The following is a 57671-nucleotide window of genomic DNA, read 5'->3' on the forward strand; positions in this document are numbered from 1 at the left end:
TCTATAGTCTCCTGCATTCGGTCCTACGTACTGAAAAACACGGCCATTATTAGTGGTTTGTGTTATTTTGTAATCTCCAAGATTCACCCCGAAATAGGTGTATGAAACCTGATAAAGACTTTCATTCGCATCTGTAGAGAATTCGTAATAATTACCATTAGGATTTTGTACTAATCGATATAAAATTTTATTAACGTCATATTCAGTTAAGACCCCTGATGGAGCGTACATCAAATTAGGGTCATTTCCAGCGTTGGCTAAAATTTGCTCATCTTCTTTAGAAAGGTTTAAGGCAAGAGGGGCATTTTTATTATCATTTTCCATGAACCAGTTGAAACCGATTTTCATTTTCTCTCTTGTATGCTCTAATTTTCCTGTAAATAAATATCGGGAATAATTTCTATTCGCATAATTATAAGAAATGGTAATAAAGTTTTGCTGGAAAATAGGACGGAAACTAGTAAAAGTAACCTCACCTGTATTATAATTAATAATGTAGTCCTGGTTTTCACCACGCTTCATTAAGATACCATCAATAAAAACCTGCTCAGAACCTGAAATCAGTGTGATAAACTGTTCGCCATTTTTACCTGTTAAACGATAAGGTCCTTGGTTACCTTCAACCCCTTGAAAACGTACTCTGTGAAATTCACTTCGGGCAACGCCCATTGAAACGTCTACAAAAGTTTTATTATCCTTTCCAAATTCTGTTTGGAACTCAAGTCCCATACTTCGTCTTTGGTATTTTGCAAAATAATTTTTAGATTCAACCAAATCTAAATGTCCGGCTCTAAGAATTGATTTGTCCTTAATATTAAGCTGCATATAGATCTTATCAAACTCCTCTAAAGTCTGGGTATATCCATCTGCCTGAATTGGTAAGTTGTGATCTGAAATACTGGCTAAAATAGTAACGTCTTTTGAAAGCCTTCCTGAAATTTGAAGGTCCATCGAGCTTTGTACAGACTGCCCCTGATTGTTACCAAATGTAATTCCCCTAATAATAGAACCCTTTGAGTTTAGCTCTCCTAAAAATCGTTTTTTATCATTTTTTGCAAGTACAGCCTCATCTACAATAATTCTGTTGCTTGTCCTTACAAAGTCTAATGTATCTTTTGTAAAAATATCTTGCTCAAGTCTTGCAGCCAAGATACTATCCTTTTTTATACTGTCTTTTGGAATGTTAGGGTTTTTCCACGAAAACACCTGAGCATTAGTAAATGTAATGCTCATAAAAAATATAATGAATAATAGAATGAAATTCCGCAAGTTCTTGGAAAATAATTGGTAAAAATAACTAAAAATTGTTTATAATTAAGGTTTTAACATTATTAACAAAAATTTATGCAATTTATTGTGATGGAAATAAAAATACTTGTATTTTAGCCGTCTAAATTATTAATAATTAAATTTTCAAACCATGAAAAAACTTTATTCGTTAGTTGCTACAGTAATGATTGCAGCAACAGCATTTGCACAGACTACTCTTTTGTCAGAGAATTTTGGAACTACATCTACATTTCCGACGGGATGGGTAAGTACAAATACCTCTAATGGATGGAATGCTAGTACAGCTTCTGGATCAACTGGTTATGCTGGAGTTTCAGGAGGAGCAAATGCAGTATTTGTAGGAACTGGTTCAAATGGAGTTACACATACATTAACCTATTCTAATTTATCAACAGTTGGATATAATAACATTAATATTATTTGGGGAGGAAGAGGGACTGGTACCTTTGCTCAAAATATTATTTTTCAATGGAGTACTGATGGCTCTACATGGAATGACGTAACTTATACATATGTTAAGAATGGGAATAGCTGGGCTCTTGTAAATGGGGGTGTTGCTATACAATTACCGGTACAAACAGAAAATACGTCAACTTTAAGTCTTAGATGGTCTTCAGTAACAAGCAATAATGGAAACTATAGAATTGATGATATAAAAGTTGTTGGTAGTAGCGCTGGATCACTTTCGACAAACGAAATAAAAGGAAGAAAAAACTTATTCATTAAAAATACAGTTGTGAAAAATGATATTACTTTTAGTACTAAATCAGATGTGAAAATTTACAACATTGCAGGTCAAGTTGTAAAAACGGCAGTAGTTTCTGAAAATCAGTCACTAAATGTAGCTGATTTAAAACAAGGGACTTACATCGTAGCTGGAACTGTAAATGGTCAATTAGTATCAGAAAAAATCATTAAAAACTAACTTTAACAATTTGTTAATTATATACCGCCACTTTGTAAAAAGGGCGGTTTTTTTGTAGTTTTACGTCATACAATTTAAAACTTTATATTATGAAAAAGATTTATTCTTTATTTGTTGCTTTAGCAACAACAACTGCTATTTTTGCACAGACGACGATAACTCAATGGAATTTTGATGCGAGTTCAACAGCTCCATCTACAGGGACAGGAACTTTAACTTTAATTGGAGGTGTTACTCCAAATACTTCTAATGCTTGGGTTGGTGGTAATCCAGGTACAGGAAAAGCATATTCTACGCAGACTTATCCTGCTCAAGGTACAGCTTCAGGCACAGCAGGGGCACAATTCTCAGTAAATACAACTGGATATAGTAATATTAGTGTATCTACTGACTTATATGGCTCTAATACACAATCAAAATTTGCTCAGTTACAATATACTACTAATGGGTCTACTTGGGTAAACGCTACAGCAGCTCCTTCTACGGTTACGGGTAGCTATTCTACTGTAACAGCTACGATTCCTGCGGCAGGTAATAACAATGCAAATTTTGCAATTAGAGTTGTTATCGTTTTCGACCCAGCAAATAACTCTACTTATACCCCGGTTGGTAGTTCATCATCATATGCTACTGGCGGTGCTTTAAGATTTGATAATGTTACCATCACAGGAACTTCTGGTTCTTTAGCAGTTACTGATCTATCTAAAGTAAAAGGAAGTTTCGTTAAAAACACTTTCGTTAAAAATGAAGGAATTACTTTTGGAGCTCAAGCTAAAGATGTAAAAGTTTACAATATGTTCGGACAGGTTGTAAAATCTGCTTCTGTAAAAGAAAATGAAACTTTAAATGTTTCTGATTTGGCTAAAGGTAGTTATATCGTTACAGGAACGGTTAACAACCAACCAGTTTCTCAGAAAATTTTGAAAGACTAATCTGAAATATTCTTTTTAGATATACAACCGCTGTTTCTTTGAAGCAGCGGTTTTTTATTGATTAATAAAAATGTGAGTTTTATTAGGTAATCTTTTGATAGTGTGTTTGTTTTATTCTTCGTGTTTGAGTTTTTAATTTAAATTTTAGGTATTATTTTTGCACTTTAATGATAATATCACACAAAACAATATTATCATGAGAAAAATTTTTACTATTATCGCATTAGTTTCGACGGTTGCATTAATGAATGCTCAGATTGTTATCAACGAAATATACGGCGGCGGCGGAAATTCGGGGGCAACATTGAAGAATGATTTCATAGAATTGAAAAATATAGGTTCTACTACCTCTTCTCTAATAGGAGCAACCATTCAGTATGCTCCGGCTGTTGGGGCATTCACACAATATCATACTTTACCAAACATTAGTTTAAATCCCGGACAAGTTTATCTTATTCAGGAAGCGACGGGTGGGGGAGGAACTGTGAATTTACCAACTCCGGATTTTATAGCAACAACAGTTATTAATTTTAACGGAACTTCAAATCCATCAATAGGAATTGGAATTGCCGTTACTTCCGGTAAAGTTGCGCTAGCGAGTAATTCCTCACAAGTTACGGGACCTGCAGCAGGCAACGTGCTAGATTTTGTAGGATATGGATCTGCGGATCAGTTTGAAGGCGCAGGACCTGCTCCATCTCCAACGACTACGACTTCCATTACAAGAATTTCAGGTGATACCAATGACAATACAATTGATTTTACCATTGCAACAGCCTCTCCGGGAAATTCTTCAGGGGGAACATTAGCGGTTTTTGATACGAGTAATAATTCTAAGAAATTTAATTTTATAGAAAATGCATTTGTAAAAGATGATGAACTCCTATTTGGAACTGAAGTGAAAAATATTAAGATCTATAACTCAGTCGGAGGAATAGTAAAAACAACTTCGGCGAAAAATATTTTAAGTTTAGATATCTCCGATCTTCCGGAAGGTGATTATATGGTGACAGGAACCATTAATAATGAACCTGTATCTCAGAAAATATTAAAAGATTAGGCCTATCATTTTAATACATATAAAAACAGCTGCAATTGGTAGCTGTTTTTCTTTTTAATACCAACCTCTTCTTGCTGCATTGATGATTGATCCTAAATTAAGAACCAAAGTATATCGTATACGTCTTGCGTAATCTTTAAATGAAGGTTCAAATCCTAAAGAAGATTGAATAGGGAAATAAACTTCCAAGAAATCCGGGATTACTCTTACTTTTATCCCTGTATCCCAAATAAACTGAGTCGGTTGATCTTTGTTTTTATAAACACCGGCATCAGCATATACATGAAATATTTTCCAAACACTGGAATCTACATTCACAGAAGTAATCCATTTATTAACACTTCCGGGAAGAAATGATTTGAAACCACCATCTGCTAAAATAAATTGTTGAGATAAAATTCCGCTGTTGGCGCTTTGTCCCAAAAGATTATAAGAGAAAGAATAATCAGAAACTCTGGAAATACCATAATTAAAAGTATTGTTTCTGGTTTCATTTCTTACAAAATAACCTCCAAATAATCTTACGCTTAATTTTTGTTTAGGGGCAAATTCCCATCTGTAAAAGGCTTCAGCAGTAATTTTGTTAAAGTCTTCCATTCCTTGGGTGCTTACGCTTAAACTTTTTTCGTGAATCATTTGGCTGTCGGAATATCCATATCCAACGCTCCAAAGATTATATTTATGATAATCCTGATTAGCCACCATAATCGGGTTAAGATCTCTTTCAAAATAAGTATAGGAAAGGCCAATTCCTCTGCTCACAGTACTTCTAGGATTTTTTCTGAAATTGATATTAGAGAATAGAGAGGCTTTTCTATATGCAAGATCATAATCATAATGAAAGTAAGACCCTGAAACGCCAAAAGTCAAGCTTCTGATAATACTTTCGGCAGGTAAAAATGAATAGGAAACAGCTCCTGATCCTGTTAGTTTTCCTGTTCCGGTACTATATGTTGGGGTTACAGAATACAAAAATTTCTGATCGAAAAAAGATTGATTTTTAAAATTGAATCCTACAAGAAATTTATCATAGGTATTATTAAACCGAACTCTCGGACTTACATAAATTTCATTGAATTCAGGATTAGGAATGTCTTTTATCAGTTTTAATTTAATTTTTTTGTGTTTGAAAAAATACCTTTTGCATACACAAAATTATCTCGATATTTTGATTCTGGGAAGATAAAATCATTATTCAAGGTGATCTTATAGATATCTAAAGCTGGAATAGAAACTATTTTTGTTTTTTCATTTTCCTCTGTTTCTATCCAATATTCTTTTTTCTCTTTTGTTTCTTTGGTCTCCGTTTCCAGTTTTACAGGAATTGAAGAAAGTGTATTCTTATGAATATTGATATTTAAAGAGTCATCTTCTTTTCTGAACCTTTTTAATTTAAAATTAACCCTATTTTTTTTCTCTAAAAATGCGGCTAAATAGTTGGTAGTTTTATCCTGTTCGGCAAGTTCTTTCAGGAAATCTTTTGGGTTGATCTGCGTATCACTATTTTTAGCAATATAATTTTTTAACAAATCATTGAATTTTTCATACCCCATTTTATTGGCAGAGAAATTAAACAGACTTCCTGTTTCAAAACTACTGATCGCCATGTCATTAAAATTACTCAGAACAGTAAATTTTTCATCAATCTTCTGATCAAGATTTTGGGACATGATGTATTGGTAAGCCAACCCATAACGGTCAATCAACTTAACTTTTGAAGCATGAAAAAGCTTTAAAGGTTTTATTCCGAAAACCTTAGTTTCTGGCAATGTTCCTAAAAGTTTGGTTTCTGGATAGAATTTATTTAAATATTGAATTTCAAGATAAGACTTTAACCCGTTTTTAAACCAATGATTGTTTTGTTTATCTGCAATGATACTTTCATCAAGAATCTTCTTAGCAATGATCCCGAAATAATCCATATCCGTATTTTCAGCTTCGGCGAAAAGTTTAAATCTGAATTTCCAAAACAGAATGTCATTATTTCCAAAGAAATCTTCTTTATCTCTAAATTTTTCAGAAATAAACAACCTTTCAGGAATAGAACCTATTTTTTCTTTGATGAATTGTAATTGTAGAGGCAAGTAAAATTCTAAATTCTGTTTCTCTTCCGGTTTTAAATTATATCCGAATTTTATTTCGGTGTTAATATCCGGAGTATTTATTTTTATGGAAGGAAATTCATTTTGTGAGATCAGAAATTCAGGATCAGAATCCAAATATCCTTTAAAAGAATTCATCTGAATTTGCTGAAGATTACTTTCTATGAAATAATTAACGGGAAGGTCAAAATTAATAGTCCAGTAGGTATTGAAGCTAATAGATTCTTCAATATCATGGTAATTTCTTTGAGAAATATTGTCCGGATCAAAATGATCCGGAACAATAAAGAAATATTTTAAAGCTATATTTTTATCAGATGTTCCGTAGCCTGTAAATTTTTTATCAGGCAGCTGCATCTGATATTGCAGTTGTAATTTTACACTTTCACCGGGTTTTAAAGCTTTAGCTAAAGGAAGAAAGAGATTCTCTTCTGAGATATTATTTACAGCAATATCCTGATGATAGGCACTTTTAACGGTTAAGTTTAAAAGTTTCCCCTGTTCTTCAGGTTTTGCGAAATGAAGATCGTTATTTCTGTCTTCCAGTTTTCTGTAAACCAACGAAGTACCTCTTTTTCTATAAGCTGAAACCCAGTTTAAAAGTTTTACGGTATTTAAATCCTTTTCAGAATTGTTGTGGTAAATAAGTTCCTGATTGATAGTCAGCGTTTTTTTATCCGAAGATAATTTTGCTTCAATATAAATGCTGTCTTTCTGTGCAGAAACTTCTACAACACCCAAAAACAAAATAAGACAAATACTAATAACTTTTTTCAAAATTCTGATAAAGTACCAAATATAACTTATTTTGAATAGATTTCGTAAAATTTTAGTTCTGAATTGCTTTTTTTTCTAAAGAATTCAAATATGCTTTCCAACCTTCATTTTTATAAGTGATAGAAGCTTGTTCAGGGTTATCAGATTTATAAATTCCTCTTCCTACAATGATGAAATCAGTATGAAGGGTTTTAAATACATGTTCAGGAGTGTTATACTGTTGTCCTTTTCCGTCCCCTGAATCTGCTAAATTCACTCCTGGAGTAAATAATAAGATTTCTTCAGGGATAGCATTTTGAGAAACACCTCCAATTACATTAGGATGAGATAAAGCTACTTTAAGCGCTTCTTCTCTATAGCTATTGGTTGTTAAAGTTCCTTTTGAAGACATTCCGATGATGGCAACAACACCTACATTTTTGAAACAGTCTAATGATTCAAAACCTCCGATAACTTGAGACGTTACAAAATCTGCCCAATCTGTAATTTTGAAAACGCCGCTTGTAAACTGTAGTTCCTGAGTGTTTCCGATGTCGGCAAATTTTCTGTCTTCCATTAATAAGAACTGGTGTTTTTCAGCCAAAGCTTTTAATGGAGTAATTGTTTTTTCATAATCGAAATCAGAAATAATATCGATATGCGTTTTTAAAGCAATAACGTGGGGACCTACTTTTTCGGCCAATTCCAATAATTCCTGAGTGGTCGTAACATCTGCAGAAGCAATAAGATTGGATTGTTTTGCCAATGCAGTCTCTAATAATTTTTTAGAAACTGAATGCTGAGCATTTTGTAGTTTTTGTTCGTAAGAACATCTTGTTTTTTCTTCAAACTGAATATGATTTCCTTGAAGGAAATCCTGAATTCTTTTTACTTCTTCATCACTAAGATCTCCGGTTTCCTGAAGAATTTCGCAAACTTCTGAAATATTGAAAAGGGTATGAACTCTAAATCCTTTGCTTTCTAAAAGTTGTTTTCCGCCTTGCTCTCTGTCAAGAACTACAACGATATCGGCTACTTTTAGATCTTCCTGCTCAATTTCGGCGATTGTTTCTACTAAAGATTTTCCTGAAGTAATTACATCTTCTACCAAAAGACAGTTTTGCCCTTTTTGGTAAATTCCTTCGATCATTTTTTTAGTACCGTAATCTTTCGCTTCTTTTCTTTTAATAATCAACGGAATGTAACTTTCCAAAGACATTGCTGTTGCCATTGGAAGTGCTGCATAAGGAACACCGCAGATCAAATCAAAATTATCTAAAGGAAGCATTTCCAATAAATAGTTAGCAAGATTTTTTAAAATTTTAGGATCTGAAGCTAAAGGTCTTAAGTCTACATAAAACGGACTTTCAATACCACTTTTTAAAGTGAATCTTCCGAATTTAATGATACCTAGTTTGTAGCACTCCAAAAAGAATTCTTTTTTACTTTCCATTATTTTTTATTAGATGTTGCAAATTTAAGGATTTGAAAGGGAATTGTAAAATGTGAAAGGGCAATTGTGAATTTTAGTTATTAATAGTCAATTTTGCTTTGCAAGTGAAAAGACAATTGTTAATGATCTAGCGGGATTTACTAGGTGTGAATTATTAAAATTGGAAGCGAAACTAATTGAGTTTTCACCATTAACAAAAAAGACACTCCGAAAAGGAATGTCTTTTATTTATTTTAAAATTTGAGCGTCAATTAATTTTGTGTCACCAGAACTGTATTCCCTTTCTGCTTCCCAAAGTAAAAACTTATCTACTTCTTTTATCAGCTTAGGAATGGTTAGCGACAAAACAGCCAAGTCATCTAAAACGCCTAAAACAGGTATGGCAACCTCGGGTAGTAAATCTATAGGTGAGATCACATAGAGAAGTCCTAATAATGGAAGAATCATATCAATGGAGCTTACAGGATACAATCCCTTTTTCCACATTTTCACCATTCTGAATATATCAGGAATTTTTTTTACAAAACCTTTATGGTTAATAGCCTCTTTTGCCAAATTTAATTTTGAGTACTTCATTATGTGTTTGGTTTTAAAATAATTTTTTTACGATGTAAATTTCGCAAATTTTATACCAACTCAATACAAATTTTAGTTAAATATTACTTAATAATATTATCAATGAACTGATGGGTAGATTCTGTGTTCCAGTCTCTTGATGCATCTTCTTTTATTAATATCCTTCCTGTTTTATCCAATAGAAAAGTTGTTGGAAATACTTTAGGCAACAGCTTTTCTGAAATAGGGCTTTGAGCAATGTAAACGGGCGCGTTATAATTATTTTCTTGTAAAAATTTTCTTATTGCCGGTTCCTGATCATTCATTGCAATTAATACAAAGTCTATATTTCCTTTTCTTGTTTCATATAATTTTTGAATAGAAGGCCATTCTTTCCTGCACGGAGGACACCATGTTCCCCAAAAATTAAGGAAAATAGGTTTGTCTTTAAATGTTTTAAGATTTGTGCTTGGAACATTGATTCCCTTTAATTCAATATCATAATCTTCTTCATTAATATGTACCGCATTTTCAATGGTTGCAATCGGGAAGAATAGGGTTTTTAAAGAATTTCTTATTCCCGGAACAAAAGCAACTACACCAATAATAGCGAGTAATACGATATAGATTATATTTTTTTTCATTTTTACTTTTTAATAAAAATTGTTTTAGATCTGTAAATTTTCAATTACGAAAAATTAATTCTGTTGAGATCCTTCGACTCCGCTCAGGATGACATCGCTAATACTTATTGTCTTTTTAGATATTCTTTAATTATAATAAATCTAAAATCTCCTGAACAGAATCTTTTCCTCTGTTTTTAGCATAATATAATTGCAGATCATTATAAAACTGATCTTTTGTATACGTTTCAGGATCGGCTTTATGTTTCATTAATAATTCTTTACCAAATTTTGGACGCGGTCCCCAAGAATCTTTAAGGTTAAAATCTTTATCTAAGATAATAACTTTAGGAATAGACTCTGTTCCGTTGGTCAAAAATTGGTTGATCAAACTTTTATCGCTGTCTCTTAAGAAGATTCTAACTTCGTTGTGACCTTCGAAAAATTTAACCAAAGCCGGAACGGTTGCGCTTGCATCGCCACACCACGTTTCAGAAATAATTAAAATTTTTCCGTCGAAGTTTTTAGATGCTAACTCTTTTAATTGCTCTTCATCTGGAGTATACTTTTTTAAAGTTCTTTCCATTCTCTGAAGTCCCAACTCGTAATATTGTTTGTACTCTATTTCTTGTTGAGTGGTAGGATTTGCTAATCTTTCTTTTCCTGTATTTACATAGTCTTCGAAAGAAATTCCTTTATCCCAGTAATTTTTCATACGATATGTTGATATTAAAAATTATTAATATTTCTTGTTTTGTTGATCAAAAATAAGTCTGCTAATACAAAAGCAGCTAAACTTTCCACTACAGGGACAGCTCTTGGAACTACACAAGGATCGTGTCTTCCTTTTCCTTCCACAATAGCCGGATTCCCATATTTATCAACACTTTCCTGAGGTCTTAAAATAGTGGCAACAGGTTTGAAGGCAACACGGAAATAAATATCCATTCCGTTAGAAATTCCACCCTGGATTCCACCAGATAGGTTAGATTTTGTAGTGAAATCTGTGTTGAAACCGTCGTTGTGCTCACTTCCTGTCATTTTAGCTCCACAAAATCCGCTTCCATATTCAAAACCTTTACAGGCGTTGATATTCAACATTGCTTTTGCTAATTCTGCCTGAAGTTTAGAGAAAATAGGTTCACCAATTCCCACGGGAACATTTTTGATCACACAAGTAATGGTTCCGCCAATGGTGTTTCCTTCTTTTTTGATCTCTTTGATTCTTGAAATCATTTTTTCTGCTGTTTCTGCATCGGGGCAACGAACTTCATTGCTTTCGGTTTTAGAAAAATCTAAATCCTGATACGGTTTTTCACAGAAAATATCGCCTACAGAAGAAACGTAAGCATTGATCTCTATATTTGATAAAAGTTGTTTTGCAAGAGCTCCTGCTACAACCCAGTTGATTGTTTCTCTTGCTGATGATTTTCCACCGCCACGATAATCTCTGATTCCATATTTTTGATCGTACGTGAAATCTGCATGACTCGGACGATAAGAATTAGCGATGTGATCATAATCTTTCGATTTCTGATTTTCGTTTTCGATGATAAAACCAATTGGAGTTCCCGTTGTTTTTCCTTCAAAGATTCCTGAAAGAAATTTTACAGTGTCACTTTCTTTTCTTTGTGTAACAATAGCTGATTGGCCGGGTTTTCTACGATCTAATTCATACTGAACTTGATCAAGATTGATTTCCAAACCTGCCGGAAAATTATTGATGATTCCACCATAAGCCACACCGTGACTTTCTCCAAATGTTGTAAGACTGAGAAGATTACCTAAAGTATTGAACATGATACAAAATTACCGATTTTTCTTCATATAATAAAGTTTCTGTATGAGTTCTATTGATCAGCGCTTTCGATAGTATTAATAATGTTTTGCGCTTCCTTTATCTCTTCTGGAGTCATTTTTTTCCAGATAAATCCCTTTTTGATATTATTTTGATCAATAAGCTGCGGAAATATTTCTGCTTTTACATCATCAAAAATATAGCTTGAGGAAATAGCAGGAAGCTGAGTGTCAAAGCTAAAAGGATATTTTTTAGAAATATTGAATTGTAAATTTCCAACCTGATGTGCCGTGAAATTATTATAAATATAACTTGATGGTTTATACAATTGCTCTTTTTCAAACTTTCCCATAAACTTACTTAACCGGAAACTTGGGGTGTATTTTTGAATAAGATTTGGGAATGATAAAAATCCTATAAAAAATAAACTTAATGATGCAAAGACTATAAAAGCTTTCTTTTGGGTAAAATGATTAATGAACATTACGAAAAAGATCACAAAGAAAACATCAATAAAAAATCTGTATTGTGCGGAAAATAAAAGAACTAAAATGCTTTTTATAATGAGTGAAATACAAATAAGCGTAATGATTTTATTCTTCTTAATAATGGTAAAAACAATAAAGATAAATAATGTGAGGATGAAAAGAATATTGATTTTTGATTTTATTCCTTTTAAAAAAAGCCAGTTTTTAATATAATCTATCGAAGTAAAATGTTGTATTTCCTGATAAGAATACTGCATATCATAAGTTTTTAAGATCGCGTATTGTGAGGAAATTCTTAAAACTTCAGAATTGGGTTTCCAGCTGACCCCAATATCTCCAACAGAAACAGGAAATATGGGGTAACCAAAGACCCAGATGTTTTTAATAAAAAATAAAAGAAGAATTAAGGTTCCTAAAACTAAATTTTTATAATTTGACTTTACGATAAAGATAGAGTAGAGGAAGCTTAAGATGGGAAGCCAGATCATAGTAGGCTTTATGGCAAAGACAAAAACTGAAAAACCAATCAATAATGAAGTTTTCTGATTTCCGGAAAGAATTTCTTTTAAAATGATTAATGAAAAAACAATAACAGGAAGATCCGGACTTGGCGATTGTGAAAACAAAAGTAAAATAGGAATAAAACAAAGTTGAATCCAGCTTTTCTTTTCAATAATATAAATGGAGTAGGCTATTAATATGATCGCATTAATTCTTAAAAATGGATCTGAGAAATTAGAAAATCCCGCCTGAAAAATATGCCAGATAGACATTTGCCCTAAGGTGAGATCCAGATTTGAAATTCCTTTGACCAATCCGTATTCTGTGAGCCATTTTATAGTAGGAAGATAATATCCAAAATGATCTAATATATAAGGATAATAAGAACTCGCTAATAAAATGACACAGGAAATTATACCAATGGATAAGATGTCTTTTTTTGAAAATGAATAGAACTGCTTATATAATTTATCCTTAATAAAATAGAGGAGTCCTGGTAGGATGGTACTTATTTCCACGTAAATATTCAAAGCAATAAAAAAGGATAGAATGGTCCAGAGTAAGCTGATGCCTACTATTCCGGATAAAACTTTCCCTGAAATTCCATCAAATAAAGAACCTAGTATATTCTCTACGATTTTTCCCCAACCGATTAAGGTCGGAATTAGAAGAATTGATGAAAGTAAAATTAAAATCATAAAAAAAGATTGCCTAAAAATAAGCAATCTTTTAAATTTATTGTGAAAATATTAATTATTTTGGCTGTACTCTACCATCTTTTCTATCGCCAGATCTACCAATTGTATATCCTGTTGCGCCTCCTACAACACCACCAATTACAGCACCAAGGCCTCTGTTTTTCTTAGCAATAAGAGCGCCTGCAGCAGCACCACCTACGGTACCAATGATTGTACCTTTTGCAGCTTTACTCATTCCTTTTTTCTTTGTAGTACCTTGTGAAGCAGTGTTTCCGTTGTCTGCGTAAGTACCATTATTAGAACTTGAGCTTGACTGTCTGTCTCTGTAAATAGTTTTTGTCTCTCTTATGATCTGTGGTTTTGAATTATTGGCAGCTGCAGTTTTAGCTTTTTGAGATTCTACGATGCTATCTGCTTTTTTCTGTGCTTCATAAACCATTTTTTCTTTTTCAATAGCTAATTTTTGTTTTTCTATGTCAAGCTGTTTTGTCTGGAATTCTATTTTCTGCAGTTCCAGAGATTTTTCAGCAACTTGATCGTTTTTCTTACAGGCGGTCATTAAAAAAACTGACAAAAGCCCTGTTAATACTATATTCTTCATAACTCAAATTTTAATAAGGATGTATTAACATAGTATTTTCAATTATGAAGCCAACCTTTAGTTAAGTAATGTTAAATATTCTAAAAAAAGTTTAAAATACTATTTTTTATTAATGTTGGGTAATCTTATTTTTTATGTAATTTAAGTTTTATATACTTTGTATGTTTGAATAATAATAGTCTATAATCTTATTATTGTTTTTATTTTTATGTTTTTACTAGTTGTTTATGAATATTAAACAATTGTAACATTATAAAATAAATCACCATTTTTACATAAGAATTTATACGCTTGTAGATTTAGTTTTTTTAAATAGATGTCCTGAGAGTCAATTATAGCTCAATATGTGGTAGATTCTGATTATCAGATTGAAATCAACATTTATGTTAATGTAATAATCCAATTGAAAGGATAAGGATTAATGGAAAATTAGTTTATATTTGCAATAGTAAAGAGTTTGTTTAGATATTTTTTTGTGAAAATTATTAGATAAATAGATTTTTATTCACTTATTATAGAAATAAACAGTAAATTTGAGTTTTCAAATTATACATTAATATTAGAAGATTTTACAAAATATTTTTTGATATCAATCTCTAATATTTGACTTTATAAAAGATAAAATAGAGCAATAAAAGTTGCTACTTACGATACTCTATTCGGGTTTTCATTTCCGGATAGATTTTTTTCATCATTTGTGTTTTTACGGCCTCCTGCAAGGGAGGCCTTTTTGTATTAACGAGTTGGGTTTGGAACGTAATTTTGAAAAAATTACAAGAAGGTTAGTTTAAGTTTATTCCTTATTCTAAACAAAGGAGCAGTTTGGTATTGTAAGAGTTGAAAAATTTCTTCGGGATTGGTAAATTGCTCAGGAACATCTTGGTTGTTGATTGTTTTTATTCCTCTTCGCTTCATGGTTTCATGAATTACTTTTGCGAATGAATCTTTTGCTCTTTGCTTAGAACCCTGCTGAGAAATACCGAAAGAGTGAAGTCTGTATTGATATAAATCTTCATTAATAAATGCAGCGTTTCCAAATTCTAAAATTTTAAGATAAAGATCTTGGTCTACAGCACTTTTTAAGTCTGGGTTAATACCTTGTGTTTTTAAATACGTTTCTCTTTTGAAGGTGAAAAAATGGGAAAATTGTATAGGACAATTGAAAAAGTATTTGTCATTGAAAATTTGTTTTGTAGCGCTAAAGGTTTTCTGTGGATTCAAATTTTCATCACACATCATCATTTTTGAATAGGTAGCTACAATTTTATCATTAAATAGATATTCCTCGATTGATTCTTCTAAAGCAATAGGATAGAGGGCATCGTCGGGATCTAAATAAGCGCATATGTCTCCTGTCGCATGTTCCATGCATTCTCGTTTTGTAAAGCCACATCCTTTATTTGAAGAATTTTGGTACAGCTTGAACCGATTGTCATTTTGGATGATACTCTTAATTATTTCTATAGAGTCATCGGTAGAGGCGTCATCAACAATTATAACTTCCCAATTGTTGTAAGTCTGATTGATAATCGAATTATAACATTCGAGAAAGAATTTCCCGTTGTTATAATTGGCTATTAAAATCGATACTTTATTCATTGTTCCGTGAGTTATATTTCCACGATAAAAGTAGTCATTAAAAAATTTAAAAATCATGATTAAGATCAATGCTTTTTTATGAATAATTTTGTATTTAATAGTTAGTATTCAGTTGGGATTAAATATTAACTATTATTGGTATTAATTGTGGAATTTAGATTGCTAATAGTAAATTGTTATGTCTCTTAAATGAGATTTAATAATTTTTTACTGTTTTCTTTGATAAATTCATATTCATATTGTAAGCTCTTGTTAAGAATATTGTAACAAAAATACAATTCGTTTTCGAAATAATTAACATAAAAGTATTGATTTATGACCGATTTGTATCTTTTTTACCTACTGCATATCTACTGCATTATTTTAATGTTTTGTTTTTCAGACAGTTGAAATTACCCTGTCATACAGTAAATATTACATTAAATTGATAGCCGTTTTAAAATGAAATTAATAACAAAGACGATTTTGGAACTTTTATGAGCGTACTCATAAAAATAATATTTTTGATGGCTTAACTTTGAGTAGTTATAAAATGATATTATATTTCCTTATATAATATGTTTTCATCATTTGTGTTTTTTTTGACCTCCTGAATGGGAGGTTTTTTTAATTCTTTTAAAAGCGATGTTATGGATGTTGGAATATTTTCATATTCATAATAGTTTGTCCCCAATCATTAAAATCAAAATAGTATTCATCCTGAGAATAGCTGAGATGATATTGCTAAAAGTGATGATGAGAATGTGGAAAATGAGATTTTGGTTATCTCTATAAAGCAAAAAACTCCTAATCAATCGATTAGAAGTTTTTGAGGTACCTAGCGGATTCGAACCGCTGTAGATGGTGTTGCAGACCACTGCCTAGCCGCTCGGCCAAAGTACCATGATTTACCATTTTTGAGGTGTGCAAATATAATAAAATATCTGACGCTACAAAAACTTTTTACAAATTTTCTTTTGTGCCAAGGCTGTTTATATCGTCTTTTGCCTGTTTTTCAGCGAGATAATTTCTCACATTAATTACGCGGGTATCACTCCAGCTGTCATGCCATCCGTTTCCACCTCCTAAAAATGAAAGAGCATCGAAAGGAACTATCCTAGATAAAGTTCTATACAGTACTTGCTGAGTGGTTACATCATTACCATCTATACTAATCGTTCTAGTATTGGTAACATATTTCCCTACAGTTCTTCCATTTGAATATTTTTCCCACAGAAAATAATAGATAAAGCTTACCAGATTTCCAGTAAAAAACTCCCAAAGTAATCCTCCATTGTTATAAAAATAGAAGAAACTTATTGAGGTATAAGAATATATTAAGATTGAAGCAAAAGATAAAATCGTATTTATGATGATTAAAACTATCAAATCTATTATATAATTTGCAAATCTAATGCTGCTTGAAGCTCTATTATCTTCAACAATTCGTAAATGTTTTATCATGGTTGTTTTTAGTTTTGTTATTTTACATTCCGGTGACAATTAACTTCAATGTAGCACTAATGTCAATAACGGCGGTGATTCCTGAAGGATTTAAAAGGATATTAGTCGGTTTTAGGCTGTATACCTTACCTTTCATATTTAATCCTTTATAATACTCTTTATTAAAGGCTTCTTCTATACTTTTTCTTGAATTATCCTCCAGCTCCTGAGTAGGAATTCCATATTCTTCTTCAATCATCTTCACAATCTTTCCTTGAAATAAAACGGAAGCTGTCTTTTGAAGAATATTCATGGTTTTAAGTTTAAACTTGGTATCTGACAAAACGATTTTTCTTTTGGATTCATCATAGACAGGAATTCCCGAAATGATAGCTTTTCCTTTTACATAACCATCCGTTTCAGCTTCGATCATGATTTTATTATCCAATCCATAGACCCTGATATCAGTAATCTTCACTTTAGAACCCTTTAAATCAAACTCTTTATTCAAGAAAGTTTTTCTTGCAATATTGGAGGCTTCTGTAAAAGGAATATTGGCGGTGGTCTGAAGTGAAAATTTATCTGCAAGAACAGGAACAGAATTAAAATTGCTTGCCGTTTTTATAGGTTGTGAAGATTCTGGCTTGCTGCCGGTGTAAGTTTCAGAATATACATCAATTCCAATATTGGTATCAATTTGGTTTCCGTAAAATTTTAATGGAGTAATGTTAATGTTGATTGGTGTTACTTTCAACCAAGTATTATATTCTTCAGAAATATTAAAAGGTTGAGTGAAAACATTCCAAGCCATCATTGCATATTGTTGAAAATTTAATTGTGTAGCCATTTGTTGGTCAAGGGTTTTACAGAATTTCTCCTGTTGTTCCTTTAGGCTCTTTTCAACTAAAGAAGTGATGGGGATTTTTATTTTTCCATAATCTAAAACAGGTTTTGTTACCCATTTAAAACCATTTGGCTGCGTATTGGTTACAATGGTCCAGTTATTTTTAAAACTTAAAGATGTGTTGAATGACATCACCGTTTCAAAAGTGGTATTCTGATACGTGTAGACTCCCAACGTTCCGATTCCTTTTTCTGCCCATATCTTTAAAGGAACTTCAATCAGTAAGTTCTGATTAGTTCCTCCAACTACTCGGATAGCGCGAGTTTTCCAAACTTTTACTTTAAACTGATCATTGTTATTGTCTGTGTAAGAATCGTCTTGATAAATCAGATCTTTCACAGAAGCGTTGATCATATTATTGATTTCCGAAAGCGGAATCGTTACCGGCATTGTAATACTGGATTTTATCTTCGGAAAATTATACGCTGCCAATTGGTTATCAACATTGGTTTGCCCAAAAATATGGATACATGCTAATAGAAATAATATTTTTATGAATTTCAATTTCTTATGTTTTTTTAGAATACGAAAATAAGGATATTTTAATTTTCTGGTTTAAAACTTTTTTCCAGTTCAATACTTGCGCCTTTCATTTCGCCTTGCATTGGGGGAGCAGTTTTGGTTATTTTTAATTTGATGTAAGAAATTTCAGGAAATTTTCCCTGAATTTTTGCAATAATCCTTCCTGCAACATGCTCCAATAATTTTGATTTAATTTTCATTTCATCATGAATAATCGCATTGATATCTGCATAACTTATGGTATCATTTAAATTATCTGATTCCGAAGCTTTCCATAAATCAGTGTGAAGCTCCAGATTCAATATATAATAGGTCCCAATAGTATTTTCTTCAGGCAATACTCCATGATAGGCATATATTTTTACATCTTCAAGATAGATTTTGCTCATTGCTTTTAATTTTTGTCAAGCAAAATTCGTTTTAATTCTTCAAAATCTGCGTTAATTTCTACAGTTTTTTTCTCTTTATTCATTAAGTCTACCAAAGATTCCGGAAGTTCAATTTTAATGTTGGTTGCTTTTTCTACGGCATCGGGAAATTTTACGGGATGAGCGGTACCCAAAATGAAGCCTTTTTTATCCGGATTTTCTTCTGTAAATTTTTCTAATGCTGTAAAAGCTACAGCACTATGAGGCTCTAATGTATATCCATATTTTGTATAAACATCGGTTATGGTTTTTAACGTTTGCTCATCATTAATAGAATATCCTGAAACAGTATTTTTAAGATTTTCAAACTGATTTTCAAAAATCTCGAGAATTCGTACAAAATTGCTTGGATGTCCTACGTCCATTGCATTAGATAAGGTGGCAACCGTGTTTTTATATTCTAATTTTTGAGTCTTTAAATAACTAGGAATGCTATCGTTTTCATTGCAAGCGGCTATAAAATGTTCAACTGGTAACCCTCTAAAATGGGCTAAGATTCCGGCACAAATATTACCAAAATTTCCACTTGGTACACAAATTACAGGATTCTCATTATTGGTTTTTTGCCATTGTTTTAAGGCTAAAAGATAATAGATCTGCTGTGGAAGCCATCTTGCCACATTGATTGAATTGGCTGATGTTAAAAATAAATTTGCATTAATTTCCTGATCTGAAAAGGCTTGTTTTACCATCGTCTGACAATCATCGAAAGTTCCATTAACTTCAATGGCTGAAATATTTTCACCCAATGCCGTCAGTTGTTTTTCCTGAACTGGGCTTACTCTGTTTTTTGGATATAAAATAACCACGTTCACTCCCGGAGTTTTATAAAAACCATGCGCAACCGCACCGCCTGTATCTCCTGAAGTTGCCACTAATACAGTAACTTTTTTATCTTCATCTTTTAAAAAGTAGGAGAGGCACTGGCTCATAAATCGGGCACCAATATCTTTAAACGCTAATGTGGGACCATGAAAAAGTTCTAACACAGAAATTTTATCATTGATTTTTTTTAAAGGAATTTCGAAATTGATTGTTTGGGAAACGATCTCTTTTATTATTGATTCAGGGATTTCATCGCCCACAAAATCTTTCATACATCGGAACGCAATTTCTTCATCTGAAAACTGAGGTAAATTCTCAATAAAATCTTTTTCAAACTGAGGGATTTTAGTAGGGAAAAACAACCCTTTTTCATTTCCTTGTCCTTTGATTGTGGCCGTTTTAAAATCGACTTGTTCTTTTTTATCTTTTAAATTATAATAAATCATTTGTATTTGTTTTAATTCAGAATATTAATTTTCATCTATAATTTCAATGCCTGCTGGATTGATTTTTGAGACATACACAAAACTTTCTATAGCTATTTCATCATAAACAGATTTCATCAACTGAGCAATTTCTTGTGCGGTTTCTTCTTTTTCGGCCAACATAAAAATAGAAGGTCCAGAGCCTGAAATACCACCGCCTAATGCACCTGCTTGTAGGCTTTTTGCTTTAACCTCGTCAAATTTTGGGATTAAAATACTTCGGATAGGTTCTATAATCACATCATTGAGACTTCTCCCAATCAATGCATGATCGTTATTTTGAATTCCGGCTACTAATCCGGCTATATTTCCCCATTGTTGTACAGCGTCTTTCAACAAAATATTTTTCTTTAAAATCTGTCTTGCATCTGAGGTTTTTACTTCAACTTGTGGATGTACGGCGGCAACGAACAAATTAGGACATCGTAATGGAATAATATCAATTGGGTCAATGGATTTCACTAATGTTATACCTCCAAAAAGACAAGGGGCAATATTATCTGCATGTCCCACTCCTGAAGCCAGTTCTTCTCCAAATAGAGCAAAATGAATGATCTCATTTTGAGATAAAATATTCCCTAATAAGGCATTGGCTCCAAAGGCGGCTCCAGCGGCGCTAGCCGCGCTGGAGCCGAGCCCGCTTCCGGGCTTTATATTTTTATGAATCGTTACTTTAAAACCTGTTTTTAGATTAAAATGTTCCTGAATTTTTAAAAGTACGACTCCGGCAACATTTTCTTCGGCTTTTTCAGGAAGGCCAAAACCATCTGTATGTTTTATTATGATATCGGGAGTTTCCAGTAATTGAAACTCCATTTCATCATAAGGTTGATTAATTGCCATTCCTAAGATGTCGAAACCACAAACTAAGTTGGCGATTGTTGCGGGAACTCTTATTTTTATTTTTTTCATATTTTTATTATTAGACAGAACGTACGATATCTGCAAAAACTCCACTTGCTGTTACTTCGGCGCCTGCTCCCGCTCCTTTTACTACTAGCGGTTGCTCAGAATAACGCAGGGTTTTTAGAATAACAATATTGTCTTTGCCGTAAAGATGGTACAGGTCACTTTCTGGTGCAATGTGTTGTAGCCCAACCTTGGCTTTTCCATCTTTAAATTCTGCCACATATTTTAGAATTTTTCCGTCTTTTTTAGCTTCATCTAATATCTTTTTGAAATGATCTTCATATTGTATCATGGTAGCATAAAAATCATCTACACTTCCTTGCATACACTCATCAGGAAGAAATCTTATATTTTCAATTTCATCAAACTGAAGAGGATATCCCGCTTCTCTTGCCAGAATTAAAATTTTGCGGGCAACATCTGTTCCTGCTAAATCTAATCGTGGATCTGGTTCTGTAAATCCTTCTTTTTGTGCTTGTGCTACAACCTCAGAAAAAGGTTTGCTTCCATCATAATTATTGAATACAAAATTTAAGGTTCCGCTTAATACAGCTTGGATGGAAGTGATTTTGTCACCACTTCTTATTAGATCATTAATGGTTCCGATAATAGGAAGACCTGCTCCCACATTGGTTTCAAAGAAAAATTTGCAACTGTGATTTTTAGCAATGTTTTTTAATGATTTATATTTTTCAAAATCCGAAGAAGCAGCGATTTTGTTACAAGCGACAATATTGATACTGCTTTTTAATAAAGTTTCATAGATCTCAGGAACTTCCTCATTGGCGGTTATATCTACAAAAACTAAGTTTCGAAGATTTCGGGAAATAATCTCTTCTGCAAATTTTTTAGAACACGCTTTCTCACCGTTTTCTAGCTTCTCGTTCAACTCATTTTCTAGAATTCCTTTATCTGCAAATGCCATTTTACGACTGTTTGAAATTCCTGCGATTCTTACATTGATTAACAGATTCTCTTGAAGATATTTATTCTGATCATAAATTTGCTGAATCAGTTTTGAGCCTACATTTCCTGTTCCACAAATATAAAGATGGACTTGTTTTATTTCTGATTCGAAGAATTCCTCATGAAGCACATTCACAGCTTTTCGGATGTCTTTCTCTAAGATTACTATACTGATATTCTTCTCTGAAGATCCCTGAGCAATAGCTCTTATATTGATTCCATTATTCCCTAAGCATCCAAACATCTTAGCACTTACGCCACTTCGGCTTTTCATGTTTTCACCAACCAACGCTACAATGGAAAGTCCTGATTCTATTTTTACCGGACAAATTCTATTAAATTTTAAATCATCCTCAAAAGAAGAATTGATTATCAATTCTGCGTTTACCACATCTTTTTCATTGATGGCTAATGTGATTGAATGTTCAGAAGAACTTTGAGTAATGAACAGTACGTTTATCTTTTCCTGACTAAAACATTGAAAAAGCTTTGCTGAAATATCCGGTGTTCCAACCATTCCGCTTCCTTCCAAAGTAAGAAGTACTATATGGTTCATATTTGAAATTCCAACTGCTATTTGCTGTTCTTCGGCTGCTGAAACCTTGATGTTATGAGAAACTAAAGTTCCTAATGCTTCCGGTTCAAATGTATTTTTAATTCTCAGGTCGATATTTTTTAACATCACAGGATGTATTGTTGGCGCATACAGAACTTTTGCTCCAAAATGAGAAAGTTCCATCGCTTCCTGATAAGATATTTCCGGAATCGGTTTAGCATTAGAAGAAAGTTTGGGATCTGCAGTCATCATTCCACTTACATCAGTCCAGATTTGCAGTTCTTCTGCATTGACTAATGAAGCATATATTGAAGCCGTATAATCTGATCCGCCTCTGCCCAAAGTTGTGGTATTTCCTAGATGATCTTTAGCGATAAACCCAGGAGCTACCGTAATTTGGTGTTGATTCTCTTCAAAATATTTTTTTAAATTTCTTTCAGTAGCTTCAAAATCTACCTTAGCATTTGTGAAGTTACTGTTGGTAACAATTTGATCTGCGGAATTCATCCAGACTGCATCTAATTTTTCAAATTTGAATCTTGCAGCAATAATGTTGGAAGATAGAAATTCTCCGTAAGAAGTTATTTTATCTTTGATTCGATCTGTAAATTCTCCTAAAACAAATATTCCGTTGCAGAGTTCTTCAATATCATTGAAATGTTTTTTTACAAAACTTAGCCATGCACTTTGTTCTAAGATGGGAATGAGCTCTTTTACAAGATTTAAATGTTTTTCTTCAAGGGTTTTAATAAGAGGGAGGTAGTTTTCATTTTTATCCGAAGCTTGCTCAGCTGCTTTTATTAAGTTATCTGTAACGCCTTGCAATGCTGAAACCACAACAATTATTTGGGGTGAAGTTTCTTTCCTGACTATATTTTCAGTCAATATTATGTGTTGGGCATTGGCGACAGATGTACCGCCGAATTTTAGGACTTTCATCATTTTTGTTTTTTGAATTATGGGTAATCGAAATTTTGACTCTTTAAATAAAGAGCATGGGTGCCGGGAATGATATGTGAAAATGTACCCCGCTACGGGGTAATAGTAATTGATGTAATAGAAACAAAAGATACTTCCGAAATAGAAATTTTCGGAATAGAAATATCAGATATGTTTCTTAATATGTTCATTATTATCAAACAAATGTACAAATTATTTTGATATATCAAATTTTAAATCAAAAAACATTGTTTTTCAATATTGTGTGATTTATCGAAAATGTATATCTTTAAAACATTAACTTAATCAAAACTACTATGAAAAATCTAAAAAAATTAAACAGAGAAAACCTCCGATCAATTAATGGAGGAGCGCTAAGCAGCTCGTGTGTGGTAGACTTGGATTGCGGACCTACAGGGTGTGCAGTGTGTACTACAGTAGGAACTCGTAAACGTTGTCTTTACTTTTTTGATACAGATATCTCACTAGGTTGCCAGAGTCTTTATCCTTAAATTTTTAACTAACCAATATCAAAATAAAGTTATTATGAAAAACTTGAAAAAATTAAACAGGAGAGATCTGGAACAGATTGCTGGGGCAGGAATATCACCAAATTCATATTGTAACGGATGTCCAACAGGAGCCTTTGGACCCAATGATACTCATTCTTGTGAAGCGTATTGGGGACTTCCGGATAGTTGTAGAAAATGTGTTCTTGTTAATATGGAGTGCTTTGTACCCATTCAATTCTAAAAAAATAATACCATGAAAAATTTAAAAAAGATCAATAGGAGAGAATTAGAACAGGTTAACGGATCAGGAGTTTCGCGTTGCGAGGGATGTCCTTCCCATCTTGTTTTTGGACCTGGAGGAGGATGGCCAGATTCCTCTAGTGCTTCTTGTGAAGCTTATTTTGGTTTATCCGAAACCTGTAAAATGTGTGTATTGGTGAGCGCAGATTGCTTTGTTCCCATCTCTGCAATTTAAAAAAATGCTATAAAAAAGAGACTCTATATTTTTAAACTAAACTAAATTAAACTCAATCAATTATGAAAAATCTTAATAAAATTAACAGAGAAAATCTGAAGTCGATTAACGGTGGTGCACAAATTTGTAATAATGCTTGCCCTCCAGGACCATATGGACCAGGACTTCCAAGATCATGCGAAGCTTTTGATGCTCTGCCTTCATGCTGTAAATCAAAAGTGATTGTAAGTGTGGATTGCTTTCCTCAATAATAGGTAAAACAGTACGGTAAAAACGTCAATTTATATTTTAAAGACCAATCAAAATTAAAACAATATGAAAAATCTAAAAAAACTGTCAAGAGTAGAACAGACAAAAATTCAAGGAGGTTTCACGCAAGTTCAGATAGATGCGTGTGGTGGTGAAGCGTATGTATGCTTCCGAAAAGGAGGATGGGGATGCTGGCGAAATCAGGGAGGAACTTGTTATACACCTATGGTTTAATAGAAATAAAAAAGCACTGTGAAAACAGTGCTTTTGATTTATTTAATGCTTTTCGAAAGATCTAGCATTGCCTCAATGGGCTTCAATGCTCTCAAACGAAGTTCTTCGTCAATAAGGATTTCAGGAAGTTCATATTTCATACATAAGTACAACTTTTCCATTGTATTACGTTTCATATAGAAACATTCTGAGCAATTACAGCTTTCGTCAAAAACCAAAGCAGGAATCAATTCTTTATGGGGTGCACGCTTTCTCATTTCGTGAAGAATTCCCTCTTCTGTAGCAATGATGAATGTCTGGCATTCGTCTTTTTCCACATAATCTAATAGGGCAGAAGTAGAACCGATAAAATGCGCCAGTTTCAATACGGCTTCTTCACTTTCAGGATGTGCAATCATTTTAGCATTCGGATGATCTGCTAACTGCTGTGCAATTCTCTCCATAGAAAAGGCTTCGTGAACGATGCAGCTTCCATCCCAAAGAATCATATCACGTCCTGTTTTTTTAGATAAATATCTTCCTAAGTTTTTATCCGGAGCGAAAATAATGGGTCTGTCTTTTGGTAATGCTTCAATTACAGTTTCAGCGTTTGAGCTTGTTACAATAATATCACTTTCAGCTTTTGTTTCAGCATTACAGTTGATGTACGTTGCGATCAAAGCATTAGGATGCTGCTCACGCATTTTTCTCAAACCTTCTCCTGAACAACCATCTGCCAAAGAGCATCCCGCCATGGTGTCTGGAAGAACTACTTTTTTAGTTGGGTTCAAAATCTTTGCCGCTTCTGCCATGAAATGTACTCCGCAGAATACAATCATATCAGCATTGGTATCTTTTGCCTGTCTTGCCAATTGCAGAGAATCTCCCAAGAAGTCGGCAATATCCTGAATTTCTCCAGGTTGGTAATAATGCGCTAAAATAACCGCATTTTTCTCTTCTTTCAATTTAAGAATAGCTTTCACCAATTCTTCTCCTTGAGGAATTACCAAATCTTTTATATCTAAAAATCCTCTTACCGGAATCGCAGATTTAGCTCTTTCTAATGTTTCGGTACTCATATCAACCTCAATGTTTTGTTCTTTTAAAAGTAGAAATTTTTAAGTGATTTTAATCTCTACTGATAAAATTTTTTATTAAACTTTCTATTTCTTCTTTTGCAATATCCAAATCGTTATTGATCACGATTTTATCAAATTCTTTTGCGTAAGACATTTCTTCTTCTGCCTTTTCTACGCGGGTTTTGATGGTTTCTGCATCATCTGTGTTTCTGGAAATCAATCTTCGTTCCAATTCTTCAATGGAAGGTGGTTCAATGAAAATAGATAAGGCTTTTTCTCCAAAGTATTTTTTTAAAGAAATTCCGCCTTTTACATCAACATCAAAGATCACCACTTTTCCCTGATTCCAAATCTTTTCAACTTCAGATTTTAAAGTACCGTAATATTTATCAGTATACACTTCTTCAAATTCTACAAAAGCATCTTCCGAAATTTTCTGTCTGAATTCATCAGGACTTAAAAAATGATAATCCACGGCATGGGCTTCATTTCCTCTCGGTTGTCTCGTAGTACAAGAAATTGAAAATTGGAGCTCATTAAATATCTCCAAAGAATGCTTTACTAATGTAGTTTTTCCGCTTCCTGACGGCGCTGAAAATATGATAACTTTATTCATATGGTTGTTGGTTGCTTGTTTCTGCTGCCTGTTTTATCCAGCAACTGTCAACTCATTATAATACGTTTAACGTTTGTTCTTTAATTTTTTCCAAATCATCCTTCATCATCACGACCAATTTTTGGATCTCAGCATGATTGGCTTTTGAACCTAATGTATTGATCTCTCTTCCGATCTCCTGGGAAATAAAACCTAGTTTTTTTCCATTGAAATCTTCATTATCCATTACTTCCTGGTAATATTTTAGGTGTTGAGTTAATCTTACTTTTTCCTCAGCAATATCTAATTTCTCTGTGAAATAAGCCATTTCCTGATAGAAACGAGTTTCATCAACGTTCTCAAATTCTTTTAAAGATTTTTGGTAACGTTCTTTAACACTCTGGATTCTCACTTCTTCAAACGGAATAACTTCAGATAAATATTTGTCAATATTTTTAATATTTTTCTCAAGTTCCAGATGTAAGGTTCTCCCTTCTGTCTTTCTGAAATCTTCAAATTTGTCTACAGCGTTATTAACAATTTTTGCTAAAGATTCCCATTCGCCATCCGTTAATTCGTCTGGTCTTGAGGTAATTGCATCAGGAAGTCTTACCGCCATTTTTAGGTACTCAAATTCAGGAGCATCAGAAGCAATATTTCGAAGCTCATTCATGTAAGAATCAATCAGTTTTTTATTGATTTTCACATCATTGGATTCTTCAAGATTTTCTATATTAACATAGCAATCCACTTTTCCACGGATAATTCTATCGTTAAGAATTTTTCTGATCTCGAATTCTTTCTCTTTATAGCGTAACGGTATTTTGATATTTAAATCAAAGCTTTTGCTGTTCAGTGATTTAACATCTACGGTTATTTTTTTTCCTTCAAAAACATCTTCGGCTCTACCGAAACCGGTCATTGATAAAATCATAGTTTTTTATTGTCGTACAAAGATAAACATTTAAGTGTATGTGTTCTTACTATATTCAATTTTAACCACAAAAGTAACAAAAGAAAAGGGTGAAAATAGTTAGTTTTCCAAAAGATAAAAAAGGTAACGTACTGCTGTTTTGAACTTTTGAACATCTAAAAAACAAGAAAAATATTATGTTGCTTTTGTGGTTGAAAAAATAAAAAATCAAATTAACTCATTTTCGTAAATTAGCGCTGTGAAAAATAAAAATTTGATTTCTGTTGTAGGACCCACCGGAATTGGAAAAACAAGATTGGCAATTGATTTAGCTCAACATTTCAGTACCGAAATTATTTCTTGTGACTCGCGCCAGTTTTTTAAAGAAATGAAGATTGGTACTGCTTCACCATCGCAAGAAGAATTGGCGGAAGCACCTCATCATTTTATTGGAAATCTTTCGGTTGAGGAATATTATTCGATCGGACAATATGAGGAAGATGCCTTAAAAAAACTTAACGAACTTTTCAAAAAATATGATACTGTCATTTTAGTTGGCGGAAGCATGATGTATGAAAAAGCGGTGATTGAAGGATTGAATGATTTACCTGAAGCTAATGAAGAAAACCAAAGCAAGCTCCAGGAGATTCTAGATAACGAAGGAATTGAAAAATTGCAGGAAATCCTGAAAGAACTCGATCCTGAATATTTTGCAGTGGTAGATTTTCATAATCACCGAAGACTTTTCCGATCTATTGATGTTATTTGGCAGACCAATACAAAATATTCTGAATTAATTGCTGTTTCACAAGATTCCAGAGATTTTAATGTGATCCGAATCGGAATTGAAGCTCCCAGAGAAGAACTGTATGACAGAATCAATAGGAGAGTGGATATGATGATGGAGAAAGGCTTGCTGGAAGAAGCAAAAGGTCTGGAAAAATTTAAAGGATTGACTGCTTTAAACACCGTTGGCTATGCAGAATTATTTAAATATTTTGATGGAGAATGGGAATTGGATTTTGCAGTTTCTGAAATCAAAAAAAACAGCAGAAGATATTCGAAACGTCAACTGACTTGGTATAGAAAATCGGATGATATTCACTATTTGCAATTGGGTTATTCTCAGGAGGATTTTGATGGTTTGATTGGATATATTAATCAGGAAATTCAAAAATAAATACAGCGTACATTTTGTCATTCCGTAGGAATCTCTGCAATAATTTTAAATGTTGCTTAGATTCCACGCTTCACTGCGTTTCGCTCTGAATGACAACTTTGTGGAAGATTTTTTACAACATTTTTTGTCATTCTGACAAAGGAAGAATCTCTACACATTAAAATAGATTCTTCACTTCACTTTGTTGCGTTCAGAATGACAGAGTGGGTAAATATCAGCGTAAAATTTTAATTGGTAAAACAAAAAAGTGCGATCCCGAGAGACCGCACTTCAAACAATATTAATTTAATTGACTACTTCCAACCGCCACCTAGAGCTCGGTATAAATCTACAATACTGCTTAATCTCTGTCTTTTTACGGATGCAAGATTCAGTTCAGCTTGTAAAGAATTTCCCTGAGCTGTAATTACTTCCAGGTAATTTGCCATTCCGCCTTTATAAAGCATTTCGGCACTTTTAATTCCGTTTTTCAACGTTGCAACTTGTTCGGTTGCTTTTTGTTCCTGAACTTTTAAACTTTCATTAGAAACTAAGGCATCAGAAACTTCACCTACTGCATTCAAAACAGATTGACGGAACGCTAACACGTTTTTCTCTCTCTGAATTTTAGCAACATTTAAATCGGTTTTCAATTGTCTTTTCTGGAAAATAGGTTGGGTTAACCCTCCTAATACAGATCCGAACAATGAAGCGGGAATCTGAAACCAGTTATCAATTTTAAATGAATTTACGCCACCGTTTGCTGTGATTTTCAATGCCGGATACATATTTGCCTGAGCAATTCCTACCATTGAATTGGATTCCAACAACACCAATTCCTGTTGACGAACATCCGGACGACGACTTACCATTGCTGCAGGAAGTCCTGTAGAAATATTTTGAGGTAAAGAAGTGTCAGACATTTCGATGGTTCTGTTCACTTTATTTGGATTTTCACCCACTAAAATGCTTAATGCATTTTCCTGAATGGCAATGTTTTGTTGCAATTGCGTGATTAACAGTTCTGTTGATTGCTTTTGAGCTGTTGCCTGCTGAACACCCAACGAAGTGGTATCACCACTTTGCCACATCTTTTCAGTGATAGACAACGTGTTATTGCTTAATTCTAAATTTGATGTTGCAATATTTAATTGTTTATCAAGCATCAATAAATTATAATAACCCTGAGCAATTGCTGCCACAACTTGTGTCTGGATTGCTTTTGTAGCTTCGTAAGTTTGCAGATACTGCATTCTTGAAACCTCTTGCTGATTTTTAATTTTCCCCCAAATATCCGCTTCCCAAGATAAATTAAAGGCTGCATTATAATCTTCAACATGGTTTTGTCCTAAAAATAAATTAAGACTTTGTCCGTTCATGCTGTTTTTAGAAGGCTTCGAGATTTGTCCCGAAATAGCGAAACCAACATCCGGATATTGAAGATATTTTGCCTGTTTTAGTTTTTCCTGTGAAGAAGCAACTTGTTTTAGAGCAATTTGTAAATCGTAGTTATTTTTAATTCCTTTTTCAATCAAACCCTGTAACATAGGGTCGCTGAAAAATTGTTTCCATTCCAGGTTGGCAACACTTGCGGTATCCGCAGTTGCTGTGTATTGGAATTTCTCTGGAAGCTCAAGGGTTGGTTCTGCATATGCCAATTTGGAAACACACGAAACCGAGCCTAAAGCCAATATAAATGTGAGAAATATATTCTTTATTCTTTTCATATGGAGATATTTATTTTTATTAAAAGGTCATATGTAATCGCTGGATTTTATTGAAATTTTCATTTCCAAATGATGGCGATTTCATAGTTTTTAAATAAATTTTTAATTGAATACAAAACTTTGAGAGTTCTTATTTTATGCAAAGAAGTCTTTAGTAGGAGAAAATACTTTGCTTTTTATGATATTAGTTTGAATAGTTGCTTCTCTATTTTTTTTAAACCCATTGATTTCACAGATTTTCACAGATGATTGTGGTTATTTGTGTTGTTTGTGGTTTAAAAATATTCTCAAAGTTTTGTAAATCATTTTTTATTAATGAGCAGATGCTAAAAGTTCTTCCTGTTGTTTTTGTTTTAGCAATCTTTTATTTTTTCTGCTTGGCATTTTTTCATGCAGATATTGGAAGATCACATACATCACCGGAATGATGAAAATTCCGAATACAACTCCTGTAAGCATTCCTCCTACGGTACTGTAACCGATAGAGTGGTTACCTTGCGCGGAAGCTCCTTGAGTCCAGATTAGTGGAAGCATCCCAACGATGAAGGCAAAAGAGGTCATTAAGATTGGTCTTAAACGTAATCTTGAAGCCTGAAGTGCAGATTCAATGAGTGATTTCCCTGCTTTTCTTCTCTGAACCGCGAATTCTACAATAAGGATCGCATTTTTCGCTAATAGTCCGACGAGCATGATTAATCCCACCTGAACATAAATGTTATTATCAATTCCTGCTAATCCTGTGAAAGCAAATACTCCAAAGATTCCTGTAGGTATTGTTAAAATTACAGCAAACGGAAGGATATAACTTTCATACTGTGCTGCCAATAGGAAGTACACAAATAAGATACTTAACATGAAGACGAATATCGTTTGTCCACCTGTTTTGATCTCTTCACGGGTAATCCCTGTCCATTCGTAACCATATCCTCTTGGAAGAGATTTTTTGGCTACTTCTTCAACAGCTTTAATAGCATCTCCGGTACTGTAACCAGGTTTTGGAGTTCCGTTAATGGTAACAGCGTTGAATAAGTTATTTCTTGTCACTGTTTCCGGTCCAAACGTTCTTTTTAGAGTAACCAATGTTTTGGCAGGAACCATTTCTCCAGATTTATTTTTTACATAAATACCTTCCAGAGAGTTAACATCCTTACGGTAAGGAACATCGGCCTGAGCCATTACCCTGTAGTATTTACCAAATCTGTTGAAATCTGATACAAAGCTACTTCCGTAGTAAATTTGCATCGTCTGCATCAATTCTGTTACAGAAACTCCCAATTGGTTGGCTTTATCTGTATCTACATCAATTGTATATTGTGGATTTCCTGCGGCAAATGTTGTAAAGGCAAATGCAATTTCCGGACGTTTCATTAACTCTCCGATGAATGCCTGAGTAGTTGTTCCCAATTGTTCAAAAGAACCGTTGGTTTTATCCTGAAGCATAAATTCAAAACCGGAAACGTTACCAAATCCCTGAATAGTAGGGAAGTTGAAGAAGAAAGCATTGGCATCTTTTACCTGGCTCACTTTTCCTGTTAAGGTAGCGGCAATCTCGTTTGGATCTTTCATATCACCACGTTTGTCATAATCTTTAAGTTTGATGAAACCTGCAGAATATGGCGATGCGTTGGCGTTACTGATGAAGTTCATTCCGTCTGCAACCCAAAGGTGATTGGTAGCCTTTTCACCATTGATAATCTTATCGATCTGTGCAGTCGCTCTGTGCGTTCTTTCTAATGAACTTCCCGGAGGAGTATTCACTGCGTATAATACAAACCCTTGATCTTCAGTAGGAATAAATCCTGTTGGTGCTTTTTTAATTAAAAAGACACTTGCTGCAGTGATAAGCATTAAACCTCCTACAGCTACCCATTTATTTTTAATTAAAAATTTAAGACTGTAGATGTATTTTCTGGTCATGTTATTGAAGCTTGCATTGAATGCATTGAAAAATCTTGCTCCAAAACCTTTTTTGTGACCATGCTCACCATGTTCTCCCTGAGGATCATTCAAGAACATTGCACATAAAGCGGGGCTTAATGTTAATGCATTTACAGCAGAGATCAGGATCGCAATTACTAACGTAAAGGCAAACTGTCTGTAGAAAACTCCTGCGGGTCCTTGCATGAAACCTACGGGAATAAATACCGCACACATTACCAAGGTAATCGAAATAATTGCTCCTGAAATTTCACTCATAGAGTTTGTGGTAGCTTGTTCCACAGGCATTCCTGTCTGCTCCATCTTAGAATGGACGGCTTCTACCACTACAATGGCATCATCCACTACAATACCAATGGCGAGTACTAATGCGAACAAGGTCAACATATTAATACTAAATCCAAACAATTGCAGGAAGAAGAAGGTACCAATAATCGCAACCGGAACGGCAATCGCCGGAATTAATGTCGATCTGAAATCCTGAAGGAAGATAAATACAACAATAAATACAAGAACGAATGCAATCACAAGAGTTTCTACCACCTGATGGATAGACGCATCCAAGAAATCCTTGGAATTATACATGATGATCGGTTCCACTCCTTTTGGAAGTGTTGTCTTAAGTTGATCAACTTGTTTTTCAATTTCAGTTAAAATTTCATTTGCGTTAGAACCTGCAGTTTGAAGAATTGCAAATCCGGCAACCGGTTTTCCGTCTACTCTGTTGGTTGCAGTATAGGTATAAGAACCAAATTCTACTCGCGCAACATCTTTTAATCTTAGGAATGATCCGTCGCTATTTGCTTTAATGGCAATGCTTTCGTAATCTTCCCCTTTATTTAGTTTTCCTTTATATTTAAGGATATACTCATAGGTTTCCTTACTTCCCTGTCCAAGACGTCCCGGAGCAGCTTCAAGGTTATGATCTTTGATGGCAGCAAGAACTTCCTGTGGAGAAAGGTTGTTGGCTGCTAATCTATCTGGTTTTAGCCAAATACGCATTGAGTAATCTCTTGTTCCGAATACCTGAGCCTGAGCAACCCCCGGAATACGCTGAATCTGTGGGATTACGTTGATTTTAAGGTAATTCTGAAGGAATAACTCGTCATATTGTTTTGGGTCATCACTGGATAATCCCATAAACATGATCATACTGTTTTGTACTTTTTGAGTAGATATTCCGGCCTGAACAACCTCTTGTGGAAGCTGGCTCATTGCTTTTGATACCCTGTTTTGTACGTTTACCGCAGCATTATCAGGATCTGCTCCCTGCTTGAAAAAGACACTCAGTGTCATGGTTCCGTCGTTACTTGAATTTGAGGTCATGTAGGTCATGTTCTCAACTCCGTTCACGGCTTCCTCAATTGGGGTAGCTACTGAACGTGCGACTACCTCGGCATTCGCTCCCGGATAAAATGCCGTTACCTGCACACTTGGTGGAGCAATATCCGGAAAGAGGGCGATCGGTAAATTAAAGAGAGACAGCGCCCCCAATAATAGAAGTATTATGGAGATGACCGTTGAAAGTACCGGTCTTTCTATAAATTGTTTTAACATAAGAAGTTTATTTATTTAAGTCTTCTGTATTAGTAAAGATGTCTACAAAGGTTTTGCTTTGAACAGGCTGTCAGAAGAGATGGCTTTCGGTTGTATTGAAGCACCGTCTTTTAAGCTGCCCAATCCTGTATATACAATCTTGTCGCCTACAGAAATTCCTTCAGAGATGAAGTAATAACTATCTGTTTTTCCAGAGATGGTTACTGGTTTGCTGGTTACTTTTTTATCCTTTCCTAGGATATATACATAGGTTTTATCCTGAATCTCAAAAGTAGATTCCTGTGGAATGATGACCACATTGCTAAGAAGTTGAGGTAAACGTACTCTTCCTGTGTTACCTGTTCTCAAAGATCCTTGAGCATTAGGAAATACGGCACGTACGCTGATGGCTCCTGTACTTTTATCAAACTGTCCGTCCACAATACTCATTTTACCCTTTTGAGGATACGTACTGTTGTCTGCAATCACTAAATCTACCATCGGCATGTTTCTTAGTTTTTCTTCTAGGGTAGCTCCGGGATATTTATTTTGAAAAGCAATAAAATCAAGTTCACTTAAAGAGAAGTAGGCATAGATCTCGCTGATATCAGATAATAAAGTCAAAGGACTAGGGTCTGTTCTTGAGATTAAACTTCCTTTTTTGTAAGGGATTCTTCCGATATAACCGCTTACTGGAGCTGTAATTGTGGTGAATCCTACATTAATTTTAGCACTTCCAATAGAAGCTTTTGCCTGAGATGCGGCGGCAACAGCGGCTGCATAATTTGCTTTTGCTGTTTTCATTTGTACATCAGAAACAACTTTAGCAGCTACCAGGGGTTGAAGTCTGTCAACCTCCACTTTAGCTTTTTGGATATTGGCATTGGCAACTTGTAAATTAGCCTGCGCCATATTCATTTGTTCACCATATGCTCTTGAATCTATTTTGAATAAAGGTTGTCCCGCTCTTACAAAAGAACCTTCTTCCACGTATATTCTATCTAGATAACCGTCTACTTGTGATCTTATTTCTACATTGTTTTTCCCTTCTAATGCTGTCGGGAATTCCTGATATGTCGTAGCTGGAGAGGTGATCACGGTGTAAACCGGCAATTCTGGTGCAGGAGGAGCTTGGTTACCACCTTCAGCTGCCTTCGTGCAATTTTGTAAAAGGATAATACTAGAGATAAGTACAATAATCCTTGTTTTTCCAGGTATTTTCATTTTAAGTTTAAATTTTTAATGAAGTATTGAATTAAATATGATTGTTTTTGCTTATTTCTCTGTTAATTTTTCTAACGGTGTTAATATTTTGTTCAAAAAAAATTACAGAATTATTAATTTGGGGTTAAATGATTATGCTCATAATTGGTATTGTTTTTACTATTGTTTTAAGTATATAAGAAGAATGATGTGGTGTTATTTTTCCTAACAGTGTTAATGATAAGGGAAAAAAATAGCAAGAATTAATGTTATGAAATCGTTTTTCATTTTAGAAGTTTTTCTTTTTTAGTTTAAAAAAAAATTGAATAATGTTAATTATTCCATGTTACTTTTCCTAACGGTGTTAATTTTTAGTTCAAAAAAAAGTTACAAAGATTTAACAAAAGCTGAAACAGTTTCATCCAATGTTGTTTTGTTCATCGTAGTAGGAATATCGTCATTTCTCATCATCATAATAGAGATTAAACCATGAACTGCAGAAAATAAAGCGTGAGACATATGACAAGCATTATCAGGATTAGATCCATTTTTCTTGATAATCTCATATGTACAATCGTAGATCATGTCCTGGAACGAAGAAAACTCTTCTTTCATAAGACCTTTTCCGCTGCATTGCATTCCCAACCCAAACATTAATTGGTAATACTCTTTATTTTTAAAAGCGAATTTCCAGTAAGCATCAACAATAGCAGTTAATTGTTCTTCCGGAGTTTCGTTTCTTTTCTGAGCTTTTAGTAATTCTATATGTAAGCAATGAAAACCATTCAAAGAAATTTCATACAAAATTGCTTCTTTGTTTTCAAAGTAATCGTACACCACGGGAGCACTATACTCTATAGCATCTGCTATTTTCCGTATTGAAAGTGAAGCCCAACCCTCTGTTTTAGCCAAAGTGAATGCAGCCTGCAAAATATTTGCACGGATAGATTCCTTTTCTCTTTGACGACGTTCGTGTAAGCCCATTATTATTTTTTACTAACAGTGTTAGCAAAACTACAAAGATTTAGGTATATCTTCCAAATGTTATTTTGCTTTTAATTTTTACCTAAAGGTTTTAGAGAACTTATAAAGAGGCTGAATGCTTGTAGAATGAGGGCTTTAAGTAATTAATTTGAAATTATTGTAAAAACTGATGTGTTTAATAGTCTGCTTCAATGAGATCATTATTATTTTAGAATACACAACTTCCTGCTTCAAGCTTCCTTATTATATACCAAAAGAAATTTTTATCTTTGTGGCTAAATAAAAAAGATATGAATACTCCCTCAAATATGTTGGCATTAGGAACAAAAGCTCCTTTTTTTGAGCTTCCAAACCCGTCAAAAAGTAACGAAATTCAGTCATTGGATGAGTTAAAAGGTGAAAAAGGAACATTGGTGATCTTTATGTGTAACCATTGTCCGTTCGTTCTTCACGTGATTGATAAGTTGAATGAGTTGTATGAAGACTATAATGAAAGAGGAATAGAGTTCATCGCTATCAATGCCAATAATGTTGAAAAATACCCGGCAGATTCTCCGGAGAAAATGATCGAATTCCAAATCGAAAGAAATTTTGATTTTCCTTATTTATATGACGAGAGCCAAGCGGTTGCAAAAGCATACGAAGCGGCATGTACCCCAGATTTTTATTTCTTTGATGATAAGCTAGACCTTATCTATAGAGGGCAAATGGATGATTCTAGACCTGGAAATAATAAAGATGTTACAGGAGAAGATCTAATTATTGCTTTTGAAAATCTTTTGTTGGGTGAACCTCAGGAAGATATTCAAAGACCGAGCATGGGATGTAATATCAAATGGAAGTAGTTGTACATTATCACTAGATAATTTTACTCACAAAATACAATCCGTTCTATTAGTAGAACGGATTTTTTTATTTGTTATTGGCAATCTTATTGTTAGGTACTTTTTTAAAAGTTATCCACAATACTATTCACGGGTTATCCACATTTGTTTGTTGATAAGTGTTCGATTGTGGAAAGTATGAATTATTTTTATCGATAAATTATTAGTAAGTCTTAATTTTAAAAATATGATAATTAATAGATTACCGAATATATTAAAAGTTATCCACAATTTTATCCCCAGACTTATCCACAATAATAATATGCTAAAATGTAGCTTTGGTTTTTGGGGTATCATCAATTTTAAAATCTACCTTCATTTTATTGTGAGAGTAATTCTTAATAAACTCAGAAGGGGTTTTTTCGGTATATTTTTTAAACATCCTATTAAAGTAGGTTACATTGTTAAAACCACAGCTGTAGCTACATTCTGAAATGCTTTTGTCTTGCGTCATCAATAAACAAGCTTTGTTGATACGGTATCGGTTTACAAATTCTGTAAAAGTAATTTGGGTTGCCTTTTTAAAAAAATTGCAGAAGGCGGGTAATGTAAGGTTGGCCAGTTTAGCAACATCATCAATGTTGATCTCCTGATCATAATGGTGTTCTACGTAGGTAAAGATGTTTTCCAGACGGGTTTTATTTTTTGAGATAATCGTGTAGGGCATGATTTCTTTATTCAAGAGTTCATAGTCTTTAGATTTAGAAAGTTCAAAAAGAATGTCTAATAATAATAGGTATCTTTTATAACCTTGCGATTCCAGCATTAATTTTAGTTTGGGAAGTATCGCCTTTTTGATTTTATTGTGAAATTGAATCCCATACTTTGAAAGTTCCAATAAATCTTTGATAGATTTTGCTCCCACTTCCTGCTCGGGAAATTGCAGAATTTCTTCTTTAAACTGTAAAACAATTTCTTCATGTGGATCAATTGAGTTTAATCCGAATCCGGAGTGCGGAATATTGGATCCAATAAGAACTAAATCTCCATTAGAATAATTGCTTTTATGATACCCAACATGGCGGGTTCCACTTCCTGAAATTACGCATACCAGCTCGATTTCCGGATGGTAATGGTACTGCCATTTAAATTCAGAAATAGGGGAGTTATTATGCAGTGTACGAAATGAGCTTTTCTCGTTGGGGATGATTCTTTCAAAACTGACTTTCATTCAATTAATGGTATTTAAGCTATAAAAATAATAATTATATTAATATAGTTCAAATATTTGTTTACTATGTTAAATTAACGTTAAGTCAAATACTTATATCTTAGCTGACAAGAAATAACACAATGAAAAATTTTAACATAAAAGCGGTTCTATTTTTAAATTATTTCGTTTTTGCAATTCTATTGAATTCTGTAGGAACGGTAATATTACAAATGCAGCAAAATTTCGGAATTTCGAAATCTTCTGCCAGTGTTTTGGAAGGTTTTAAAGATCTTCCGATTGCAATTTGTTCCTTTATTTTGGCATCATTCCTACCCAAAATAGGAATTAAAAACTCTATGCTTATCGCACTTTTTTTGGTGAGTTGTATGTGTTTTATAATGCCATTTTCAAATGCTTTTTGGTTTTTCAAAGTGCTTTTTGCAATCGTAGGAGTTTCTTTTGCGTTAATAAAAATTTCTGTTTTTACCTCAATTGGGTTAGTAACAGACACTGATAAGGAACATTCAAGTTTTATGGGCTTCCTGGAAGGTTTCTTCATGATCGGGGTATTAGCGGGAAATGTACTTTTCAGTTTATTTATTGATGATCATAATCCGAAATCAACAGCGTGGCTCAATGTATATTGGGTGTTGGGTATACTTTCGGTATTGTCATTCTTGTTTCTTTTCTTTTCTAAATTAAATGAAAGTGAAGCAAAAAGTGAAAAAACAGATTTACTGGGCGATATTAAGAACAGCATCAGTTTATTCAGTTATAAAAAAGTATTGTTCTTTTTACTGTGTGCATTTCTTTTTGTATTGGTAGAACAGAGTTTTCAAACATGGACCCCTACTTTCTATAAAGAAATATTAAAAGTTCCTACTTCAATGAGTATTCAGGCGGGAGCGGTTTTAGCAGGAGCCTTTGCGCTAGGGAGATTTTTATCCGGATTTTTCTCAAAAAAATTCAGCTGGATCTACGTTGTTTCCTTTTGTGTGGTGGGCTTTGCAATAAGTATTTTATTGGTATTGCCTTTAACGCATAATGTTCATATCACTACAGGAACCAATTGGTTGAATGCTCCGCTTGTTGTATATCTGTTTCCATTGATGGGAGGTTTGTTAGCGCCTATTTACCCGAGTATTAACTCTGTAATTCTGGCTTCTATTCCTAAATACTTACATAGCGCAATGGCAGGTTTGATCGTTGTTTTTTCTGCAATCGGAGGAACAATCGGCTCTATCATTACAGGTTTTGTCTTTGAGAAGTTCAGCGGGCAGGAAGCGTTTTATCTATCGTTAATCCCTCTTTCTTTACTGATCGTTTCGGCTATTATCATGAGTAAATTAAAAATAAACCCTAAAAAATAAACATAATGAACAATCAACTTTATATACAGGAAATTCAGGCTCTTTTTGAAGATATCCAAAAGTCAAAAATTTTTGAAGATCAAAAAACAATGACGGATGCCGTTCCTTTATTTCCTATTTCTGAGATCAATGAAAAATATGAAAATGAAAAAAAGGCAGAAGGATTTGATTTAAAAGGATTTGTATTGTCGAATTTTGATTTTTTAGGAACTAAAATTTCTATTCATAGAGAAAAGCAATTACCTATTAAAGAGCATATTGAAAAACTTTGGGATGAATTAACCCGTACCGCTTATGAAGCAAAAGGAACGCTTTTAAAGCTTCCGAAGCCTTATATCGTTCCGGGAGGAAGATTTAATGAGTTTTTCTATTGGGATAGTTATTTTATCATGCTTGGGTTACAGGTTTCCGGAAGAGTGGAAATGATGGAGAGTATTGTTGAAAACTGTTCTTATCTCATTCAGACGGTAGGATTTGTGCCTAATGCTAGCAGAACCCATTTCTTGAGCCGTTCTCAGCCACCTTACTTTTCTTTAATGCTTGATTTGCTTTTTGAAACTACAGGCAACAAAGAAATTTATACTCAATATCACGATACTTTAGAAAAAGAATACGCTTTCTGGATGGATGGTGAAGAGGGCTTAGAAAAAGATTCAAGCAGTAAAAGAGTGATAAAAACTAAAGAGGGTGATATTCTAAATAGATATTATGATGCAGAAAATACACCTCGTCCTGAAAGTTACATGATTGATGTTGAGGATAGTGAAAATGCTTCTGGTGAAGAGTTTTACAGAAATATTAGAAGCGGATGTGAATCTGGTTGGGATTTTTCCAGCAGATGGTTTGCGGATGGCGAAACAATACAGACTATAGAAACATTGAATCTTTCTGAAGTGGATCTTAATTGCCTGTTGTGGCATTTGGAAAAAACATTGGTTAAATCTTCAGGGCTTCAGGGCTTATCGGAAAAGGAGAGTTATTTTACTTTAAGAGCTGAGAATAGAAAACAGGCGATTGGTACCTATTTCTGGGATGGATATATTTACAAAGATTATCATACAAAGAAATATACTACAACAGCATCTGAGCATATTGGTACTCTTTATCCTTTGTTTTTAGGTTTGGCTAGTGAAGAGCAGGCTGAAATTATTGCTAAAACAATTACAGAAAAGTTTCTTTATCAGGGAGGGCTTGTTACCACGACTAAAAAAACAATTCAACAATGGGATTTCCCTAATGCTTGGGCGCCTTATCAGTGGTTAGGATTTCAGGGAATGAAAAAGTATGGCTTTGATGAATTGGCTGAAAAAATTAAAAATAACTGGTGTGCAAATGTTGAAAGAGTGTATGATAACACGGGTAAGTTAATGGAGAAATACAATGCGCTGGATACCGAAACAGTTGCTGGTGGTGGAGAATATCCAAATCAGGATGGCTTTGGTTGGACCAATGGAGTTTATCTGAAATTAAAACAAAACTAAACAAAAATAAAATCATTTACGGCTATGAAAAAAAAATCAATCTTTTTGATTGCGGGTATTGCTACGCTTTATTTCAACAATGCCTATGCTCAGGAAACGACACAGGTTCAGGACTCTACGAGGTCTTCGTCTATTGAGCAAGTTGTAATTACAGGGAACTCTAGTCCTAAGAAGAAAATAGAATCTAGCACGGCTATTTCTACATTTAGTGCAAAAGAAATCCAGAAACAAAACCCGATAAGTGCGGCTGCTTTGCTACAAAGAGTTCCGGGATTTGCTGTTGAAACTTCAGGAGGTGAAGTGGGAAATAATCTTTTTGCAAGAGGTATTCCTTCTGCAGGAGCCTATGAATTTGTACAGGTGCAGGAAGATGGTTTGCCGGTATTCGAAGATGGTGCTTTGCAATTTGCTAATGCAGATAATTTCTTCCGTGTAGATAATTCGGTAAGCCGACTGGAAGCGTTAAGAGGAGGCTCGGGATCTATTTATGCAAACAATTCTCCAGGAGGGTTGATTAACTTTATAACCAAAGAAGGGACCAATGATTTTAGGGGAACGGCAAAATTGGAAACCAGTACCTACGGATTGATGCGTACAGATGTAAATCTTGGAGGTGCATTGGTTAAAGATAAATTGTTTTTCAACGTTGGAGGTTTCTATAGAACGGATGATGGGATTAGAAAAACAGGTTTCAAAGCTAATCAAGGTGGACAGGTCAGAATGAATCTTAAGTATGTCTTTGATAAAGGGTATGCAAAAGTCTACTACAAAAAGCTAGATGACAGAAATACATTTTTTCTTCCAATTCCTTTAACTCAGGATGGAGACAAATTGAAGGCTTTTCCTGGTTTTGATCCAAATTACGGAACGTATAGCTACAGAGGGATTAGCCAGTTGAATATTCCGCAAGCGGGAGGAGGATTTTTTAAGAGAAACTTAGAAGATGGGATTCATCCGAAAGTTGATGTGTTAGGAGCTGAGTTCAAATATGATTTGGGGAATAATTTCTCTGTTTTAAACAAAACAAGATATACCAATATCAATATGAATTACACGGGAATTTTCCCGGCAGGTGCTCCACAGACTGCAGGTGGTTTTGCGAATAAAGCCGTTAAGGATGGAGGCGCAGGAATTGTAGGGAATAATTATCAATATTCTTTAGTGAGTAATGGTGCTATTGTAAATCCTGATTATGTTCAGAAATTAGGTTTCTGGGCAATTGACAAACAAATGAATAATTTTGTAAATGATTTACAGTTCAATTATAAATTTGATAAAGGAAATGTGACAGCAGGTTTTTATAAATCAAACTGGAAATCAAACCAACAATGGAACTGGAGTAATATTTTAACAACAGCATCAGACAGACCTGAACTTCTTAATTTAGTCGATACTTCTTTAACGCCTAATTCTCCAGGATACTCTAAAACGTATAACGGCGTTACCGATATGTCTTTCTTAATGAGAGATTCTCAGGTGCAGGGTAGTTTGAATGATCTTTATTTAAATTTAGATTATAATATTACAGATAATTTGAGTTTCAATGGTGGAATTCGTTACAGTCGTGATTTCTATAAAGGATATGGAGTGAATACGACAACTTCAAACTTAAATAATTCGGGATTAACAACGGATGGTACTCATAGTTTCTTAACGACAACAGCGGATGATAATATGGCTGTTTTAGGAAATAAATATACCTATTGGAACTATGATGTAAACAAGGTTTCTTTTACTACGGCGATGAACTATAAAATTAATAGTGAAAATGCGGTGTACGCCCGTTTTTCTAATGGTTTTAGATCTCCAAACGAAGAATCGTACTATAATAATATGGCAGATTTAGGGAAGATCAAGCCTGTAACAACAAATCAGTTAGAAATTGGATACAAATATTATTCTAGAACGTTTGATATCGGAGTGATTCCTTTCTATTCTGCCTTAAAAAATCTATCGTTTACGGATGTTTTCTCTGATGGAACTTCAGAAAATAAATTTGCAAATACAACAAATATCGGAGTAGAATTGGAAGGGTATGCAAGATTGTTCAATAATTTTCTGGAAGTAACTTTCAATGGGACATTTCAAAATCCGAAATATAAAGATTTCAGAGGAACTAATGCCGATAAAACAACGTTCGATTATGATGGGAACTTAGTAAGAAGAATGCCTAAATTCTATTTTAATATTTCGCCAGCTGTAAATATTACAAAACAATGGAGAGCGTATGTAAGTATGAATTATTATGGCAAGCGTTTCCAGGATGAAGCAAATAGTGCGGATAATACATTACCTTCATTTACAGAATTTGGAGCGGGAACTTCTTATCAGTTAGGTAAAATTAGATTTGCGATCGATGGAACTAACGTCTTCAATACGATTGGTATTACTGAGGGGGATCCAAGATCTCCATTAACAGGAAGTGGTGATATCAGAATGGCAAGACCAATTATGGGTGCTGCTGCAAGAGCATCAATTTCATTTGATTTCTAAGATTTAACTTTTATATTAAATACAAAAACCGTCAGAGATTATCTGGCGGTTTTACTTATTAATGGGAATGGACTTTAGTCCATTTAAATAAAAAGATAATTCTATTGGCTTTAGCCAAAACTTATAGATGTCCAAAATTTAAAACTCAAATCCTTATTTCAAAAACGGGTTATGTTGCTTCTCAAAACCGATTGACGTAGGGTTTCCATGACCTGAAAAAACTTGTGTTTCATCATCTAAAATGAAAAGTTTTGTTTTAATCCCATCAATTAATTGATCGTAATTTCCTTTGTAAAGATCGGTTCTTCCGATGCTTCCTTCAAAAAGAACGTCACCCGAAATCATGAAATTCTGATTTTCATTATGATAAACAACACTTCCTGGAGAATGTCCCGGAACATGATAGATTTTGAATTTTTCTCCGTCTAATTCTAATTCATCACCTTCATTTACGTATTCTACTTCTACCTTTACGGGGTTGATTTGGAAACCGAATCTCATTCCGCTTGCTTGGAGCATATCCAATACTTCCTGATCATCCTTATGTAAACTCACAGGAACTTTAAATGTATCAAAAGCCCATTGTAAACCCAGAACATGGTCAATGTGAGCGTGTGTTAGTAATATTTTCTGGATCTTTAATTCGTTTTCTGTGATGAAAGTATCAATCGCTTTTGTTTCCTGTTCATTCATATTTCCCGGATCAATCAACCAGGCATTTTTATTTTCGTTATAAATGATATAGGTGTTTTCGCTTGCAAAATTGAATACGAAGCCTTGAATTTGAAGCATATGCTGAATGTTTTTTATTAGGACAAATTTAGCTATAATAGTTATTGTTTAAAACACCAGAATCAGTTTTTAATTATTTAAGATGCTTCGACTACGCTCAGCATGACATCGCTAAAAAAGTGTGTTACAATAAAACAGTTAGTATTAGAAATGTCATGCTGAGCGAAGTTGAAGCATTTGCTGTTTTTAATGTTAAAAAGCAATTCAACTGAATAAAGATCTTCACGTTTTGTGGTTTAAAAATGATTTTTCGTTATCTTCGTCATAATGAAAACTTTGCGCATACTTTTACTTTCTTTGAGTGGTTTGGTTTTTGGACAAAACATCCAAAGTATACAATTGTTCAACCCTCAGACGAACGATGAAACTCCAGTCATTAACTTTAATCAGAAATTGGTTTTAAGTTTTGATGATCTTACGAATTCTAGTGATATTTTTAGGTATACCCTTAAGCATTATGACAGAAATTGGAATGATGATAATCTTTTTTTTACAGAGTTTGCCAATGGAAGCTTGAATGATTTAATTGATAAGTTTCAATACTCGTTCAATACATTGCAACCTTATACGCATTACGCGCTGACGTTTCCTAATGATAAAATACAGCCAAAGGTTTCAGGGAATTTTGAACTGATTGTGTATAAAGATTCTGTGGATAAGCCGCTTTTTAAAAGAAGGTTTTATCTGGTTGAGGATAATGCCAGCTTAGGATTGAATATTTCAAGAATAGCAGATGCAAAAAATCCAAATGTTAACCAAAGGGTAGAAGTGCAGGCGATTTCAAAAGGGGGAGATCTTTCGTCTAATGTCAATTCAATGAGTTTGAATGTGATGCAGAATAACAACCCGAATGTCACGGTTAATAATCTAAAGCCAAGTGCTACTTTAGGAAATAAATTGCTTTTCCAGCAGATGAATCTTACTTTTCCTGGAAACAATGAATTTTATTATTTCGATAATAAAAACATGAATATTGCTGCCGATATGGTGAGTAACACAGAATTGAAAGATGGGGTAAATCAAACCTATCTTCATCCGGTTTGGGCATTTCCACTGAATTATCAATATCAACCGGATGTTAACGGAGCTTGGTATTACAGAAGAAATGACATGGGGCTTGAAAGAAATGCAGAAAGAGAGGCAGATTATTCTTGGGTGTATTTTTCTTTAGAATCTGATCCTGTAGACAAAGAAATTTATGTGTTGGGAGGATTTAATAATTTTAAGCCTAGCAAAGAAAATCAAATGCAATATGATGAAGCGGGTAAAAGATATGTGGCTAAAATATTTCTAAAACAAGGTTTTTACAATTATGTGCTGGCAACAAAAGAAGCCAACGGCTCGTTGAATTTCGGTGAGGTTAACGGAAACTTCTGGCAAACAGAAAACCTGTATCAGGCATTTTTATATTATGCTCCTTTTGGGAGAAGTTATGATGGTTTGATGGGATATGGTGAGTTTAGGACTCCTGTGAGAAAATAGTTTAATGAGTAAATCTATATACTTATTCTTAATTCTTTTAGTTTTTATATCATGCAAAAAAAAGTATGAGGTGGATGATTTTAGAAAAGAATTAAGGCCTTATTTAATTAGGCTTTCAAAAGAGAAATCACTTCCTGCTTCTGATACAATAGCCAAGAAATTTTTAGAAAAAAATGCTACAAAAGAAGAGCTAATTAATCTTATAGATGCGAAGAATCCATTGTTGAGAGTAGTAGCCTACAGAGCTATAGTAAATAGAAGTGAACCTGAATATTTTGATTTATTAATTAAGCATCTCGATGACACAGCTAAGGTAACTTGGCAGTACTATGAAGATGCTGGTGGAGTTTTTGAAGTTTCAGATTTAATGATAAGAAAAGCTCATGATAAAAATGGTTTATCGCCAATTCAAAAAAAATATCTTGTAGAGAAAGTTTTATTAGAATATCCATTTCTTGATGTTTCTAATTGGATGATAAAAGATGTAGATGCAAATGAAAAATATTATAATATAATTAAGTATAAAAGTAAGGTTGAAAACGAAGATAAGTGTGGTGATCAGTTGATAGCTTGCTATGCCTTGAGCAAGTTTAATAAGAAAGAAGATGTCAATTTTTTATATAGCGTCTTTCATAATAGTATCAATGGATACTGTGTTGAATCAATTTTTAAAAGCATTGAAGCATTCCCAGATAAAATCTTTTTTACGTTGTTAAAGGATTACTTTGAAAAGAATATTAAAAATAAGCTTACCTCAAAGGAAAATATTACAAATGACGTTTTATATTTTGCTAGAGCTGTTGCATCATATGAAAATAAAGATGCATTAGATATGTTAAATTATATAGAACAAAATAATACTTATATCAATCGTCCTGCTTGGCCACCTAGTAACAAAATATATGTTTTAAAAGCTGCAACCATTCATTATAATAAAATCTACGATGAGCTAATCAAAAAAATTAAGAATGAAATGAATGATTGCGACTTAAAGAGTTTTGGATTCAGTAGTTATCAGCTTTTAGAAAATAATGAAAAAAAAGATTGGTAAATTTAAATACTAAAAAACCTTATAGGTGTCAACGCCTATAAGGTTCTATAAAATAGTATTGAAAAATGTGTTGAATATTTTATTTAATCATTTCTTTTAATTAATCTCCTTGAAAATTGCGGTAATAAATAAGCTTTTTTCATTCTCAAAAAGGTAATGAATGTAAACGGGAAAGTTTTGCATCGCCATTTGCAGGTGTTCTGCTTCCAGATCTTCGGGATTTTCTATAATCTGTTTGATCGATTCTTTTAAGTCTTCCAAAAAGTACGCTCCTTTATGTTCTTTTTCAGCATTAAAAACCCTCATAAGAAGTCTTATGTCATTTTTTGCAATAGAAGATAATAGCACTTTCATTAAGCAAAGCTATTTTCTAATTCAGAAATGTTTTCATAGAAATCTAGTTTTGTTCTAGGATTCTCGTTGTGAAACTGAACTCTGTATAAAACTTCATCCATTTGAAACTGGGGAATGGAAAATCTACTTTGTGATTCTAATTTTTCTACCATTCTTGCCAAGGTTTCTAGTAATTCTGGAGAAAAACTTTCTATTTTGTGTTTTAAAATTTCGGCAGTTGCATTCATCATTTTAATTTTTAAGGTTAATGATGTTTTTTTGATAGGGTAAAGGTAATGAAAATAATTAAATTTAAAAATATTTATTAAAAATAACAGGGGTGTAGTTTTAAATTTGTATTTATTTTGAAATATGCACTTAAAAAAAATGGGGGTACTGTTTGAAATATTGCTTTTATTTTTTATTTGAAGCTTTTTCCAGCTTTCCGCTATATCTTTCGGGTTACAGGCTCTGCTTCGCTCCGCCCGCAACCCAAAAGGATGTCGCTGCAATCCGGGCTAAGGTGGTAATCATTCTTTCAGCAGCCGTCATTGCGAACCGTGGGTGAAGCAATCTCATAAAAGATGTAGTGAAAAACAGATGCTTCGACTCTGCTTAGCATGACATCGCTACAAATTACCGTAAAATAAGACGGTTAGTATTAGAGCTGTCATGCTGAGCGGATTCGAAGTATCCATTAAATAAATAGTACAAAGTCAGATTTTATTCCAAAATAGAAGCAGTTGGAATTCCCGACAACGCAAACCAATATTTAAACAAAAAAATAACCTCCGTTTCCGAAGGTTACTATATTTTAAACTAAATAAAATTCATTGAGTTTTTCCTCACACAAAGTTTTTACAACTTCTATCCAGCGGTCTTCATCATTCAGACAGGGGATATAATGGAAATTTTCTCCACCTCCGTGTAGGAACTGTTCTTTTCCTTCCACCGAAATTTCTTCCAGGGTTTCCAAACAATCAGAAACGAAGGCCGGACAAACAATAGCCAGGTTTTTCACTCCTTTTTTACCGATGCTTTCCAGAGTTTCGTCTGTGTAAGGTTCCATCCATTTGTCGTTTCCTAATCTTGACTGAAACGTAACCATTACTTTTTCTTTGGGTAATCCTAATTTTTTAATAACAGAATTGGTCACATCCAAAACATTGATGGCGATAGCAAAACTGATGACTGGGATTATTTTCACGAGAACAGCAATCGTTTAAATTACACGTTTTTGTAGGATCGGTTTTATAAATGTGTCTTTCCGGAACTCCGTGATAAGAGAACTGTAGCGCATCGAAGTTTTCAGGAAGTTTTTCTCTGATACTTTCTGCCAGACAATCGGTGTAGATCTCTCTATTGTAAAAAGGCTGAATATAATTGATCTTTATATTCGGGAAGCTCTTTTTTCTAACTTCTTCTGCTTTATCGATAACGGTTTCCGTTGTACTCATCGCATATTGCGGGTACAATGGGAAAAGCACGATTTCGGTAACACCTTGATCAACTAATTTCTGAATTCCAGCTTCAATACTTGGCTGAGCATATCTCATCCCGATTTCCACAGGAACATCTACCAGTTTCTGTAGCTTTTTCTGAATTTTTTCAGTGATCACAATCAAGGGTGAACCTTGCTCTGTCCAAACCGTTTTATAAGCTTCTGCAGATTTTGCAGGTCTTGTATTTAAAATAATTCCACGCACTAAAAGGGCTCGAAAGATCCAACGATAATCAATTACCTTTTCGTCCATCAGGAATTCGTCAAGATATTCCTTTACATCATTTACCGCCGTTGATCTTGGTGAGCCAAGATTTACTAATAGAATTCCCTTCATTATTTATTTAGATTTTCCAGTTGTCCATCAACAGTCGGACCATAGTTTTTCTTTAAGTGAAAAATATACACTTCTCTGGCAAGCATTTCCTCATCTTTTGTTATTCCAAAAGAAGCAAGGTATTTATCGTCTTTCTCAGAGATTATTTTGGTGAACAGCGCAAAGTATTCTTCAGGATGTTCACTTAGGAAATTTTCTCCCTTTGATTTTTTTATTTCGTCCTGAGTTTCTTTGTCAAGCTTATAATAATAGTGAACATAATAATCCAGGAAAGTCGTATTCTTTTTATTAAGTTTATCAAAAACAACATCCATCTTTTGAAGGCTGTCTTTGGCTAATTGAGATTTCACAAGATCTTCATGAAATCCGAGATTGATATTAGAATGTGACTCAGTTTCTTTCTTGCATGAAAGAATACTTATACTGAAACAAATAACTAGAAGAAATATTCTCATATGTAATAATTATCCGTTTACAGCTTCCACTCTTTCTACCAAATCAGGAACGAATTGTTTCAAAATACCTTCAATTCCGTTTTTCAAAGTAGCGGTAGAACTTGGGCATCCTGAGCAAGCACCTTGTAAAAGCATTCTTGCTGTTTTAGTAGACTGAACGTATTCCATTAAAGAAATCTTTCCACCGTCATTTTCTACAGCAGGAGCAACGTATTCATTTAAGATATCAGAAATTTTCTGCTCATCATCGGTATAATCTCTGTTGATGATCTTTTCTACAGGATTTTCGTGTGTTTGAGCTTCTATTGTGGAGATTTCACCACCGTTTTGTAAATATTCAGCGATCAATCCACGAACAGCCATCATTACCTGGTGCCATTCTACAGAATTATCTCTTGTTACTGCTACGAAATTATCAGAAATAAAAACTTCCTTCGTAAAATCAAACTCTTTAAAAATAGCCTGAGCCAAAGGAACTCCATCTGCCTGTTCTCTAGATTTTACTTCAACAAAACCGTCCAATAAAAGTTTGCTTGAAACGAACTTCATTACCGCTGGATTTGGAGTCATTTCTGCATAAATCTGATACATTTCCTTTTTCTTTTGAAGATATACTCTAGGGTTGGCCAATAGTTCGTCTTCAATGATGTTTTTCAAACTGTCAACTACGTGTTCCCACTCTACAGTATCTTGTTTTGCAACGGCTACAAAATTTGCTGTAATAAAAATTCTTTCAACAAAAGGATAGTTAAAAAGTTCTTGTGCCAAAGGAATTTCTGAGATATCAGAATCTCTGTCCAGCTCCAAAGACCCCGGAATCAAGTTGTAGTCTGCTACAAATTTCATCACTTTTGGGTTTTCGGTTGGTTCTATAAGTATAGTATGCATTTTTTCGTTAAATTTGAGTTACAAAAATACGCATAAGAAGTGGGATTGTAGGAAGAGGGGAGTTAGATTTTTGCTATTAACGTCATTTAAAAATTATGGGTTGGTTTTATTCATTCGGAATTGTTTTTAATAATAACACTGATGCTGAATTATTATGTAATGATTTTAAAAATAAAAAGATTGTTTTATCAAATCACGACGAGGTAAGTTTAGATTCAGATGTTGCTGAACATGAGGATAATGAAACTTTTGAAGAAAAACTATATATTTTACGTGTATTTATCGAAGGTTTAGGAACTAGTAACACAAATTTCAAGTTATATGAAAATCCTTACTTTTATGAAATAAGAGATTTTTTTTATGATTATTTAAAAAAAATCAATATTGATTTTGAGTTTGCACATTATGAATTGGAGGCTGCAGATATGTTGATGGGTTCTGAAATTTTAGAATATATAATTTATTTGTTTGAAAGTAATTATAAATCTTATGGCGTTCGAAGTTTAGAAATTATTTCTGAAATCGACAAAACTAAATTTTTATCTAAAAGATATATCGACGGAATGGTTATTTCTTTAAATAATTTTAATAAACTTGAAAAATTTAAAGATGAATTTCAGCCATTCAAAGAAAATTATTTCTGGCTTCCGATTAAAGAATTTAAATTATCAAATTAAAAAATATGGCACTTATAAAAGAACTTTTAGGTAAATCACCACAAATAGGAGAAAATACTTTTTTAGCTGAAACTGCAACAATCATTGGTGATGTTGTGATGGGTAGAGATTGTAGCATCTGGTATAATGCGGTGATAAGAGGAGATGTAAATTACATCAAAATGGGGGATAAAGTAAATGTTCAGGATAATGTAATGTTACATTGTACGTATGAAAAATATCCTTTAATTATAGGGAATAACGTTTCGGTGGGGCATAATGCTATTGTTCATGGATGTACGATTCAGGATAATGTATTAATCGGGATGGGTTCTATCGTAATGGATGACTGTTTGGTAGAAGAAAATTCTATTGTAGGTGCAGGCTCTGTGGTAACACAAGGAACGCACATTAAATCTGGTGAAGTTTGGGGTGGAGTTCCTGCAAGAAAAATTAAAGATATTTCTGCTCAGCTATTAGAAGGTGAGGTCAACAGAATTGCTAATAATTATGTAAAATATTCTTCTTGGTATAAAGAGAATGCGAAAGAAGTTGAAAGATAGTTTGAAAATCAAGGGTGAATTAATTTCGTCGTTAATTTTTTAGAAAAGTAAAATTCACGTGTGAAGCAAAATTGACGGTTCACAATTCACATTAATCCTTTTCACAAAAAAAGCTCTGTCAAAAAAATGACAGAGCTTTTTTAAAAATCCTTAGTGAGAAAACTCCTGATCGAGTTCGAGTGTTTGTGTTATTTTATTCTACAGGGTAAACAACCTCTGCTTTTCCGTTGATACATCTTATTCCTGCCGGTTCTCCAACCAATGAACAGTCTGATGTGATATTGTATTTTTTATTGAACTCAGCTTCTTTTGTATTGTAACTTTCAATTTTTGGTAAAATCTGAGCTTCTAATTTTGCAGGATAAGCGATATAAGATTTAGGTCCACCGCAAGCCTTAGATCCTATAGGAGCGGGTTTCCATTCGTTTGTTGTAGCACTTGTACATTTTTCTTTAGAAATTTCAGCATCAATTTCGGCTCTTAATTTATCCAATTGTGCCTGATCATATTTTTGACTGCTTTCGTCAGCAGGCCTTTCTGAAATGTCTTTAGGTAAATTAGTAGTAGAGTCAACTTTCGCTTTACATGAATTCAAAGCAAAAAATGAAAATAATACTAAAAATGGAACCTGAATGAATAATTTTTTCATAAAATATATTTTTTCTATTCTCTATTTTTCAAAACTTGTGCCAAGATAAAAAATTCAAATTCATTTTCCGTAATTTTGCCAGCGATGAACAATCATTTTTTTGACTTAATAGAATATACCAACAGAAGCATTTTCTTAACAGGTAAAGCAGGTACGGGGAAAACAACTTTCCTGAACGATTTTGTAAAACGTACAAAAAAGAAGCACATTGTTGTGGCTCCTACGGGAATTGCTGCAATTAATGCGGGAGGGGTTACCATTCACTCGATGTTTGGGCTGCCTTTACGAACCTTTTTACCTACAACCGATCGTATTGACACCAGTTTGGCGAATAATATTGCCGATCTGATGCCGCATTTCAAATATCGAAAAGATAAACTTAAACTTTTACGTGAGGTAGAGGTTTTGATTATTGATGAGGTTTCAATGTTGAGAGCAGACGTCTTGGATATGATGGATTTTTCTTTACGATTTATCAGAAGAAATAGCCAACGATTTGGTGGCGTTCAGATGTTGTTCATCGGAGATTTATATCAGCTTCCACCGGTGGTGAGAGACGAACATATTTTAAAAATGTTTTATAATTCTCCTTTCTTTTTTGATAGCCATGCCATCAAAGAGATTCCTTTATTGACAATTGAATTAACAAAAGTTTACCGTCAATCTGACGAAAGCTTTTTAGATATATTGAATGCCATTCGTGATGGAGATGTAGGAAGCATAGATTTTGAACAACTTAATGAAAGATATGATCCTGCATTTGAAACGGGAACTGAATCTTATGTCTATTTGTGTTCGCACAACAGAATGGCAGATGAGATCAATCAGGAAAAATTAAAGGAAATAAAAGTGGATCCTTCTACTTTTGAAGCAAAACTTTTCGGTGAATTTAAAGAAAATCAGTTTCCCAACGAGCAATTTTTAGAATTAAAAATAGGCGCTCAGGTGATGTTTATCCGAAATGATATTTCCGGAGAAAAAAGATATTTTAACGGAAAGCTGGGTGAAATTTCCGCTTTAGACGAAAATGAAATTAAAGTAGTTCTCGACGGAAGCGAAAGAGAAATTACCGTAAAAAGAGAAGTTTGGGAACAGAAAAAATATTTTCTGGACACCGATAAAAATATTAAAGAAGAAGTTTTAGGGAGTTTTGAGCAGTTTCCTATAAAACTGGCTTGGGCAGTTACCATTCATAAAAGTCAGGGATTGACATTTGATAAAGTGATTATTGATGCCGGAAAAAGTTTCACCGCGGGTCAGGTGTATGTTGCCTTATCGCGTTGCCGAACGTTGGAAGGAATTGTGTTGAAATCTAAAATTACGCCTGAAGTTATTTTTAAAGACAACAGGATTCTGCAGTTTCAGGGATCTACTTTTGCGAATGATAATGTGGAGGCTATTTTAAATCAGGAGAAATACGATTACAGCATTAAAAAAGTGCTTCGTACCGTAGATTCAAGATGGATTTTAAATGAAGTGGAAGAATGGAATAAGCTTTCAATCGTTACAAAAAGTATTGATACCGTTAAAACCAATCAATTATATATCCAGCTAAAACATGAAGTAACCCAATTGGGGAAAATTTTCGAAAAGCTTGAAAAAGTGATTTCCCAAAAAGTAAATAATTTCATTGATCAAAAAGAAGAATGGTCTGAAATTGAAGCTAAAACAAAAGGGGCGGTCAATTTCTTTTTTACGGAAATCAGAGATAAAGTTTTCAGTCCATTAAAAGATTTTTATGCTGAAATAAAAGGAGCAAAAGGTTTAAAACAATACAACGAAGAATTTCGTAATTGGCTGGAAGATGTAGAAGAATATCTGAATAGTTTAAAAGAAGCTCATTTATTAGAAACGAAACTTTTAGACGAAAAGAATGACAAGGAAATCAGCATGAAAATTGCAAAAGTTCCTTCTCAGGTGCTGACTTTTCAACTGTTTGAACAAGGGAAAACCATTGCAGAAGTTGCATTTGAAAGAGGTTTGGTAAAAGAAACGGTAATCGGACATTTGGCTAAATTTGCTGAACAAGGATTGTTAGATATTTCAAGAGTCATTACTACAGATAAGATCAAAGCTTTTGAAGATGTATTCTACAAAACGCCTCATGAAACATTAACGGAATGGAAAAACGCCTTACCAAGTAGTTTTGAATTTAATGAAATCAGGATTTTGATTAATCATTATAATTTTAAAAAGGAGAAAAATAAATAATAGAATAAAAAAGGGATTAGTAAATGACTTCAAATTTATTAATCCTTTTTTTTATTTAAATATCTAAGATTAATTTTCTCTGATTGTTATCCAAATAATCAGCGCTTCTGCTATTATTTCTATATTCTACTTCAATATTTTCGATTTCATTAAATCTACTTTTATCAGTTTGGGCAAACTCAATGATGGTGAAATATTTTTCATCAACGATATTGAAATCAACGAGTTTTAAATACTCATTCATTGAATTTTTATCAATCATAATTTTTCCACTACCAAACTGATGGCGGTCTTGTCCATTTTTCTTTACGCCCGAAACCCAATATTCTTCTCCAGTTTCTATATCAAAATGATTTCCTAAGATTCCTGTATTTTTAAGTTTTTTTAATGCTTTATTATTGAAATAAACCGTTTGACCAGATTTTGAAAATTCTACAAAACCAATCCACGATGATCCGCTGTGACCACTTGATTTATTTTCGAGATACATTATTTTTGATTTCATGGTTTGTTTTTTTAGTTTAAGCTATATTGAATTCTTCAGCAATCACAAACTGATTATTAATCATAATTAATTGGTGAGGAGTTGTCTTTTTCTCTCCAAAGTAAGTGATTTTTACATTGTGTTTTTCACAGATTCTTTCAATGCTTTCAACAATTGAAAAAGGTGCTTTTAAAATGATGCCTGATCCTTGTCGAATATTTTGTAGGAAGATGTCATAAGTAATTCCGATATTAATTTCAAAGTAATCTTTCCAATTTCTCCAGCCTTTTGTGATTTCATCAATTGAATTTTTAATGTCTTCAATGAACATTTCAATATTTTCAGGTTTCGAGCTGATAAAAACTTCAAGATTGTTTTCGCTATGATTAACGAGTAGAGGATGATGTTCATGAAAAGCTAACACTCCTGTGTCTTTCTGTTTTAAGAACGCTTCTTTTTTATTTTTAAAGTCAAAACGAAATAATTTATTTTCAATTTTTAAAATAATAAATGTTGATTGAAAAGCTTCAATTTCCACTTTTTTTTTATTAAAGTTTTCAATTTTGATCATGATTTTAATATAAATTCCTTTATGATCACTAACAACATCTTTATCAACAAAAGTTTTAGCTTCGAAACTATTTTCCGTAAAAGTTTTAGGAATAATAATGTGATCTATATTTTTATCAATTTCTTTAGTTGTATTCATTAGTTCTAAATCATCAAAAAGATTACGTAAACTTTCTGTTGTTTTCGAATTTATTGAAAATTTTTCTTCTCCTTTTTTAAAGGATGTATTTAAATCTCCTACAATAATAATATTCTTATTGACTAAGTAGATTTTTTTACAATCCTGAATTGTGTTTTGTAATTCTTTTTCAGCAAAAGGTTTGCGATTAAACCAAGTTCCGATTATAGTACAGTAGATAATAAAATTGCCAAATTCAGTTTCAAATTCCAAAGCCTGATTTGTTTTGTCATCCGTTACAGTATGTTTTTTTATACAAGGATATTTTGAATATAAAATTGTTCGAAATGCTTTTTCTCCCTTTAAATATTCTGTATAATTAAGATTTTCATAGATAACATTCTCAGGGATCTGCTCACAAAAATATTTATACTTGAAATTTTTAAGGTTAAGATTTATTGCTTCAGTTAAGATTAAAAAGTCAAAATCAAATTGATCGATTAATTCTTCAATTTTTAAAGAATCCTTTTTTCTCGCCCAATCAATATTAAGTGTTGCAAATTTCATGATTGTCAAAAATAGAAAATGTATAATTAAAATCATTTAATCTAAAACTTAATTTCAATAGTTTTTTCCTGAACTACACCATCAGACTTATCAATTACAAAAAGTAACTAATGCAGTTTAGATGTTTTAAATTTGTTTAGATTTAAAATAAATGAAATCGATAAAGGAGATTTCGGATCACCTTTAAAAAAGTAAATATCTCGTATATGAAAAACTTTGAAATATCTGTGCTGGATCTTGCGCCTGTAAAGCAAGGGAAAAGCATTCATGATAGTTTTCAGGACAGTTTATCTTTAGCAAACTTTACTGAAAATCTTAATTATAACAGATTCTGGCTTGCCGAGCACCATAATATGGAAAGCATTGCCAGTTCTGCAACTTCGGTTCTGATTGGTTTTATTGCCAACGGAACAAAAAAAATAAGAGTAGGATCGGGAGGAATTATGCTTCCAAATCACAGTTCATTAGTCATTGCCGAGCAATTCGGAACATTGGAATCTCTTTTCCCCGGAAGAATTGATCTTGGATTAGGAAGAGCTCCGGGAACGGATGGTTTAACAGCTCAGGCTTTGGGTAGAGATCCTGCAAGTATCAACGAAAAGTTTCCAAGACAAATTTTAGAACTTCAAAAGTACTTCTCTAAAGAAAATTCTAATGCATTGGTTCGTGCCATTCCGGGAGAAGGATTAGATATTCCTTTGTATATTTTGGGTTCAAGTACTGATAGTGCGTGGTTAGCTGCGGAATTAGGACTTCCTTATGCATTTGCCGGGCATTTCGCTCCTGAACAAATGGAAATGGCATTTAATATTTATAGAGAGCATTTTGAGCCTTCAAAACAATTGGCCAAACCTTATATTTTAGCTTGTGTGAATGGAGTGGCAGCGGAAACTACAGAAGAAGCGCATAAACTTTCTACCACTTTATTTCAGGCATTTATCAATATTGTAAGAAATGACAGAAAACCTTTTTCTCCGCCTGTTGATGATATGGATGATATATGGTCCCCAATGGAAAAATCGATGGTGCTACAGAAGTTGAGATATACTTTCATCGGAGATCAATCTGAGATCGAAGAGAAGTTAAAAAGTTTCCAAGAGAAGTTTAATGTTGATGAATTAATGATCAATTCTCATATTTACGATCATCAGAAAAGATTACATTCTTACGACATCATCAGAAAAGCCAAAGACTCTTTATTCAAAGCGTAACAAACCATTTATATTAATTGGGAGATGCTTATTTTTATGAGTATCTTTGCAAAAATCTAAAGTAAAAATGTCTGATATTAAATTAAATACTATTCCGGAGGCCATTGAAGACCTTAAAAATGGTAAAATAATCATAGTAGTAGATGATGAAGACAGAGAGAATGAAGGTGATTTTCTTTGTGCTGCAGAACTTACAACACCAGAACTAATCAATTTTATGGCTGTTCACGGAAGAGGGCTTATTTGTATGCCGCTTCCTGAAAAAAGATGTGACGAGCTTGGTTTAGATATCATGGTAAGCCGTAGCAGTGATCCTAAAGAAACTGCGTTCACCGTTTCTGTTGATCTTTTAGGAAACGGAACTTCTACCGGTATTTCTGCAGGTGACAGAGCGAAAACGATTTTGGCTTTGATGGATGAAAATTCAAAACCTACAGATTTCATGAGACCGGGACACATTTTCCCGCTTCGTGCTAAAAAAGGAGGTGTTTTAAAAAGAGCC

General features: G+C 33.4%; 53 protein-coding genes, 1 tRNA gene and 1 pseudogene (2 of these 55 running past the window's edge). 20 read left to right on the plus strand and 35 right to left on the minus strand.

Annotated features, from left to right (window positions below):
- A protein-coding gene (locus AMQ68_RS16795; RefSeq protein ID WP_054511759.1) for a hypothetical protein crosses the window boundary here: on the minus strand, positions 1–1233 show its start. It extends 1965 nt beyond the left edge of the window; 1233 of the gene's 3198 nt are visible here — the first part of the coding sequence; the start codon lies at positions 1231–1233; its stop codon lies off the left edge, out of view.
- Positions 1234–1453: 220 nt separating this feature from the next.
- Here AMQ68_RS16795 and AMQ68_RS16800 point away from each other — a divergent pair, with 220 nt between their 5' ends.
- The 3 genes from AMQ68_RS16800 (at position 1454) to AMQ68_RS16810 (ending at position 4207) form a co-directional block, all read left to right on the plus strand.
- Positions 1454–2215, plus strand: a complete 762-nt coding sequence (locus tag AMQ68_RS16800; protein ID WP_160317996.1) for a T9SS type A sorting domain-containing protein — start codon at positions 1454–1456, stop codon at positions 2213–2215.
- A gap of 89 nt (positions 2216–2304) precedes the next feature.
- Complete coding sequence (locus AMQ68_RS16805) at positions 2305–3147, plus strand: T9SS type A sorting domain-containing protein (RefSeq protein WP_054511761.1); 843 nt, start codon at positions 2305–2307, stop codon at positions 3145–3147.
- A gap of 196 nt (positions 3148–3343) precedes the next feature.
- Positions 3344–4207 carry a lamin tail domain-containing protein gene (locus AMQ68_RS16810; RefSeq protein ID WP_054511762.1) on the plus strand — a complete coding sequence of 288 codons (864 nt, stop codon included), beginning with the start codon at positions 3344–3346 and terminating at the stop codon, positions 4205–4207.
- Between the two features lie 54 nt (positions 4208–4261).
- Here the strand turns inward: AMQ68_RS16810 and AMQ68_RS25685 are convergent, their stop codons facing one another.
- The 17 genes from AMQ68_RS25685 to thrA form a co-directional block, all read right to left on the minus strand.
- Positions 4262–5179, minus strand: coding sequence for a hypothetical protein (locus AMQ68_RS25685; protein ID WP_241775161.1), 918 nt, complete (start codon positions 5177–5179; stop codon positions 4262–4264).
- Between the two features lie 134 nt (positions 5180–5313).
- Positions 5314–7086, minus strand: coding sequence for a hypothetical protein (locus AMQ68_RS25690; RefSeq protein ID WP_241775162.1), 1773 nt, complete (start codon positions 7084–7086; stop codon positions 5314–5316).
- Between the two features lie 52 nt (positions 7087–7138).
- Complete coding sequence (pyrF, locus tag AMQ68_RS16820) at positions 7139–8518, minus strand: orotidine-5'-phosphate decarboxylase (RefSeq protein WP_054511763.1); 1380 nt, start codon at positions 8516–8518, stop codon at positions 7139–7141.
- Positions 8519–8746: 228 nt separating this feature from the next.
- Positions 8747–9094 (minus strand): YkvA family protein, encoded by a 348-nt coding sequence (locus AMQ68_RS16825; RefSeq protein WP_054511764.1) that lies wholly within the window; start codon positions 9092–9094, stop codon positions 8747–8749.
- Positions 9095–9177: 83 nt separating this feature from the next.
- Entirely contained in the window at positions 9178–9717 is a 540-nt protein-coding gene (locus AMQ68_RS16830) for a TlpA disulfide reductase family protein (protein ID WP_054511765.1), read from the minus strand.
- A 130-nt stretch (positions 9718–9847) separates the two neighbouring features.
- On the minus strand, positions 9848–10411 hold the full coding sequence (locus AMQ68_RS16835) for a thioredoxin family protein (RefSeq protein WP_054511766.1): 564 nt from the start codon (positions 10409–10411) through the stop codon (positions 9848–9850).
- A gap of 14 nt (positions 10412–10425) precedes the next feature.
- Complete coding sequence (aroC, locus tag AMQ68_RS16840; protein ID WP_054511767.1) at positions 10426–11496, minus strand: chorismate synthase; 1071 nt, start codon at positions 11494–11496, stop codon at positions 10426–10428.
- Between the two features lie 50 nt (positions 11497–11546).
- The gene (locus AMQ68_RS16845; RefSeq protein ID WP_054511768.1) at positions 11547–13181 is read right to left on the minus strand and encodes a hypothetical protein; all 1635 of its coding nucleotides are present in this window, start codon (positions 13179–13181) and stop codon (positions 11547–11549) included.
- Between the two features lie 55 nt (positions 13182–13236).
- The gene (locus AMQ68_RS16850; RefSeq protein ID WP_054511769.1) at positions 13237–13782 is read right to left on the minus strand and encodes a YMGG-like glycine zipper-containing protein; all 546 of its coding nucleotides are present in this window, start codon (positions 13780–13782) and stop codon (positions 13237–13239) included.
- A gap of 771 nt (positions 13783–14553) precedes the next feature.
- Complete coding sequence (locus tag AMQ68_RS16855; protein ID WP_241775163.1) at positions 14554–15438, minus strand: glycosyltransferase; 885 nt, start codon at positions 15436–15438, stop codon at positions 14554–14556.
- A gap of 754 nt (positions 15439–16192) precedes the next feature.
- A tRNA-Cys gene (locus AMQ68_RS16860) sits at positions 16193–16263 on the minus strand.
- Between the two features lie 60 nt (positions 16264–16323).
- Positions 16324–16824, minus strand: coding sequence for an RDD family protein (locus tag AMQ68_RS16865; RefSeq protein WP_123905730.1), 501 nt, complete (start codon positions 16822–16824; stop codon positions 16324–16326).
- Positions 16825–16846: 22 nt separating this feature from the next.
- Entirely contained in the window at positions 16847–18211 is a 1365-nt protein-coding gene (locus tag AMQ68_RS16870) for a DUF4403 family protein (RefSeq protein ID WP_054511771.1), read from the minus strand.
- A gap of 38 nt (positions 18212–18249) precedes the next feature.
- Positions 18250–18618 carry a dihydroneopterin aldolase gene (folB, locus tag AMQ68_RS16875; protein WP_054511772.1) on the minus strand — a complete coding sequence of 123 codons (369 nt, stop codon included), beginning with the start codon at positions 18616–18618 and terminating at the stop codon, positions 18250–18252.
- Between the two features lie 5 nt (positions 18619–18623).
- Complete coding sequence (gene thrC, locus AMQ68_RS16880; RefSeq protein WP_054511773.1) at positions 18624–19928, minus strand: threonine synthase; 1305 nt, start codon at positions 19926–19928, stop codon at positions 18624–18626.
- A 24-nt stretch (positions 19929–19952) separates the two neighbouring features.
- Entirely contained in the window at positions 19953–20879 is a 927-nt protein-coding gene (locus tag AMQ68_RS16885; RefSeq protein ID WP_054511774.1) for a homoserine kinase, read from the minus strand.
- A 10-nt stretch (positions 20880–20889) separates the two neighbouring features.
- Positions 20890–23337, minus strand: coding sequence for a bifunctional aspartate kinase/homoserine dehydrogenase I (gene thrA / locus AMQ68_RS16890; RefSeq protein WP_054511862.1), 2448 nt, complete (start codon positions 23335–23337; stop codon positions 20890–20892).
- A 317-nt stretch (positions 23338–23654) separates the two neighbouring features.
- On the opposite strand from thrA, the gene AMQ68_RS25130 reads away from it, so the two are divergent.
- From AMQ68_RS25130 to AMQ68_RS25370, 5 genes are all read left to right on the plus strand, one after another.
- Positions 23655–23849, plus strand: a complete 195-nt coding sequence (locus AMQ68_RS25130) for a hypothetical protein (RefSeq protein ID WP_123905731.1) — start codon at positions 23655–23657, stop codon at positions 23847–23849.
- Positions 23850–23883: 34 nt separating this feature from the next.
- Complete coding sequence (locus tag AMQ68_RS16895; protein ID WP_054511775.1) at positions 23884–24090, plus strand: hypothetical protein; 207 nt, start codon at positions 23884–23886, stop codon at positions 24088–24090.
- A 12-nt stretch (positions 24091–24102) separates the two neighbouring features.
- A complete protein-coding gene (locus AMQ68_RS16900) occupies positions 24103–24324 on the plus strand; it encodes a hypothetical protein (protein ID WP_054511776.1) in 222 nt (73 codons plus the stop codon).
- 62 nt (positions 24325–24386) lie between these two features.
- A complete protein-coding gene (locus AMQ68_RS25365) occupies positions 24387–24575 on the plus strand; it encodes a hypothetical protein (RefSeq protein ID WP_054511777.1) in 189 nt (62 codons plus the stop codon).
- A 64-nt stretch (positions 24576–24639) separates the two neighbouring features.
- Positions 24640–24807, plus strand: a complete 168-nt coding sequence (locus AMQ68_RS25370; protein WP_160317997.1) for a hypothetical protein — start codon at positions 24640–24642, stop codon at positions 24805–24807.
- 38 nt (positions 24808–24845) lie between these two features.
- On the opposite strand, the gene nadA is transcribed toward AMQ68_RS25370, so the two are convergent.
- From nadA to AMQ68_RS16920, 3 genes are read right to left on the minus strand one after another with little or no spacing between them, the layout of a single operon-like run.
- Positions 24846–25865, minus strand: a complete 1020-nt coding sequence (gene nadA, locus AMQ68_RS16910) for a quinolinate synthase NadA (protein ID WP_054511778.1) — start codon at positions 25863–25865, stop codon at positions 24846–24848.
- A gap of 49 nt (positions 25866–25914) precedes the next feature.
- Positions 25915–26481: a guanylate kinase gene (gene gmk, locus AMQ68_RS16915; protein WP_054511779.1), complete on the minus strand. Its 567-nt coding sequence runs from the start codon at positions 26479–26481 to the stop codon at positions 25915–25917.
- A gap of 55 nt (positions 26482–26536) precedes the next feature.
- Positions 26537–27394: a YicC/YloC family endoribonuclease gene (locus tag AMQ68_RS16920; RefSeq protein WP_054511780.1), complete on the minus strand. Its 858-nt coding sequence runs from the start codon at positions 27392–27394 to the stop codon at positions 26537–26539.
- Positions 27395–27632: 238 nt separating this feature from the next.
- Here AMQ68_RS16920 and miaA point away from each other — a divergent pair, with 238 nt between their 5' ends.
- Positions 27633–28553: a tRNA (adenosine(37)-N6)-dimethylallyltransferase MiaA gene (gene miaA, locus AMQ68_RS16925; RefSeq protein ID WP_054511781.1), complete on the plus strand. Its 921-nt coding sequence runs from the start codon at positions 27633–27635 to the stop codon at positions 28551–28553.
- A 293-nt stretch (positions 28554–28846) separates the two neighbouring features.
- Here the strand turns inward: miaA and AMQ68_RS16930 are convergent, their stop codons facing one another.
- The 4 genes from AMQ68_RS16930 to AMQ68_RS16945 form a co-directional block, all read right to left on the minus strand.
- Complete coding sequence (locus tag AMQ68_RS16930; RefSeq protein ID WP_054511782.1) at positions 28847–30259, minus strand: efflux transporter outer membrane subunit; 1413 nt, start codon at positions 30257–30259, stop codon at positions 28847–28849.
- Between the two features lie 312 nt (positions 30260–30571).
- Positions 30572–33754: an efflux RND transporter permease subunit gene (locus AMQ68_RS16935; protein ID WP_054511783.1), complete on the minus strand. Its 3183-nt coding sequence runs from the start codon at positions 33752–33754 to the stop codon at positions 30572–30574.
- A 42-nt stretch (positions 33755–33796) separates the two neighbouring features.
- Positions 33797–34957, minus strand: a complete 1161-nt coding sequence (locus AMQ68_RS16940; RefSeq protein WP_054511784.1) for an efflux RND transporter periplasmic adaptor subunit — start codon at positions 34955–34957, stop codon at positions 33797–33799.
- 366 nt (positions 34958–35323) lie between these two features.
- Positions 35324–35920 (minus strand): TetR/AcrR family transcriptional regulator, encoded by a 597-nt coding sequence (locus AMQ68_RS16945; protein WP_054511785.1) that lies wholly within the window; start codon positions 35918–35920, stop codon positions 35324–35326.
- Positions 35921–36210: 290 nt separating this feature from the next.
- Between AMQ68_RS16945 and AMQ68_RS16950 the strand changes: the two genes are divergently transcribed.
- Positions 36211–36765 carry a thioredoxin family protein gene (locus AMQ68_RS16950; RefSeq protein ID WP_054511786.1) on the plus strand — a complete coding sequence of 185 codons (555 nt, stop codon included), beginning with the start codon at positions 36211–36213 and terminating at the stop codon, positions 36763–36765.
- Positions 36766–37069: 304 nt separating this feature from the next.
- On the opposite strand, the gene AMQ68_RS16955 is transcribed toward AMQ68_RS16950, so the two are convergent.
- Complete coding sequence (locus AMQ68_RS16955; protein WP_054511787.1) at positions 37070–37975, minus strand: AraC family transcriptional regulator; 906 nt, start codon at positions 37973–37975, stop codon at positions 37070–37072.
- A 122-nt stretch (positions 37976–38097) separates the two neighbouring features.
- On the opposite strand from AMQ68_RS16955, the gene AMQ68_RS16960 reads away from it, so the two are divergent.
- The 3 genes from AMQ68_RS16960 to AMQ68_RS16970 are packed head-to-tail and all read left to right on the plus strand — an operon-like array spanning position 38098 to position 43301.
- Positions 38098–39327, plus strand: coding sequence for a sugar MFS transporter (locus tag AMQ68_RS16960; RefSeq protein WP_054511788.1), 1230 nt, complete (start codon positions 38098–38100; stop codon positions 39325–39327).
- A 5-nt stretch (positions 39328–39332) separates the two neighbouring features.
- Entirely contained in the window at positions 39333–40808 is a 1476-nt protein-coding gene (locus tag AMQ68_RS16965; protein WP_054511789.1) for a trehalase family glycosidase, read from the plus strand.
- Between the two features lie 24 nt (positions 40809–40832).
- Entirely contained in the window at positions 40833–43301 is a 2469-nt protein-coding gene (locus tag AMQ68_RS16970; protein WP_054511790.1) for a TonB-dependent receptor, read from the plus strand.
- Between the two features lie 153 nt (positions 43302–43454).
- Here AMQ68_RS16970 and AMQ68_RS16975 read toward each other — a convergent pair whose 3' ends face one another.
- The gene (locus AMQ68_RS16975) at positions 43455–44093 is read right to left on the minus strand and encodes an MBL fold metallo-hydrolase (protein ID WP_054511791.1); all 639 of its coding nucleotides are present in this window, start codon (positions 44091–44093) and stop codon (positions 43455–43457) included.
- Between the two features lie 267 nt (positions 44094–44360).
- Between AMQ68_RS16975 and AMQ68_RS16980 the strand changes: the two genes are divergently transcribed.
- Both AMQ68_RS16980 and AMQ68_RS16985 read left to right on the plus strand, forming a co-directional pair.
- Positions 44361–45575, plus strand: a complete 1215-nt coding sequence (locus tag AMQ68_RS16980; RefSeq protein WP_054511792.1) for a type IX secretion system plug protein domain-containing protein — start codon at positions 44361–44363, stop codon at positions 45573–45575.
- Positions 45576–45579: 4 nt separating this feature from the next.
- Positions 45580–46626 carry a hypothetical protein gene (locus tag AMQ68_RS16985; protein WP_123905732.1) on the plus strand — a complete coding sequence of 349 codons (1047 nt, stop codon included), beginning with the start codon at positions 45580–45582 and terminating at the stop codon, positions 46624–46626.
- Between the two features lie 96 nt (positions 46627–46722).
- On the opposite strand, the gene AMQ68_RS16990 is transcribed toward AMQ68_RS16985, so the two are convergent.
- The 5 genes and pseudogenes from AMQ68_RS16990 to AMQ68_RS17010 form a co-directional block, all read right to left on the minus strand.
- The gene (locus AMQ68_RS16990; protein WP_054511794.1) at positions 46723–46980 is read right to left on the minus strand and encodes a hypothetical protein; all 258 of its coding nucleotides are present in this window, start codon (positions 46978–46980) and stop codon (positions 46723–46725) included.
- A complete protein-coding gene (locus tag AMQ68_RS25135) occupies positions 46980–47210 on the minus strand; it encodes a hypothetical protein (RefSeq protein ID WP_123905733.1) in 231 nt (76 codons plus the stop codon). Before AMQ68_RS25135 ends, AMQ68_RS16990 begins: the two co-directional genes overlap by 1 nt.
- Before the next feature lie 563 nt (positions 47211–47773).
- A pseudogene (hemH, locus tag AMQ68_RS17000) lies at positions 47774–48797 on the minus strand (ferrochelatase).
- Positions 48797–49252: a hypothetical protein gene (locus tag AMQ68_RS17005; RefSeq protein WP_054511796.1), complete on the minus strand. Its 456-nt coding sequence runs from the start codon at positions 49250–49252 to the stop codon at positions 48797–48799. Before AMQ68_RS17005 ends, hemH begins: the two are co-directional and overlap by 1 nt.
- A gap of 9 nt (positions 49253–49261) precedes the next feature.
- A complete protein-coding gene (locus AMQ68_RS17010; RefSeq protein WP_054511797.1) occupies positions 49262–50140 on the minus strand; it encodes a NifU family protein in 879 nt (292 codons plus the stop codon).
- A 95-nt stretch (positions 50141–50235) separates the two neighbouring features.
- Between AMQ68_RS17010 and AMQ68_RS17015 the strand changes: the two genes are divergently transcribed.
- Together AMQ68_RS17015 and AMQ68_RS17020 are read left to right on the plus strand one after the other, a co-directional pair.
- A complete protein-coding gene (locus AMQ68_RS17015) occupies positions 50236–50817 on the plus strand; it encodes a hypothetical protein (RefSeq protein ID WP_054511798.1) in 582 nt (193 codons plus the stop codon).
- 5 nt (positions 50818–50822) lie between these two features.
- Positions 50823–51359, plus strand: a complete 537-nt coding sequence (locus AMQ68_RS17020) for a gamma carbonic anhydrase family protein (protein WP_054511799.1) — start codon at positions 50823–50825, stop codon at positions 51357–51359.
- A gap of 193 nt (positions 51360–51552) precedes the next feature.
- Here the strand turns inward: AMQ68_RS17020 and AMQ68_RS17025 are convergent, their stop codons facing one another.
- Positions 51553–52008, minus strand: coding sequence for a hypothetical protein (locus AMQ68_RS17025; RefSeq protein WP_054511800.1), 456 nt, complete (start codon positions 52006–52008; stop codon positions 51553–51555).
- Positions 52009–52092: 84 nt separating this feature from the next.
- Here AMQ68_RS17025 and AMQ68_RS17030 point away from each other — a divergent pair, with 84 nt between their 5' ends.
- The gene (locus tag AMQ68_RS17030) at positions 52093–54219 is read left to right on the plus strand and encodes a helix-turn-helix domain-containing protein (protein WP_054511801.1); all 2127 of its coding nucleotides are present in this window, start codon (positions 52093–52095) and stop codon (positions 54217–54219) included.
- Positions 54220–54274: 55 nt separating this feature from the next.
- On the opposite strand, the gene AMQ68_RS17035 is transcribed toward AMQ68_RS17030, so the two are convergent.
- Together AMQ68_RS17035 and AMQ68_RS17040 are read right to left on the minus strand one after the other, a co-directional pair.
- Complete coding sequence (locus AMQ68_RS17035) at positions 54275–54724, minus strand: hypothetical protein (protein WP_071254878.1); 450 nt, start codon at positions 54722–54724, stop codon at positions 54275–54277.
- A gap of 16 nt (positions 54725–54740) precedes the next feature.
- Positions 54741–55958, minus strand: a complete 1218-nt coding sequence (locus AMQ68_RS17040) for an endonuclease/exonuclease/phosphatase family protein (protein ID WP_054511802.1) — start codon at positions 55956–55958, stop codon at positions 54741–54743.
- Positions 55959–56164: 206 nt separating this feature from the next.
- Between AMQ68_RS17040 and AMQ68_RS17045 the strand changes: the two genes are divergently transcribed.
- Both AMQ68_RS17045 and ribB read left to right on the plus strand, forming a co-directional pair.
- Positions 56165–57169, plus strand: a complete 1005-nt coding sequence (locus tag AMQ68_RS17045; protein WP_054511803.1) for an LLM class flavin-dependent oxidoreductase — start codon at positions 56165–56167, stop codon at positions 57167–57169.
- 67 nt (positions 57170–57236) lie between these two features.
- Positions 57237–57671, plus strand: the 5' portion of a protein-coding gene (gene ribB, locus AMQ68_RS17050; RefSeq protein ID WP_054511804.1) for a 3,4-dihydroxy-2-butanone-4-phosphate synthase. Its footprint extends 687 nt past the window's final position; the window shows 435 of its 1122 coding nt (coding positions 1–435); it begins with the start codon at positions 57237–57239; its stop codon lies beyond the right edge, outside the window.

The sequence above is a fragment of the Chryseobacterium sp. ERMR1:04 genome (genome assembly GCF_001297705.1).
Classification (GTDB): Bacteria; Bacteroidota; Bacteroidia; order Flavobacteriales; family Weeksellaceae; genus Chryseobacterium.

Excerpts from the sequence above, each read along its gene's own strand:
- AMQ68_RS16990 (WP_054511794.1), bottom strand. The coding sequence starts at position 46,980 with ATGAAAGTGCTATTATCTTCTATTGCAAAAAATGACATAAGACTTCTT.
- AMQ68_RS25135 (WP_123905733.1), bottom strand. The coding sequence starts at position 47,210 with ATGATGAATGCAACTGCCGAAATTTTAAAACACAAAATAGAAAGTTTT.
- folB (WP_054511772.1), bottom strand. The coding sequence starts at position 18,618 with ATGAGCAAAATCTATCTTGAAGATGTAAAAATATATGCCTATCATGGA.
- AMQ68_RS16885 (WP_054511774.1), bottom strand. The coding sequence starts at position 20,879 with ATGAAAAAAATAAAAATAAGAGTTCCCGCAACAATCGCCAACTTAGTT.
- AMQ68_RS16850 (WP_054511769.1), bottom strand. The coding sequence starts at position 13,782 with ATGAAGAATATAGTATTAACAGGGCTTTTGTCAGTTTTTTTAATGACC.
- AMQ68_RS17010 (WP_054511797.1), bottom strand. The coding sequence starts at position 50,140 with ATGCATACTATACTTATAGAACCAACCGAAAACCCAAAAGTGATGAAA.
- AMQ68_RS16895 (WP_054511775.1), top strand. The coding sequence starts at position 23,884 with ATGAAAAACTTGAAAAAATTAAACAGGAGAGATCTGGAACAGATTGCT.
- AMQ68_RS25365 (WP_054511777.1), top strand. The coding sequence starts at position 24,387 with ATGAAAAATCTTAATAAAATTAACAGAGAAAATCTGAAGTCGATTAAC.
- AMQ68_RS17015 (WP_054511798.1), top strand. The coding sequence starts at position 50,236 with ATGGGTTGGTTTTATTCATTCGGAATTGTTTTTAATAATAACACTGAT.
- AMQ68_RS16975 (WP_054511791.1), bottom strand. The coding sequence starts at position 44,093 with ATGCTTCAAATTCAAGGCTTCGTATTCAATTTTGCAAGCGAAAACACC.
- AMQ68_RS16945 (WP_054511785.1), bottom strand. The coding sequence starts at position 35,920 with ATGGGCTTACACGAACGTCGTCAAAGAGAAAAGGAATCTATCCGTGCA.
- AMQ68_RS16965 (WP_054511789.1), top strand. The coding sequence starts at position 39,333 with ATGAACAATCAACTTTATATACAGGAAATTCAGGCTCTTTTTGAAGAT.
- thrC (WP_054511773.1), bottom strand. The coding sequence starts at position 19,928 with ATGATTTATTATAATTTAAAAGATAAAAAAGAACAAGTCGATTTTAAA.
- gmk (WP_054511779.1), bottom strand. The coding sequence starts at position 26,481 with ATGAATAAAGTTATCATATTTTCAGCGCCGTCAGGAAGCGGAAAAACT.
- AMQ68_RS16830 (WP_054511765.1), bottom strand. The coding sequence starts at position 9,717 with ATGAAAAAAAATATAATCTATATCGTATTACTCGCTATTATTGGTGTA.
- AMQ68_RS25370 (WP_160317997.1), top strand. The coding sequence starts at position 24,640 with ATGAAAAATCTAAAAAAACTGTCAAGAGTAGAACAGACAAAAATTCAA.
- AMQ68_RS16835 (WP_054511766.1), bottom strand. The coding sequence starts at position 10,411 with ATGAAAAATTACTGGGATAAAGGAATTTCTTTCGAAGACTATGTAAAT.
- AMQ68_RS16900 (WP_054511776.1), top strand. The coding sequence starts at position 24,103 with ATGAAAAATTTAAAAAAGATCAATAGGAGAGAATTAGAACAGGTTAAC.
- AMQ68_RS16845 (WP_054511768.1), bottom strand. The coding sequence starts at position 13,181 with ATGATTTTAATTTTACTTTCATCAATTCTTCTAATTCCGACCTTAATC.
- AMQ68_RS16805 (WP_054511761.1), top strand. The coding sequence starts at position 2,305 with ATGAAAAAGATTTATTCTTTATTTGTTGCTTTAGCAACAACAACTGCT.
- AMQ68_RS17025 (WP_054511800.1), bottom strand. The coding sequence starts at position 52,008 with ATGAAAAAATTATTCATTCAGGTTCCATTTTTAGTATTATTTTCATTT.
- AMQ68_RS16800 (WP_160317996.1), top strand. The coding sequence starts at position 1,454 with ATGATTGCAGCAACAGCATTTGCACAGACTACTCTTTTGTCAGAGAAT.
- aroC (WP_054511767.1), bottom strand. The coding sequence starts at position 11,496 with ATGTTCAATACTTTAGGTAATCTTCTCAGTCTTACAACATTTGGAGAA.
- AMQ68_RS16970 (WP_054511790.1), top strand. The coding sequence starts at position 40,833 with ATGAAAAAAAAATCAATCTTTTTGATTGCGGGTATTGCTACGCTTTAT.
- AMQ68_RS16855 (WP_241775163.1), bottom strand. The coding sequence starts at position 15,438 with ATGATTTTTAAATTTTTTAATGACTACTTTTATCGTGGAAATATAACT.
- AMQ68_RS17035 (WP_071254878.1), bottom strand. The coding sequence starts at position 54,724 with ATGAAATCAAAAATAATGTATCTCGAAAATAAATCAAGTGGTCACAGC.
- AMQ68_RS17020 (WP_054511799.1), top strand. The coding sequence starts at position 50,823 with ATGGCACTTATAAAAGAACTTTTAGGTAAATCACCACAAATAGGAGAA.
- AMQ68_RS25130 (WP_123905731.1), top strand. The coding sequence starts at position 23,655 with ATGAAAAATCTAAAAAAATTAAACAGAGAAAACCTCCGATCAATTAAT.
- thrA (WP_054511862.1), bottom strand. The coding sequence starts at position 23,337 with ATGAAAGTCCTAAAATTCGGCGGTACATCTGTCGCCAATGCCCAACAC.
- AMQ68_RS17005 (WP_054511796.1), bottom strand. The coding sequence starts at position 49,252 with ATGAGAATATTTCTTCTAGTTATTTGTTTCAGTATAAGTATTCTTTCA.
- AMQ68_RS16930 (WP_054511782.1), bottom strand. The coding sequence starts at position 30,259 with ATGAAAAGAATAAAGAATATATTTCTCACATTTATATTGGCTTTAGGC.
- AMQ68_RS16985 (WP_123905732.1), top strand. The coding sequence starts at position 45,580 with ATGAGTAAATCTATATACTTATTCTTAATTCTTTTAGTTTTTATATCA.
- AMQ68_RS16935 (WP_054511783.1), bottom strand. The coding sequence starts at position 33,754 with ATGTTAAAACAATTTATAGAAAGACCGGTACTTTCAACGGTCATCTCC.
- AMQ68_RS16810 (WP_054511762.1), top strand. The coding sequence starts at position 3,344 with ATGAGAAAAATTTTTACTATTATCGCATTAGTTTCGACGGTTGCATTA.
- AMQ68_RS16960 (WP_054511788.1), top strand. The coding sequence starts at position 38,098 with ATGAAAAATTTTAACATAAAAGCGGTTCTATTTTTAAATTATTTCGTT.
- nadA (WP_054511778.1), bottom strand. The coding sequence starts at position 25,865 with ATGAGTACCGAAACATTAGAAAGAGCTAAATCTGCGATTCCGGTAAGA.
- AMQ68_RS16920 (WP_054511780.1), bottom strand. The coding sequence starts at position 27,394 with ATGATTTTATCAATGACCGGTTTCGGTAGAGCCGAAGATGTTTTTGAA.
- AMQ68_RS17040 (WP_054511802.1), bottom strand. The coding sequence starts at position 55,958 with ATGAAATTTGCAACACTTAATATTGATTGGGCGAGAAAAAAGGATTCT.
- AMQ68_RS16940 (WP_054511784.1), bottom strand. The coding sequence starts at position 34,957 with ATGAAAATACCTGGAAAAACAAGGATTATTGTACTTATCTCTAGTATT.
- pyrF (WP_054511763.1), bottom strand. The coding sequence starts at position 8,518 with ATGGAAAGTAAAAAAGAATTCTTTTTGGAGTGCTACAAACTAGGTATC.
- AMQ68_RS16955 (WP_054511787.1), bottom strand. The coding sequence starts at position 37,975 with ATGAAAGTCAGTTTTGAAAGAATCATCCCCAACGAGAAAAGCTCATTT.
- AMQ68_RS17030 (WP_054511801.1), top strand. The coding sequence starts at position 52,093 with ATGAACAATCATTTTTTTGACTTAATAGAATATACCAACAGAAGCATT.
- AMQ68_RS17045 (WP_054511803.1), top strand. The coding sequence starts at position 56,165 with ATGAAAAACTTTGAAATATCTGTGCTGGATCTTGCGCCTGTAAAGCAA.
- AMQ68_RS16865 (WP_123905730.1), bottom strand. The coding sequence starts at position 16,824 with ATGATAAAACATTTACGAATTGTTGAAGATAATAGAGCTTCAAGCAGC.
- AMQ68_RS16825 (WP_054511764.1), bottom strand. The coding sequence starts at position 9,094 with ATGAAGTACTCAAAATTAAATTTGGCAAAAGAGGCTATTAACCATAAA.
- AMQ68_RS16980 (WP_054511792.1), top strand. The coding sequence starts at position 44,361 with ATGAAAACTTTGCGCATACTTTTACTTTCTTTGAGTGGTTTGGTTTTT.
- AMQ68_RS16950 (WP_054511786.1), top strand. The coding sequence starts at position 36,211 with ATGAATACTCCCTCAAATATGTTGGCATTAGGAACAAAAGCTCCTTTT.